Below are 55,454 nucleotides of genomic sequence, written 5' to 3' on the forward strand. Positions count from 1 at the left end.
CGGGCGGGAAAAGTGTCGGTGATGTCTCCGAACAGGCGTCGACTATGTCTCCGGGCTGAACAACGAGCCCGGCCATGACGTGGTGAGGGACTGCGGCTCGACCAAGCGAGCCCTACGCCTTCATGTTCGCCTTCACCGCTTCGGCGGTGATCGGCAGTGAGCGCAGGCGGGCGCCGCAGGCGTTGAAGATGGCGTTGCCGAGCGCGGGCGCGACCACCGTCACCGCAGGCTCGCCAACGCCGGTGGCCTTCTCGCCATTGGCGATGACGCTGACCGCGACCTCGGGCACCTGACTCATTCGCAGCACGTGGTAACTGTCGAAGTTGGTCTGCTCGATCGCGCCGTGCTTCAGCGTGGCCTTCTCGACCATCGCCAGCGACAGCCCCCACAGCGCCGCGCCCTCGACCTGGGCACGGATATTGTCGGGATGCACCTGCGTGCCGACATCGGTGGCGACGGTGAGTTTCTTCACCTTGACCTCGCCGCTCGGCGCCACCGCCACATGCGCGACGCAGGCCGTCCAGCTCGCCGAGGCTCTTTCCTGCGACGACACGCAGGCGACGCCCATGCCCTCGCCTTTCGGCAGTTGCTTGGCGCCGTAGCCGGCCATGCCCATCGCGGCGAGCAGCGTGTTGCGCAGCCGCTGCGCGCCGCCGTCGTTCTTGCCCTTGCCGTCGAGCAGGCCGATGCGGAACTGCGCCGGGTCCTGCCCCGCCGCGTGGGCGAGTTCATCGATCATGCTTTCGACCGCCCAGAACGTCCAACCCGGCGCGACCGAACGAAGCTGGCCCGATGGCGTCGCGTTCTGCGCCATCTCGTTGAGAATGGCGCGGACGTTGTGGTTGGGCACCGAGTAGAAGAAGTCGGCGCCGTTGACGGTGAAGGCATCGAGCGCACCCTTCTTGTCGACCGAGGGCGACAGGAAGTCCGGAATACCCCAGCGCTTTGTCGGCCACGCGCTGACGACATCGTGCTCCATCGCGATCAGCTTGCCGTCACCGTCGAGCCCGGCCTTGACCTTCTGGAAAGTAAGCGGACGCGAGAAGTCCATCGTCATGTCGTCTTCGCGCGAGTAGATCACTTTCACCGGCTTGCCGACCGCCTTGGCGGCCAGCACCGCCGGCACCATCATGTCGGCGTCGAGCCGGCGGCCGAAGCCGCCGCCGAGCCAGGCCTGATGCATCACCACGTATTTCGGATCGACCCCGGCGGCGCCGGCCGCGATTGCGCCGGACCGCGTCGCGAACTGATTGCCGGAGTAGATGTGCCAGATGTCGCCCTGAAGCTGCGCGGTGGCATTCATCGGCTCCAGCGGCGCGTGGATGTTGATGCTGGTGGTGTACTCGGCCTCCAGCACCTTGGCCGCGCCGTCCAGCGCAGCGGACGTATCGCCGTCCTTGACGAAGAACAGCCCGGAGTCGCCCTGCGCCTGCAGCCGCTTCGCCTCGGCGAGCAGTGACTCGCTGGAGACGTCGGCATTCGGGCCGGGATTGTAGCTGATCTTCAGCGCCGCCGCCGCCTTGCGGGCGTTCGCATAGGTGCTGGCGACCGCCACCACCCAGCCCGTCGTCGTCGCGGTCTTGTCGTCGAGCACGACGGCCTTGATGAAGCCCGGCACCTTCTTGGCGTCGGTGTCGTCGATCGATTTCACCGACGCGCCGTAGCGCACCGGCGGCATCACGATCTTGCCGTACACCATGCCGGGCAGCATCGTGTCGATGCCGTATTTGGCGCTGCCGTTGGTCTTCGACGGGATGTCGAGCTGCGGCACCGAGACGCCGATCATGGTGTACTGATCGGGCGTCTTGAGCTTGATCGCCTTGAGCTCGTCAGGCGTGAATGTCTTGGTCAGCTTGCCGCTCTTGACGATCTCCGCGAAGCTCATCGACTTCTTGGTCTTCGGATGCGTGACGCGGGAGTCGCGCACCACCAGCTCGTCCTTGAAATACGGCGGCACGCCCATCGCCGCGACCGCGGCGTCGACCAGCGCGATCCGGCCGGCGGCGCCGGCGCGGCTCATCGCATCGAAGTTCATCATCGTGCTCCAGCTGCCGCCGGTGATCTGCGCGCCGAGCACGGGGTCGTTGAACTTCGGATCGTTGGAGGCGAGTTGGACTCGCATATCCCGCCAGCTCGCGCCGAGTTCTTCGCAGATGATCTGCGCCATCGTCGAGGCGATGTGCTGGCCCATGTCGGCCTTGCCGCAGGTCACGGTGACGAGCCCGTCCGGCCCGATCGCGTACCAGACGCTGGGCTCGAATGCCGACGGTGCGGCGACCGCCTGATCGGCGCCGAGCAAACCGGGCACGCTGCTGTAGCCGAGCACGAGGCCGGCGGCGGCGGTGCCGACCAGGAACGAGCGGCGGCTGAGATCCGCGCCCTGAGGCGGCGTAACTTTCACGTGCTGGTTCATGTCGCGCTCCGCTCGTTGGTGTTGCTGGCAGTCCGCATCTCGGATGCGGCGCGCATGATCGCTTTCTGGATCCGCGAATAGGTCATGCAGCGACACAGATTGCCGTCCATATGTGCCACCACCTCTTCCTTGCTCGGATTCGGATTGGCGGCGAGCAGCGACGCCGCCTGCATGATCTGGCCGGACTGGCAGTAGCCGCATTGCGGCACCTGCTCGGCAATCCACGCCTTCTGCAGCGGATGATCGCCCTTCTGGCTCAGTCCCTCGATCGTGGTGATCTTCTTGTTGACGACGTCGCCCGCCATGGTCTGACAGGACCGCACCGCCTCGCCGTTGACGTGCACCGTGCAGGCGCCGCACAGACCGGCGCCGCAGCCGAACTTGGTGCCGGTCATCTGCAGCTGTTCGCGGATGACCCAGAGCAGCGGCGTATCGTTGTCCGCGTCCACGGACAGACTCCGCCCGTTGATATTGAGCTTGAGCATATCTCTCCCCACTGCCGGTGCATGAAGCCGCTTACGGCGGCCCTCACTTCTGGCTTGCTGGCCTGACACCCACCGGACCGATGCCGACCTTGGCGGTAGGATGATCAGATTGTCGCAGGGAGGCAATTGCGAAGTTGAATTGGACTAATGAAATTGATGAGGACGAAAACGCGAGCAAACACAACGCCGCAATCGTTGTGCGCTGCGATTAGCAGCGAAGTATCTGTTATATCTGCGCGACCGATCCGACGATGTCGCGGCGCAGGAAGCAACCGTAACGATTTGATTCCGCAGCGCCGCAATTTCGTAGGCAAGACAGGCTATCTGTTCAGTCCGCTGATCGCGGCCGGCACAACTCGCAAACAGCGGATCTGCGTCCAGAAGAGACGACGGCCGTTCCAGGGAGCTGCAAAGATCGAAACCGATGGCGTCGCTTACGCCGCCCGCGCGGTCTTGTAGGGGCGAACCAGAAGGTCAGCCGGGATCTTCCAGGCTTCCGTAATCTTGTGGATCATCTCGACGGTCAGCGCACGACGCCGAGCTAGCACTTCAGAGGCGCGCGAGCGTGACCCGAGCAGTTGAGCCAGTTCGGATTGCGTGTGTCCCAGCTCATCGATCGCATAGCGCAACACGTCGACCGGATCGAAGCTATCGTCGATCGCAAGCGGCCAGCGCTTTGCCTCGTACAGATCGACCAGCGCGAGCAGCACATCGAGCCTGTCACCCTGCTCCGAACCTTCGGGTGCGCCCCAGCAAGCTTCGATCGCGGCAAGCGCTGCGCGGTGATCCTCATCGGTTCGGATCGGGCGAATGTTCAAAGCTCTCTCCTCAGAACTGCGACACAGTCAGCGCATCGACGCGATCTTACTCGGCGTGAGTGCCGATGAACTTCACGAACGCCACCTGCCGGCGGAAATCGAACGCCGCGATCAAGCGAAAATTTCCGCCAGCGATCTCAAACCTGACGCGCTCGCGATTGAGTACTTTCGACTTCGGAGCCGCTCGCTGGATATCGTCCGTCGATGTCCATGTCGCGGCCCTGGTCAACGCGTACCAGCGCTCCAACGCGGTCTTGCATTCCGGGTGCCTGCCCCAGAACTCGATCAACACGTTTCGAGCGATCACGCGCATCGCGACTTCTAGCACGCTCCCAATTTGGGAACAAGCGTCTACGCGGCTGCTGCGACCACGCGGTTCCGCCCGTCGTGCTTGGCGCGGTAGAGCGCTGTGTCGGCGCGCTTCAGCAGGTCGCGGATCGGTTCGCCCTTGCGCTCCAGCGTCGACAGGCCGATCGAGATCGTCACCTCGATGCGCTTTGAGCCTTTCTCGATCGCGAACGCATCGCCCGCGATGGCGCGGCGCAGCCGCTCGGCGACCATCTGGGCGACGTGCAGATCCGTCTCCGGCATGACGATCACGAATTCCTCGCCGCCATAGCGGCAGGCGAGATCGATGCCCCGGATCGACTTCTTGATGCGCACCGCGAATTCGCGCAGCACGTCGTCGCCGGCGTCGTGGCCGTAGGAGTCGTTGATCGACTTGAAGAAGTCGATGTCGAGGATCATCAGCGCCAGCGGTTTGCCGCGCGCGCCGGCCTGTTCGGCCAGCGTGGCGAGATGGCTCTCCATGTAGCGGCGATTATGCAGCCCGGTCAGGCCGTCGGTGATCGCCATCTCGATCGAATGCTGCACGTTGTCGCGCAGATGATCGGTGTAGCGGCGGCGGCGGATCTGGGTGCGCGCGCGCGCCAGCAGTTCGTTCTTGTCGACCGGACGCAGCAGATAGTCGTTGACGCCGATCTCCAGGCCGCGAAGCAGCCGCGCATTGCTGTCGGCGTCGGCGATCGCCAGGATCGGCACATGCCGCGTCCGCTCCAGCGAGCGCGCCTGGCTGCACAGCCGCAGGCCGTCGAAGTTCTCCAGCCCCAGCGACACGATCAGCAGGTCGTAGTTGCCCTCGGCGGCGTGGAACAGCGCTTCCGATGGATTCGGTTCGACATCGATGTCGTGCTCGGCGGCGAGCATCGGCGCCAGCCGCTCGTAGGACGACGGCCGGTCATCGACCAGCAGGATGCGCCCGCCACGGCCCTGATCATTGACCGCCTCGCGCTCCGGCGCCTGAACGCCGATCTCGAACGAGGTGATGGCGCGCATCCGCAGCTCGTCGGTCATCATCTTCAGCCGCGTCAGCGAGCGCACCCGGGCGATCAGCACGACGTCGGACACCGGCTTGGTGAGGAAATCGTCGGCGCCGGCTTCAAGTCCGCGGACGCGGTCGGCCGGGCTGTCCAGCGCCGTCACCATCACCACCGGAATGAAATGCGTCTTCGGATTGGCCTTGAGCCGGCGGCAGACCTCAAAGCCGTCCATGTCCGGCATCATCACGTCGAGCAGCACGATATCGCATTCGGCCCGCTCGCAGATCTCCAGCGCCTGCGCGCCGTTCGAGGCAGTGACGACGTCGAAATATTCGGCCGATAGTCGCGCTTCGAGCAGCCTGACGTTGGCTGGAATGTCGTCGACCACCAGGATCCGTGCGGACATGCCTTCTCCTAACCGATGAAGCGGCGCACCGTTTCGATGAACTTGCCCACCGAAATCGGCTTCGACAGATAGGCCTCGCATCCGCCCTCGCGGATGCGTTCTTCGTCACCCTTCATCGCGAACGCCGTCACCGCAACCACGGGAATGTGGCGCAGATCGGGATCGTCCTTGATCCACCGGGTGACATCGAGGCCGGAGACCTGCGGCAGCTGGATGTCCATCAGGATCAGATCGGGACGCAGCTTGCGGACCAGTTCGAGCGCTTCATAACCGTTGCTCGTTCCCGCCGTCTGGTAGCCATGGGCTTCCAGCAGGTCGCGAAAGAGCTTCATGTTGAGCTCGTTGTCCTCCACGATCAGGACGGTTTTGGCCATCCCGCCCTCCTATCCTGATACAAGAATGCCCGGGTCCGGGACATGTGCGATGGTTTGGCCGGCCATCGCACCTACCCATGCAAGACTCGGGCATGATTGAAAAAAATAGAGCCCAGAAGTTACGGAAAGGCAAACATTCCCGATGCCAAAGCGCGTTCACAATCTCCGGCAAGTTTCTGAAATCGTGGCGGTTCAGGCGCTGTCCTTCATCGCCTCGGATCCCGAGCGGCTGGGCCTGTTTCTCGCCGAAACCGGGCTCGGTCCGGAAACCCTGCGGCAGTCGGCGGCCGACCCGCAGTTCCTCGTCAACGTGTTGCAGTTCGTGATGCGCGACGATGCCACCGTGAAGGCGTTCGCCAGCTCGGTCGACCTCGACCCGACCAATGTGGCGGCGGCTCTTCAGGCGCTGGAGGAGAAGCCTTGGGAACGTGACATTCCATGAACGACATGCTGTGAGCGCCGTTCCGTGAGCGACCTGCCGCGCGGCCCTTTGCGATTCTGTCGTGACTGCCTCGCCGATGGCGCGGCGGGAGCGCGGCGTTGCGCCATGTGCGGGTCGCCGCGGCTGATCGGCCATCCCGAGCTGCCGAGCCTGACGCTGGCGCATATCGACTGCGATGCGTTCTACGCCACCGTCGAAAAGCGCGACAATCCCGACCTGGCCGACAAGCCGGTGATCATCGGCGGCGGCAAGCGCGGCGTGGTATCGGCCGCCTGCTATATCGCCCGCACCTATGGGGTGCGATCGGCGATGCCGATGTTCAAAGCTCTGGCGCTGTGCCCCTCCGCTGCCGTGGTGCGGCCCGACATGGCCAAATATGTCCGCGTCGGCCGCGAGGTGCGGCAGGCGATGCTGCAACTCACCCCGCTGGTCGAGCCGCTGTCGATCGACGAGGCATTCCTCGACCTGTCCGGCACGGAGCGGCTGCACGGCACCATCGCCGCCAAGGTGCTGGCGCGGTTCGCCCGCGAGGTGGAGCGCGACATCGGCATCACCGTGTCGGTCGGACTGTCCTGCAACAAGTTCCTCGCCAAGATCGCTTCCGATCTCGACAAGCCGCGCGGCTTCGCGGCGCTCGGTCAGGAGGATGCGCGCGCGATGCTGGCACCGCGGCCGGTCGGCTTCATTTTCGGCGTCGGCCCGGCCACCGAGGCCCGCCTCGGCCAGCGCGGCTTCCGCACCATCGCCGATCTGCAGAAGGCCGACGAGATCGAACTGATGCGGCAGTTCGGCGATGAAGGCCGCCGGCTGTGGCGGCTGGCGCGTGGCATCGACGACCGTAAGGTCGTTCCGGACCGCGGCGCCAAGTCGATCTCCAACGAGACGACGTTCGACACCGACATTCGCGACCTCGAGACGCTCGAGCGCATCCTGTGGCGGCTGTCCGAGAAAGTATCGTCGCGGCTGAAAGGCGCGTCGCTGGCGGGCTCGACCGTGACGCTGAAGCTCAAGACCGCCGACTTCCGCCAACGCACCCGCTCCCAGACCATCCACGCGCCGACCCAGATGGCAGGCCGCATCTTCGCGATTTCGCGCGAAATGCTGGCCAAGGAAATCGACGGCACCGCCTTCCGCCTGATCGGCACCGGCGTCAGCGCGCTGACCGAACAGACCCAGGCCGACGAGTCCGACCTCCTCGACCGCCGCGCCGCCACCGCCGAACGCGCGATGGACGACCTCCGCAAGAAATTCGGCAATGCCGCGGTGATCAGGGGATTGAGCTACACCGGCCCGGAGAAGCCGCGGAGCTGAGATCGCGGCGTCAGATCAGTCAGCACGAACGCTCGCCGTCATTGCGAGGAGCGCAGCGACGAAGCAATCCAGCTCCGCGCACTGCGCTCTGGATTGCTTCGCTGCGCTCGCAATGACGCTGGGGATCGCGTGCGATTTAACGACCGAACCAAAGTGCGGATAGGCTTACGGCAACTCCATCCGTCATGGCCGGGCTCGTCCCGGGCATCGTTGTCTTGCCGCGCGGATGGGCTTAAAACGTCGATGGCCGGGACGAGCCCGGCCATGACGAACTAACTAAAGTTCCGTTGTGACCAAGCAGCGGCCGCGACTTGGCTACTTACACGGCTTCGCTGCCTTGACGTCGAACTTGCCCATCGCGCCGGCGAGGACGAAGTCGTTGTAGTCGAGCACGAGCGAGCGCGAGACGCCGTTTTCGTAGAGCTCGAAGCTCATCGCGTAAACCGGGGTCTGCTCGCCGGTGTCCGACTTGGCGCTGCGGTCGTAGTAGCTCACCGTCACCGGCCACCGCGTCAGCGACTTCATCGACTCGTCCGACGTCGCCGGATCGGGCGTCGCGCCCGCGCGATCGCCGGGGATCGGCTGGCCGATCACGGTCAGCGTGTTGTAGACCTTCTCGCCGCCGTCCGAGCCGTCATAGACCTGCAGTTCGAGCAGCGACTTGCCTTCGCGCGCCGCGGCGATGATGCGTTCGATCTGTTCGGTCGGGAAGACGGTCTTGCCGTCGAGCGTGAAGGTCTTCTGCACCGGCTGCTTCAGCTTCACCGTGATGCTGTCGCCGGTGCGCTCCGCGACGCCATCGACGTCGCTGGAGTCGCTGTCGTTCATCTTGGTGTCGATCTTGAAGCGATAGGTTTTGCCGGCAGCGTCTTCCCAGCTCGACGAGCGCAGATCGCTCAGCGTGTTCTTGCCCTCGCCGCTCTCGATCTCCGAGACCTGCCGAAAATCCGAGGTGTAGCCTTCGCAGGCGCTGCCGGAGAAATTGTACAGGATGCGGCCGCGCACCGTGTTCACCGAGGCGTTGTTGCGGGTCTTCATCAGGCTGAGATCGTACAGCGCCTGATGCGGCAGGAAGGCCACGCCGGGGCCGGCGACGGCCGGCGTCATGCCCAACCCGGCGGCGCCGATCATCGTCAGCGCCAACGTGGAAAGGCGGAGGCTCGTCTGGGATAGCTTGCGCATGTCGTCTCCGTGGGAACCTCGATTGAGGATAGGCAGCGGCCGATCGCGCCGCAACGGCTACTCCCGATGGAACACCCGATTACGGTGAAATCGCGGACGAATTCGCATCAAACCTCGCTGATTGTGACGCCCGCGCTTGCTTGCCAGAGCTGCCGCAATCGGCCAAACAAGTGCGCCCGGTCGCGCCGCCGGCCGGGACGTTTGTGACGAACAGACCTCCAACGAACAGATCATGGGGACCAAAATGGCCGGAGCCATCGAGCAGAAACTCACCGCGCAGGGAATTGTCCTGCCCGAACCCACCAGCCCGGTCGCCAATTACGTCGGCTTCGTTCGCACCGGCAATCTCCTGGTGGTGTCCGGCCAGATCTGCTTCGACGCCGAGGGTAAGTTGATCGCCAAGGGCAAGCTCGGCGCCAATGTCAGCATCGAGGACGGCAACGCCGCGGCGCGCGGCTGCGCGATCAACCTGCTGGCACAGCTCAAGGCCGCGCTCGGCGATCTCGACAAGGTGGTGCGCGTGGTTCGCCTCGGCGGCTTCATCAACTCGACGCCCGATTTCACCGACGGACCGAAGGTGATGAACGGCGCCTCCGACCTGATGGTCGCCGTGTTCGGCGACAAGGGCCGCCACGCCCGCACCACGATCGGCGTCGCCTCGCTGCCGGCGGATGCCGCCGTCGAGGTCGAAGGCCTGTTCGAAGTCGCGTGATTGCGGACCTGATGCGATGCGCGCTCCCGACTGGCTGACCGCACGTCCGGTCGCGCATCGCGGACTGCACGACCGCGCCCGCGGCGTGCTCGAAAATATGCCGGCGGCGATCAACGCCGCCATCGCCGGCAACTTCGCCATCGAGGTCGACATCCAGCTCACCGCCGATGGCGAGGCGATGGTGCATCACGACGACGACCTCGGCCGGCTGACCGAGGGCACCGGGTCGCTGCTGTCGCTGACCGCTGCCGAGCTGCGCCGGGTCGCCTTCAAGGACACGCCCGAGCGGATGATGTCGGTCGGCGAGCTGTGCGATCTGGTCAGCGGGCGGGTGCCGCTGGTGATCGAGCTCAAGAGTCATTTCGACGGCGACCGCAAGCTGGCATCGCGGCTGATCGACGTGCTCGCCGCCTATCGCGGCCCGGTCGCGGCAATGTCGTTCGATCCCGACCAGGTGCTGGCGCTGCGCCAGCTCGCCCCCGAGCTGCCGCGCGGCATCACGGCCGAACGACGCTACGACGATTCCTATTGGGCGAAGCTTAACGAGGCCCAGCGCAGACCGATGGAGGCGCTGCGCCATGGCCTGCGCACGCAGCCACATTTCGTCGCCTATCGGGTCGACGACCTCCCCGCGCCGGCGCCCTGGATCGCCCGAAACCTGTTCGGCTGCGCGCTATTAGCCTGGACCGTTCGTACATCGGAGCAACGCGTTCGCGCCAGGCAGCACGCCGACCAGATGATCTTCGAGGGCTTCGTTCCGGAACCGTGATCGCCGCACCCTTGCCGCGCTCTTGCGAAGTCGGCGATCAGGCCCCAATCTCTGGCCTATGATACAGACGCGCCATCATCGCCTGTGATCGATCCTTGAGTCGTTCGCCCGACATCACGCTCGAAGCCGTTCCCTCGGTCGACGCCATCGCGGCGGCCGATTGGGACGCATGCGCGCGCGGCGCGCTCGCGCCGCCTGTCGCGCCTTCATCCGACCTGTCAGCGGCCTCCTGCTCGACTTCGGCTGCGCAGTACAATCCCTTCACCTCGCACGCGTTTTTCGCGGCGCTCGAAACCTCGAAGTCGGCCAGCGCACGGACCGGCTGGGGCCCGCGCCATCTCGTGGCCCGGCGCGGCGAACAGATCCTTGGCATCGTGCCGTGCTATCTCAAATCGCACTCGCAGGGTGAATACGTGTTCGACCGCGGCTGGGCCGATGCCTATGAGCGGGCCGGCGGCAGCTACTATCCGAAGCTGCAGGTCTCGGTTCCGTTCACGCCGGCGACCGGCCCGCGCCTGCTGATCCGGCCCGGTCAGGACGCGGGCGAAGTCGCCGCGGCGCTGTCGAACGGCCTGATCGCGCTGTGCAAGCTGAGCGAAGCCTCCTCCGCGCATGTCACCTTCGCACGCGAGTCGGAATGGCGATTCCTCGCCGAGCAGGGATTCCTGCAGCGCACCGACCAGCAGTTTCACTGGCACAATGCCGGTTATGGCAGCTTCGACGATTTCCTTGCCACGCTGAACTCGCGCCACCGCAAGGCGATCAAGCGCGAGCGCCGCGACGCAGTGGCCAATGGCATCACCATCCATCACCTCACCGGCGCCGACATTACCGAGGATGCCTGGGACGCGTTCTTCGAATTCTACATGGAGACCGGCTCGCGCAAATGGGGCCGGCCGTATCTCAACCGCGCGTTCTATTCGCTGATCGGCGAGACGATGCCGAACGACGTGCTACTGGTGATGGCCAAGCGCGAGGGCCGCTGGATCGCCGGCGCGATCAACTTCATCGGCGGCGACACGCTGTTCGGCCGGCACTGGGGCGCGGTCGAGCATCACCCTTTCCTGCATTTCGAGGTCTGCTACTATCAGGCGATCGACTTCGCGATCGCGCGCGGCCTCAAGGTGGTTGAGGCCGGCGCCCAGGGCGAGCACAAGGTTGCGCGCGGCTACCTGCCGCAGACCACCTACTCGGCGCATTACATCGCCGACCCGGCGCTGCGCCGGGCGATCGCCGATTATTTGAAGCGCGAGCGGATGTATGTCGACGAGATGGGCCGCGAACTGACCGAGGCCGGCCCGTTCCGCAAGGACGCCGATCCGGCTTGACCGCTCCGCGCGGCGCGGCGAAAGTCCGGCCGAAAATCGCCGGAGTCGCCATGACCGCCTATGATCCCCAGAACCCGTTCGCCAAGATCCTGCGCGGCGAGTTCCCCTGCCACAAGGTCTATGAGGACGAGCACGTGCTCGCGTTCCTCGACATCATGCCGCGGGTGCCCGGCCATACGCTGGTGATCCCCAAGGCGCCGGCGCGCAACATTCTCGACATCACGCCCGAGGATTTCGCCCACGTCGCCCGCGCAGCGCACAAGATCGCCGGCGCCGCCAAGCAGGCGTTCAATGCCGACGGCATCACCGTGCAGCAATTCTCCGAAGCCGCTGGCGGCCAGGTGGTGTTTCACCTGCACATGCACGTGATGCCCCGCCACGACGGCGTCGCCTTACTGCCGCCGGCGAGCAAAAAGGAAGAAACCGCAGTGCTGGAAGAGAACGCCGCCAAGCTGAAGGCGGCACTGCAGGGCTGAACAAACGGCACAGCCTCTCCGTCATTGCGAGGAGCGAAGCGACGAAGCAATCCAGCTTAGTGCACCGGTCTGGATTGCTTCGCTTCGCTCGCAATGACGGGTGTTAGCTACTTCACCACCGAATGCACACACCTGTCCGGCTTGAGGTCGATCAGCGGGGTGCCGTCGAGGCAGTCGAGGCCGCGGACCAGGACGGTCGATCCCTCGATACCAACCAGCGCGGCGGCCGAGATGCCGATCGGGTTTGGCCGCACCGGCGAGCGCAACGCAAAGGTGCCGCGCGGACCGTCATGACCGTGGCCGCGCTGCAGCACCAGATCGCGCCGCGCCTGATGCAGCCAGTACACCACCTGCACCTGCTCGAACTTGTCGAGGCCGGCGAGCGCCTGCGTCCACGGCTCGAAGATTTCGAGCCTGCAGATCGGGCCATCGAAGCTGCCCTGCCTTGGCGTTTCGCTGCGCGCGGTCCATGGCGTGCGGATGCGGCCGATGAAAACGAGACCAGCGTCGGTGGGCGGCGGCGGCGTGACGGCGATCTCGCCTTCACGGATATCGTCGGAGGCCATTGTCGGCATTCCCATGCGAAGAGTAGGTGCCCAACCTAATCGCCTGACGCGCGCAAGCAACCGCGCCGAAAGACGATCAGCCGAGCAGCCACTGCCCGGCGAGCAGTACCGCCTCGCCGGCAACGACGCCGATCAGGATCGAGCGTTTGGTCGCGATGAACGCGATCAAGCCGATCGCGACGGAGCCGTAGCGCAGCCCCCATGGCACGCTCGCCAGCGCGCCAGGCGGAAACACCAGAATCTGCGCGATCACGCCGGCGAGGATCGCGGTCGCGACCGCGCGCACCCAGATCAGCAGTTCCGAGCCTTCGTCGATGCCGCCGCCAAGCCACAGCCCGATCATCCGCCAGATCTCGTTAGGCAGAAAGCCCGCGAGCACGAGCACCAGCAGGGCGTGCCAATCACCGATGAAGCCGCTCATGCCCGCCTCGCCTTCCAGCGATGCACGCCATAGGCGATGGTGCCGGCGGCGACGCCGCTAATCAGCACATCGACGCCGGTGTGAAAATACGCGACGATCGGAAACAGCAGCAGCCCCAGTCCCAGCGCGACGACGTCGGCGATCTCGCGGCAGTTGCGCGCGGTCGACAACAGGAACGCCAGCGGCGTCAGCAGCAGTATCGCGGCGCCGAACAGTTGCGGCAGGTTGGCGGCGAGCAGATAGCCGATCAGGTTGGCCGTGAGGCACACCGAGACCAGCCCGGTGCCGAGCCCGATAGTGAACGGAATGCGCCGCTCGCGCGGCACCTGCGGCAACAGCCGAAAGCACTCGACCCACAGCGTCACCGCGATGAAATGCGCCGGCAGGATGAGCTGTCGCAGCTTGGTGGTCGGCGTGCGCATCAGCGGCAGCACCGATACCACCATCGGAAACAACCGGATCGCGCTCACCGTCACGGCGATCGCGGCCTGAATAGCCGTCGCGCCCGAGCCCAGCGACGAAATCAGGATGATCTGCGCCGGCCCGGCCCATACCAGCAGCGTGCTCAGCAGCACCCAGCCGAGGCTGAACCGGCTGTCATGCGCCAGCGCGCCGATGCCGATATAGGTCGCGAACAGCACCAGCGTCAGCACGGTGGAGCCGACGGCGCGCACGCCCTGCAGATAAGCGCGCCCCGGACTCATCCATTGCGGGGACTCGAGCGACGCAAGCGCCATCGGCAGGCTGCACCTTTTCGGCCATGGGGCGAATCCGGCACCGGGCGGCACCGGCCGCACCTTAGCGGCCGCCCGCCGCCCCGTCGAACGACGAGGCGCATGAGCGGATCGCATGTCTCGCAGCGATCAGCCGCGATTGCGCAGCACCAAACAGGCGCTGCCGGCCTTGCGGATGCGGGCGCAGAGTTCGTTGGCCTCCGGGCGCGTCTCGGCGCCGATCCGCACCTGATAGAACGGCCGCGTGCCGCGGCTGCGGAACACCGAGCTCGACAGGCTCGGATCGTGGTCGCCGATCACCGCGCTCAATCGCGACATCGCGCGGGAATATTGCGCGAGCGCCCGGTCGCGATTGAAGCCGGCGGCGAGTTGCACACCCCACGGCTTGTCGGCGCCGAGCTTCACCCGCTGCTCGAGCTGGGTGACGAACGGATTCGGCGCGCGGCGCAGCAGCGCCATCAGCGTCCGGCAATCGGTGGCCTGCTTGGCGTCCGGCGGCTTCGCATTACGACCTGCCGCCGCCCAATCATCCACCGTGGTGCCGGTGATCGCGTAGACGTAGGCGCGCGTCTGCTGCGGCATCGGCCCGGCGCCGGCGAGCCATTCCTGCACGCGGCGCGGCCCGGCATTGTAGGCGGCGGCCGCAAGGCCGAGATTGCCGAACTGCCCGCGCAGCTCGTTGAGAAACTCCGCCGATTTCGGCAGCGCCTGCACCGGATCGAACGGATCGAGCAGGCTGCGCTCGCTCGCGGTGCCGGGCATGAACTGCGCGATGCCCTGCGCCCGCTTGCCGCTGCGCGTCACCGGCCCGACGGCGTCCGGTTGAAAACGGCTCTCCTGCCAGATCACCCGCGCGAAGAACTCCAGCGGCAGCTCGTGCGCCTTCGCGGCGGACTCGATCATCAGACAGATCGACTCGCGCGTGTCGCGATCCCCCGGCTTCTCCGGTTCCTGCTTCGCGGCGTCGGCGGGCTTGTCGGCGGGCTGATCACCTGCCGCAGGCCTGGCCGCTTCGGGAGCCGGCGGAGTCGCAGCGGGCGGATCCGGCTGCTTGGCCGGCGCGCTCTCAGCGGCGGGGGACTCGGCCGGCTTCGTGGGCGCCGCATCTTCGGCGTGCACCAGCAACAGCGAGGCTGCTGCGATCAGAACAGCCAGCCCTGCCCGTCCACACAGCGATCTCAGTCCGCGCCGGCTCATGCAGCGTCCCGCATCGCCGCGCGCATTCTTGACAAGGCTGGTCGCCAGAGGTGCAATCGCTCATCCCCTTTGGTGCAGATCCTATCATGGCCGAGCAGCCCGACACGACCTTTGCCGCCGACGACGATGTGCCGATCGCCTATATGGCGCGGACGCGCGCGTATTATCAGGCGATCGGCTACGACGCCCCGTATCGCTGGGCGCATCATGTCGGCGCGCCGTTCCAGCCGCTGACCAAACCGCTGGCGCAGTCGCGCGTCGCGCTGATCACCACCGCCGCGCCGTACGATCCGGCCAAGGGCGATCAGGGTCCGGGTGCGCCGTATAATGGCGGCGCCAAGTTCTATCAGGTCTATGCCGGCGACACCGCGTCCGATCACGATCTGCGCATCTCCCATATCGCCTACGACCGGGTTCACACCACCGCCACCGACAGCGGCACGTGGTTCCCGCTGCCGCGGCTGCGGCGACTGGCGAACGAAGGCCGCTTTCAGCTTGCACCGAATTTCTTCGGCGCGCCCACCAATCGCAGTCATCGCGTCACGATCGACACCGACGCGCCCGAGATCCTCGCGCGCTGCCAAGCAGACAACGTCGATGCCGCGGTGTTGGTGCCGAATTGCCCGGTCTGCCATCAGACCGTCTCGCTGGTGGCGCGGCATCTCGAGGCGAACGGGATCGCGACCGTGGTGATGGGCTGCGCCAAGGATATCGTCGAACACGCCGCGGTGCCGCGGTTCCTGTTCAGCGACTTCCCACTCGGCAACTCCGCCGGCAAGCCGCACGACGATGCCTCGCAGGCGTTCACGCTGGAGTTGGCGCTGCGCGTACTGGAGAACACGCCCGCCGCGCAGACCACGGTGCAATCACCACTGCGCTGGCGCGACGATCCGTCGTGGAAGCGCGACTACAACAACGTCGCCAATCTCAGCCCCGAAGACCTCGCCCGCCGCCGCGCCGATTTCGACGCACAAAAGCAACGCGCCCGCGAAGTCCGCGACACCGTCAATTAGCGTCCCCTGCGTCATTGCGAGGAGGCGCAGCCGACGAAACAATCCAGCGCCACACGGGGAGCATGGATTCCTTCGCCTTCGGCTCGCAATGACTCGAGCAATCATCGATTGATCGAAGCGCGATCGCCCTGTCCACAGGTACCAAGTCTTCATCCTGACGAGCCCGGTGAAGCTGGGCGTCTCGAGGGATGGGACCACTCAGCACCAGTAGCCCATGGTTCGAGACGGCGCTTCACGCCTCCTCCCCATCAGGTTTTGCATGGGGCGATGCCGCCTTTGCCGGCTCTGATTCCATTAGAACCAGAACCGCTCCAGACGAACGAACGCTGACTTTGAGCAGCTCGGCTGTCAGCGACGCGGCCGAGCGCGTGCTTGCGACGATCACGACGCTGGCGCTTGCTCGCTCTCCACTGGCTCGCTGTCCACCGGCAGCGCGAAGTGCTCGACACGGCGGGCGGGTTTGCGATTGAGCAACAGGCGCGTCACGTCCGGGCGTGAGTAGTGACCGGCGGGATCGGCGGCGTTCTTGGCGATGCCGATCATGCCGAGATCGATCTCGGCGTAGAGCAGCCCTTCCTGATCCGGCGGCAGCTTCTCCGCCAGCATGCTGCCATCCGGCCCGAAGATCGTGGCGTGACCGCCGCCGGCGTGCAGCAGCGCGTGCTTGTCGTCACGGTCGCACATGTCCTCGATCATCGCCGGCGACACCGTGGCGCACGGCCCCAGCACGAAGCACGAGCCCTCCACCGCATAGACCCGCGACGCGGCGTTATTCACTTCCCAGCCGAGCGCCGGCGCGAACGGATCGTACAGTGAGAAGCTCGGCCACGCCGCGACATGCACCTGCTCGTGCTGGGAATACATCGCGTATTTCGACAGCGGCTGCAGGTGCTCCCAGCAGCACAACGCGCCGAGGCGGCCGATGTCCGGGCGATCGAACACCGCGAGATCGCTGCCGTCGCCCTCGCCGTACACCGTGCGCTCCGCATGGGTCGGACGCAGCTTGCGGCGTTTCGCGACGGTCTCGCCATCCGGCCCGAGGATCCATTGCGCGATGTAGAGGCTGCCGCCGTCGCGCTCCGACAGGCCGAGCACCGCCGTCAGTCCGGCGCGCTTCACCGCGGCCAGCAGCTTGTCCGCCTGCGGCGAGTCGTAGCTCAGCGAATTGTCGAAGTAGCGCTGCACGAAGCCGCGACCGATCGCCCAGGCCGGCGAGTCCAGCCAGATGTACCAGGGATAGCCGGGGATGAAGACTTCCGGGAATGCGATCAGTTTCGCGCCATTGGCTGCCGCTTCCTCGATCAGCGCGATCGTCTTGTCGACCGTCGCATCGAGGTCGAGCCACACCGGCGCAGCCTGGACCACTGCTACTTTGTATTTCGGGTGCTGAAGTCCCATTACAACCTCCTGATCGTGCACTGCACAGTTGATCATCGAATTCGATGCGTGCATCTTATTGAGGCTCAGGCGGCGATACTCGTTCGGGACGGAAGGAAAACTCGACTCCGTTTGCGCAGCGGGCGATGCAGCTCAGGGAGAGACGACGATGCCGACCCGGTTCTCCGCCGACGATGCGCCGCCTCACAAGCGGCTGGCGCTGTGGCAGGACATCATCTGCGACGTCTATGTGCAGCTCGACTGCAGCTCGGATCGCGGCAGTTCGTTTCACGGCTCGGTGTCGAGCGGCGCGCTCGGCCACGCGCTGTGCTCGACCGTGTCGTCCTGCGCTCAGCGTGTCGCCCGCACGCCGGCGCGGATCGCCCGCGCGCAGGAAGCCTCGGTGCTGTTCGCGCTCGGCACCACCGGACATGGCGGCGTGACGCAGGACGGCCGCGAGGCGGTGATCCGCCCGGGCGAGTTCGCGTTCTACGATACGACCCGCCCCTATGAGCTGCAGTTCGACGGCGACTTCTCGCAGCGCATCCTGCAGGTGCCGCGCGAGATGATCGCGCGCCGGATCCGCACCGAGGAGTTGACCGCGACGACCTTCAGCTCGGAGCGCCCGCTCGACAAACTCGCTTACGATTTCATCGCGTCGATCTGCGCGCTCGCCGACCGTGTCGATGGTGATACTGCGAACCGGCTCACCGAGCAGGCGGTCGATCTGGTGGCGATGGCGATCGCCGATCGTCTCGACGGGGCGCGGCCGGCGACGTCGCACCGCGCCGCGATGCTGTATCGCCTCAAGGCGCACATCCAGAGCCGGCTGCACGATCCGGAGCTGTCGGCGGCGGGGGTGGCGGCGGGGCTCGGGATTTCGCCGCGCTACGTCAGCGATCTGTTCGCGGGCGACGCCACCTCGTTCCAGCGCTACGTGCTGGCACAGCGGCTGGAGCGCTGCGCGCGCGACCTCGCCGCCCCGCGCCAGGCTGGCCGCCGGATCGGCGAGATCGCATTCGCCTGGGGCTTCAATGATCTGTCGCATTTCGGCCGGGTATTCCGCGAGCGCTTCGGCGTTTCGCCGCGCGACTACCGGCACGGCCGGCCGACGCATTAGTCCGCTGTGCTTTCGGCTGCGACGTTGCGGCCGGATTCAGGTTAATGCGGGGAAAGACTTTCGCCCCACTGTTGTCCGCTTACACTCCGCGCGCGAGGCACGGAGAGGCACCATGGACGATCGGCGGAAGACGCGGCGGGACAAGGTGGTGTATGGCGGCATCGCCACCGTCAGCGACCGCGGCGCGACGCGGGACTGCGTCGTCCGCAACATCTCCGAGACCGGCGCGACGATCGAGTTCGGCAGCGCAGCCGGCCTGCCGGAGCAGATCGCGCTGACGGTCCCGCGCAAGGCCCGCACCTACCCGTCGACCGTGGTGTGGCGACGCGGCAATGTCGCCGGCCTGGCGTTCAGCTCAGGCGACAACTCCGAACTCGCCGAGCGGCTGCGTCAGAGCGAGAAGAAGAAGCGAGAGCTGCAGCGCAAGATCAAGATCCTGCTTGGCGAGGGCTGACGGCGACACGTCGCCACGCTCCTTCTCTGTCCCCGGCAAGTCGCCTTTCCGGCAATTGCCTCGCCGTCCGGATGCACTACAACGTCGGTCCTGATCCACGATCCGGCCCGCGGCTGCGTCGCCGGTCTGCAAAGGACGACGGCCATCAAGCGCAAGCAGCCCAAGACCCGGCGGCCGAAGAAGAAGCATCACGGCGGCAAACCGCAACCGGCGGCCAAGGCTGCCGCGGCGGATCCGGCTGCGGAGGCTGAGCCCGACGCCGCGCCCTCGCCTTTACCGGCACAGACCACCGCAACGCAGCCGAGTCGCGAGCCCAGCGCGGCGCCTCCTCCGAAACGTCCGGCCGCGGCGCGACCTCGCCCCGCGCCACCGCCCAAACCGGCGCAACGCCAGGCATCTGCCATGCCCTCGGCTGCTGCCGAGCAGAGGCCCGCCGCCGCGCCGGGGCTGGTGCTGCGCGCCTGCGATACCGTGCTGGACATTCTCCGCAACGAACCCCGGCGCATGCTGCTGTGGATCCTCGGCATCTATGGCGGGCTGTGGTTCGTCGCGGCCTTCAGCTTTCCCAGCCTGCCGGCGGTCGGCTACGAGATGGCGCTGCGCGGCCGCGAGTGGCCCACCGGACCGTGGAGCAATCCGCCATTGGCGCCCTGGCTGACGCAGATCGCGGGGCTGCTGACCGGTGGCTGGACCGGATCGCAGATCGTGCTGTCGGTCGGCTCGGCGTTGCTGACGCTGTTGCTGCTGTGGCGGCTCGGCGCCGCCATGCTCGGCCGCAGCGGCGCGACGCTGGCCGTCGCGCTGACGATTCTGATCGGCTGCTTCGGCGCCGAAGTGCTCGGCTACGATCCAGCCATCGCGGCGCTGCCATTGAGCGTCGCGGCGGTCGCGCTGTATCGGCGGGCGGTGCTGGGGACGACCCGGGCGCCCTGGATCTGGCTTGGTCTTGTCTGCGGGCTCCTCGGCAATGCCGAGCACGCCGGCTTCGCGCTGATCCTGACGCTGGTCGCGCATCTGCTGCTGACGCGCCAGGGCCGCCGCCAGTTGCTATCCTCAGGTCCCGCGATCGCTGCCGGACTCGCCGTGATGTTACTGGCACCCCATCTGTCGTGGCTGGCGCAGCCAGATGACACCGCGGCGCCGGTAGGGATCTGGTCACGAATCGTCGCGGCTTTCGGGTTCCTGTCAGGTCAGGTCGGATTGCATCTCGGACTGATCGCTCTCGCTGTCCTCGCGGCTCTGCCCCGGCTGCCGCTGCAAGGCGAGCCGGCCGAGCTGAACATCGACGCGCCGAGCGGCTTCGACCGCTCGCTGATCCTCGCCGCCGCCTTCGGACCGTCGCTGCTGATCGCCCTTGCCCACGTGTTGGGTTGGTTCAGCATCGGCGCGACCACCGGCAGCGCACTCGCGGCGCTGTCCGGCCTCGCCCTTCTGATGCTGCTACCGCCGCACTTTGCGCTGCGCGCCCCACGCCTCGCCGTGGTGCTGTGGCTGCTGGTACTGGTCGGCGCGCCGTTCGTCGCGATCGGCTCGATCTACAGCCGCGCCTATGGCAATGGCCCATTGCCGGCAGAGCTATACCCGGCGCGCGCGCTGTCGAACGCGATGCAGGCGGTGTGGAAGAGTCGCACCACGAAGCCGCTGGACATCGTCACCGGCAGCGCCCGGCAGGCCGGCTTCGTCGCGCTCTACGCGTCACCGCGGCCGTCGGTCTTCGTCGATGCCGACGTTAAAAAGAGTCCGTGGATCAATCCGCAGCGCCTGAAGCAGTCCGGCACGCTGGCGGTGTGGTCGACCGACGAATTCCCCCGCACCGACGATCTGCCGCCGCCCTACCGCGCCGCGCTGGGCGACGTAAGCCCGGTGTACGGCACAATGGTTCTGCCGCTCGGCCGCGGCAAACTCAAAGCCTACGGCTGGGCGATGATCCCGCCCGAGGGCGTGACGTTGCAGGCGCCGGCGGCGCCCGCGGCATCTCCACAGCCCGCGCCACCACCAGCCGCCGGGAACTAACAACGCGACTGCTTTGAAAGACATCCTCTCCGTCGTTGCGAGGAGCGACGCTGACGAAGCAATCCGGCTCAGTGCCAAGAAATGGATTGCTTCGCTTCGCTCGCAATGACGGCCGAGATAAGATCGTCAAATGAAGTCTTAAGACCGCAGCAGCGCCCCTCTCCCCGTCCTGGCCGGGCTTGTCCCGGCCATCTACGTCTTGGATGCGGCGAGGCTGAAGGCGTGGATTGCCCGGGGCGAGCCCGGGCATGACGGCGATTACGACACTCACTAGATTCAGGTGAAGATTAGTCAGCCCAAACGAAAAGGCCGGCGATCGCTCGCCGGCCTTTTGAACGTCTCACTCGCTCGCCGCGATCAGGCTTCTTCGACCCGATCCTTGGCGCGGGGCTTGGCCTTGCGGGCGGTGCCGCGCTTCTTGGCGCCCGGCAGGTCTTCCGGCTTCGGCGTGACCGGGCCGTCGAGAAATTCGAAGGCAATCTTTTCCAGCTCGACGCCGGCGACCGCTTCGTCCTTGACCAGCACGACCTTGACGTGGCCGCCGCCCTTGAGCTGACCGAACAACACTTCGTCGGCCAGCGGCTTCTTGATGTGTTCCTGGATCACCCGCGACATCGGCCGCGCGCCCATCTGCTCGTCGTAGCCGTGCTGCACCAGCCAGGCCTTGGCCTCGTCGGTCAGCTCGATCGTGACGTCGCGATCGGCGAGCTGCGCCTCGAGCTGCAACACGAACTTCTCCACCACCATGCCGATGACATCGGCATTGAGGTGCGCGAACGACACGATCGCGTCGAGACGGTTGCGGAATTCCGGCGCGAACCACCGGTTGATCGCCTCGTGGTCGTCGCCTTCCCGCTTGTTGCGGGTGAAGCCGAACGCCTGCTTGGCGAGATCCGCCGCGCCCGCGTTCGTGGTCATGATCAGGATCACGTTGCGGAAGTTGACCTGCTTGCCGTTGTGATCCGTCAACCGGCCGTGATCCATGATCTGCAGCAGCACGTTGTACAGATCAGGATGTGCCTTCTCGATTTCATCGAGCAGCACCACGCAATGCGGATGCTGATCGACACCATCGGTCAGAAGACCGCCCTGGTCGAAGCCGACATAGCCGGGAGGCGCGCCGATCAAGCGCGACACGGTGTGCCGCTCCATGTACTCCGACATGTCGAAGCGAAGCAGTTCCACACCGAGCGTCGAGGCGAGTTGCTTGGCCACTTCGGTCTTGCCGACGCCGGTCGGACCCGAGAACAGGTAGCAGCCGATCGGCTTCTCCGGTTCGCGCAGGCCGGCCCGCGCCAGCTTGATCGAAGCCGACAGCGATTCGATCGCCTTGTCCTGACCGAACACCACGCGCTTCAGGGTCGTTTCGAGATGCTTCAACACCTCGGCGTCGTCCTTCGACACGCTCTTCGGCGGGATTCGCGCCATGGTCGCAACCGTGGCTTCGATCTCCTTGATGCCGATCGTCTTCTTGCGCTTGTTCTCGGCGAGCAGCATCTGCGCCGCGCCCGACTCGTCGATCACGTCGATCGCCTTGTCCGGCAGCTTGCGGTCGTGGATGTAGCGCGACGACAGTTCGACGGCCGACTCGATCGCCTCGTTGGTGTACTTGAGCTTGTGGTAGTCCTCGAAGTACGGCTTGAGGCCCTTGAGGATCGCGATGGCGTCCTCGACGGTCGGCTCGTTGACGTCGATCTTCTGGAAGCGCCGCACCAGCGCGCGGTCCTTCTCGAAGTGCTGACGGTATTCCTTATAGGTGGTCGATCCCATGCAGCGGATGCTGCCCGAAGCCAGTGCAGGCTTGAGCAAATTCGAGGCATCCATCGCACCGCCGGACGTCGCGCCGGCGCCGATCACCGTGTGGATCTCGTCGATGAACAGGATCGCGTTCGGATGCGCCTCGAGTTCCTTGAGCACCTGCTTGAGGCGTTCCTCGAAGTCGCCGCGATAGCGCGTGCCTGCCAGCAGCGTGCCCATGTCGAGCGAGAATACCGTGGCGGCGGCGAGAACCTCGGGAACCTCCGAGTCGACGATGCGCTTGGCGAGGCCTTCGGCGATCGCTGTCTTGCCGACGCCGGCTTCGCCGACGAACAGCGGGTTGTTCTTCTGGCGGCGGCACAGCACCTGGATCGCCCGGTTGATCTCGGAGTTGCGTCCGATCACCGGATCGATCTTGCCGTCCCGCGCCTTCTTGTTGAGGTTGACGCAATATGTCTCGAGCGCGTCGCCCTTCTTCTTGGCGTCGTCGCCGCTCTTGGTCTCGGTTTCCTCATCGACGCCGCGCACCGGCCGCGCTTCGGAAACGCCGGGCCGCTTGGCGATACCATGGCTGATGTAGTTGACCGCGTCATAGCGCGTCATGTCCTGCTCCTGCAGGAAGTACGCGGCATGGCTTTCGCGCTCGGCGAAGATCGCGATCAGCACGTTGGCGCCAGTCACTTCTTCACGGCCAGACGACTGCACGTGGATCACGGCGCGCTGGATCACGCGCTGGAAGCCAGCGGTCGGCTTGGCATCTTCGGAACCGTCGGTGACGAGGTTCTCGAATTCGGTTTCCAGGTAGTTGACGAGGCTGGCGCGCAGCTTGTCGAGATCGACGCTGCAAGCCCGCATCACCGCGGCGGCGTCGGAGTCGTCGACCAGCGAAAGCAAGAGATGCTCGAGCGTCGCGTATTGGTGATGTCGCTCGTTGGCGATGGCGAGCGCGCGGTGCAGGGATTGTTCAAGGCTTTGCGAAAATGTCGGCATCTCGTCCTCTGTGTCCCCCGCTCATCATGATCGCCGCTGCCACGTCGCGCAACAACAACCTTTCGACATATAGTGTCACAACCCGTCGACGAAAGACCCGTTCCTCTCCTCGTCGAGCCGCGCACCAGCAGGCCCGGGAAAACCCGCCGTCGTGAGCGATGCAAGAGCCGTTCCGAGTTCGGAGCCGTCCACGTTCGGCAGTCTCACACCCCTACTTCTTCTCCATCACGCATTGCAGAGGGTGCTGGTGCTTGCGGGCGAAGTCCATCACCTGCGTCACCTTGGTCTCTGCGATCTCGTAAGTGAAAATGCCGCACTCGCCGATGCCGTGATGGTGAACATGCAGCATCACCTTGGTCGCGGCTTCGACGTCCATCTGGAAGAATTTCTCCAGCACGTGCACGACGAATTCCATCGGCGTGTAGTCGTCGTTCAGGATCAGTACGCGGTAAAGGTTGGGACGCTTGGTCTTCGGCTTGACCTTGGTAATGACCGAAGTCGTCGGATTGCCCGACCGGGCACCGTCGCCGGCCATCGCCCTCACGGACGGTGAGCTCGAAGCGGTCCCCTGCGGCCCAGTCAGGCGCAGCGGCGGGCTCAGGCGCGTCGAAGGCCATGCGGACACGGCGGCGGATTCAGAAGATGGATCTGGTTGCAGCATGGCTCAGGTATTCGAATCCCCACGGAACTCTTCCCACCGGAACCGCAACGCGCACAAACTGTGATCGACGATTCAGCTCCGGCTCTCCGCCACCCCGGCGGTCCGGTCCGACGCAGGACCGGGTACCGCAAATATGGGTCGATCGACGTTTCGCCGCAAGCGGGGAGATTCCGGAGGTCGTCCAAACTGCTGCGCAGCGGCGGCGACGACCGGTTAAGGCTTGGTTGCGGATTGGCCGCGTTTTCCGGAGGAGCCAATATCCTGGAATTTACCCTGGGCCCTGCTCGCACGCATTTAGCAAGCAATTTAGCCAGTTTATTCGATTGGTTTTACCGGTCGTTCAGCCTCCAGCCCCGAACATCCCGCAAATTCCTCAGGCTCGGGTCCCCCATGTCGTCGCTCTTCAACGTCGTCCGATCGGGAAGCGTCGCAAAGCGCTTCGCGCGTTCGGCCGACGGCAACGTCGCCATCATCTTCGCCATCGCGCTGGTGCCGATTCTCGGCTTCGTCGGCGCGGCGATCGACTATTCGCGCGCCAACAAGGCCCGGACCGCGATGCAGTCCGCTCTGGATTCGGCCGCGCTGATGTTGGCCAAGGACATTTCTTCCGGCGCCATCACCTCGGGCCAGGTGACCGCGAAGGCGCAGTCCTACTTCTCCAGCCTCTATACCAACACCGAAGCGCGTAGCATCAACGTCACCGCCACCTATACGGCGAAGGACAATTCCGGATCCTCGACCGTGCTGCTCAAGGGCGACGGTTCCGTCAACACCGCCTTTATGAACTTGTTGGGATTCCCCACGCTGGGGATCGGCAGTACCTCGACCGCCACCTGGGGCGGCACGCGCCTGCGCGTCGCGATGGCGCTCGATGTCACCGGGTCGATGGACTACGACGGCAAGCTCCCGGCGATGAAGACCGCTGCCAAAAACCTCATCGATACGCTGCGCGCCAGCGCCCAGACGGTCGACGACGTCTATATTTCCATGGTGCCGTTCGCCAAGATGGTCAACGTCGGCTCAAGCAACAGAAGTGCCAGTTGGCTGAAATGGGATCTTTGGCCCGATACGGGCGGCGTCTGCAGTTACACTAAATATGTGACGAAGACAGACTGCCAGGCCGCAGGCCGGAGTTGGACATCCTACAACACAAGCAAGTGGAGCGGTTGCGTCACCGACCGCGACCAAGACTACGACACCACAAAGACTCTGCCAACCAGCGCCGCAACCCGGTTTCCCGCAGTTGGCTACTACCAAAACGGCAGCGACATCTGCCCGCCGCAGATTATGTCGATGACTTCCGTGTTCACTGCGTCCGACACGATCAAGAGCAAGATCGATGCGCTGTCGGCAAACGGCGGCACCAACCAGCCGATCGGACTGGCGTGGGCCTGGCTCTCGCTGCAGACCGGCGACCCGCTCAACACCCCGGCCAAGGATGCGAACTACAAGTATACGGACGCGATCATCCTGTTGTCGGACGGCCTGAACACACAGGACCGTTGGCCGTCCTATGGAAATGGCAACGTCCAGTACAATGGCCAGATCGACGCCCGGCAGAAGATCCTCTGCGATAACATCCGCGCGTCGGCCACCAACACGTCGCGGACCGTGATCTACACCATCCAGGTCAACACCACCGGCGATCCGGAATCGGCGATCCTCAAATACTGCGCCGATAGCGGCAACTTCTACTCGACCACAACCGCCTCGGGCATCAGCAGCGCGTTTGCCCAGATCGGGAGCTCCTTATCCAAGTTGCGGATCTCCAAATAATCCGCACTTCAACCCTCGATGTCGCTTCGACTGACCGCTCCGGCACAAGCCGGGGCGGTTTCATTTTGCTGCAAACGGAACCTTGCACTCACAAAATTCTGCTGCGATGCAGCATCGGCAATCTCGCGAGTTCCCGTTTTCTGTTCGATTCGACCCAAATCCAGGGGATCACCGCAACGGATGCTTAACCTTTTGGAAACGCAGCTCTCCTAACCTCTGCCTCTGATTGTTCGCGCCCTTGAGAAAAAGCCGCGTCAGCTCAGCCGCTTAATCTCGACCAATCGTCTCGGCAAACGGGTCGGGCTGCCGCGGCTGAACTTAAAGGCCGAACCGGACAGCACTGCCGCCGTGGTGGGCATAATTTCGCCTCACGGCCCGGTGATTGATGAAAGATCGGACGGGGACGTTCATGCACCGCAACATCCATGTCAGCTCGCGGGTCCTGCGAGCTTGCGTACTCGGCCTGGCCACGATTTCGGCTGCGGTCATCGCCACCACCGATACGGCCGATGCCCGCCGGAAACATCGTCATCACTCCCGGCATCACGTCGAACGCAGCGGCTACAACCCCGCCTTCGCGTCCATCATCGTGGACGGCAATACCGGCGCCACCCTCACCGCGACCAACCCGGACGCGCTGCGCCACCCGGCCTCTCTCACCAAGATCATGACATTGTACCTGCTGTTCGAGCGTCTCGAAGCAGGCAAGATGTCGCTCGACAGCGAAATGGAAGTGTCGGAGCACGCGTCGTCCCAGGCGCCGACCAAGCTGGGCCTCCGCCCCGGTCAGACCCTGCGCGTCGAGGATGCCATCAAGGGCCTCGTCACCCGTTCGGCCAACGACGCCGCCGTGGTGATCGCCGAAGCCGTCGGCGGCAGCGAAACCGATTTCGCCCGGATGATGACCCGCAAGGCCCGTGCGCTCGGCATGTCGCGGACGGTCTATCGCAACGCTTCCGGCCTGCCGAACGACGATCAGGTCACCACCGCGCGCGATCAGTCGATCCTCGGCCGCGCCATCCAGGACCGCTTCCCGCGCTATTATCGTTACTTCCAGACCAGCGTCTTCACCTATCGTGGCAACGCAATCCGCAACCACAATCGCCTGCTCGGCAGTGTCGAAGGCGTCGACGGCATCAAGACCGGCTACACCCGCGCCTCGGGTTTCAATCTGGTCACCTCGATGCATCGCGGCAACCGCTTCCTGGTCGGCGTGGTGCTGGGCGGCCGCAGCGGCAGCTCGCGTGACGCCACCATGCGCAACCTGCTCGCCGAGAATCTCGAAAAGGGCGCGACCCGCCGCACCGTCGCGGCGATCACCGAGCGTTCGACCTCGTCGGCGGATGTCGATGTTGCCGAGGCTGCGCCGGACACCAAGCCGACGGCAACCGTGCAGAACCAGGGCGCCATCCAGGTCGCCTCGGCCGTCCCCGAACCCGTCGAAACCGAATCCCGCGTCGCCGTGCCGGCGCCCCGCCCCACCGTCCCGGTCGCAGCCGCCCGCGCCGAGAAGCCCGAGCCGGGTCCGTTCAACAGCGGCTCGCTCGACAAGCCGCTGGCGCTGGTGCCGGGTTCCGGGTCGTCCGAACCGATGAAGCCGGTTCGCGTCAAGACCGTTCAGGTCAAGTCCGCGCCGATCAAACTCGCCTCGGCTGTCGCCGCGCCCCCGGTCACCAACTCGATCGACGCGACGCGACGTGAGGTCGCCGAGACCTCCGGCGCCGCGATCGCCAAGGCCGAGATGATCCCGCAGCCCGCCAATCACGGCACCGGCAACGGCATCCTCGGCGTGCTGCCGGCTTCGCGGATGACGTCGTCGAACGCCCAGGCTCTGGCTTCCGCCGAGCCGGCGGCGCCCGCCCCGAGCCCGGTGCAGCAGAACGGCGCGATCAAGCCGGCAACGCACAGCGGCTGGATTATTCAGGTCGGCGCGCTGCAGAGCGAGAGCGAAGCCAAGGCCCGCCTCGAAGCTGCCCGCGATCAGGCGCGCGGCATGCTGGGCAAGGCCGATCCGTTCACCGAGACCGTGGTGTCCAAGGGTGATCGCAAGCTCTATCGCGCGCGCTTCGCCGGCCTCGACCGCGATGAAGCCGAAGCGGTCTGCAAGAAGCTGAAGCGCTCGGACATCTCCTGCTTCACGATCAAGAACTAAAGCCCGCGACGGGACCAATAGCTCACGCCGTCATTGCGAGCGAAGCGAAGCAATCCAAAGCCCAGCATGCGGGGTGGATTGCTTCGTCGCTTCGCTCCTCGCAATGACGGCGATAGGCTTCGAATTCACCAAGAACGCGGTCGGGCTTCCCGACCGCGTTCTTGTTTGTGAGGTGGCAAGCGGCCCGCGCTGAAACCACTCGTCAATCATTGCACGATAAAAACGGAACCAACGGCCACGCCGAAAACGGCGGGCAATGGGTGTCGATCAGAGAACAGAAAGCCCTCGCAGTTTGTAGCGTAGAGTTGCGTTGCCGGAGTCAGCTGCGATGCGTGCGAAGCAAGGTATCCTTGGCCGCGTTTACACGGGCGGCCAAGTACGTCGACCCCCCTTGGTCGGGATGGAGTTTCTTCATCAGGGTGCGATGAGCACGCCCGATCTCGTCCGGCCCCGCGCCCGGCTTCAGGCCAAGGACCTGATAGGCTTCCTCGGTCGTCATTTTGCCGCCAAACGACTGGCTGCCCTGCCCCCCTGCCGCACCTCCCTGCGCGTGCTGACGCCAGGCGGGAAACCGGCGGTCCAGATAACTTTCAAGTAGCGCACAGCTCTCGGCATCGAAGCCGGACATCATCGCGGCGAGTTCGGGCAGATCGAACTCGTCGAGCGCGCGTCCGGCATACGGCCCCTTGATGATCCGGCCGCTCATCGCCCCGCTCTCGTGGTCCAGCACCATTTCGAGGCTCGCCGAGCGCACCTGCGACGACTGACCGCGCGAACGCTGGCCGCCTGCTCCGAACAGCCCGCCGAGATTGCCGAAACCGATCTTCCCCATCGGCGCCCAGCCGAGCAGGCCGGCACCGAACAGCCCGAGCGGGATCGCGACCGCGAGCTGGCCGCGAACGCCCATGAACAGCGCGGTCGCCAGCGTGACGATGCCACCCGAGACCTTGAGGGCACGGGCCAGCACCGCGGGGTTCGCGGAGCGAAACATCTGCAGCAGCGTGTAGAGGACGAAGACGGCGATGACGCCGGCGATCAGCGTAGGCATGACGGCAATATAGGCGGCCGGCGGACGAAATGCACCGCTGGGCAAGATCCTGATGCTGCGGCTATTTCATCTGCCCGAGTAACAACGCCGCGCCACCGCCGGCCTGCGCCAGCCGCTGCAGCGCGGCGCGTCCACCGGCGGCATAGGCCGCAACCGCGCGCAACAACTCGCCCAACTGCGCCGCCGCCCCCGGATCGAACCGGCACCACGCGCCGCCGGTCAGCCGCGCGACCTCGCGAAATGCCGATTCGGCCTCCGAATCGGTGCCTTCCTGGAAAATGAAGACCGGCACCTTGAGCATGCCGAGCTCGCCGGCCTTGGCGCACAGCTCGTCTACGGATTCCTCCATCGCGTCGCCCACGAACACGATCGCCCTCACCCCAGCCGCGATCGCCTCCTTGCGCGCGTCGGCCAGCACCCGGCCGATCTGCGTATGGCCGCCGCGGCAGTCGATCTTAGCCATCAGCCGAGCCAGTTCGTCGCTGGACGATATCCAGCCGCTGGCGCGGCATTCGTTCATGCCGCGATAATACACCAGGCGGATGTCGAGGCTGCCGATCGCCGCCGCCTCGCGAAACATGTCGGCCTGCAGCGCGCAGGCCATGTCCCAGGTCGGCTGGCGACTCATCGTGGCATCGAGCGCGAACACCAGTCGTCCGCGTCCGCCCGCCGCCCCCGGCGCCATCGCCCGGGCCTTGGCGACGAACGCGGCGATCTCGTCCGACGTGCTGCTGGGGCGCAGGGACGTGTCGGCGCTGGTCGCGGGCGCCTGTCCGACGGTCCTGGTGGGGTTCTGGGGCATCGAAGCTCGCGTGATGAAACGCGGCTTATGTGGAGACCGTCTGCAACGGGGTCAATGCCGATCGCCGAAGCCGCGCTGCCGCGGCCCAGCACGTTCCGTCAGCGGACCTGCGCCATCGCGCCCGGTGTCTGCCGCACCCGAACGGGCACGGGCCGCGCGGTGCTGTCGTTGTCGAGGAATTTGTCGAGGGCGCTGACGATCGACTCCTTGACGTCCTCAGGGCCGCGATCGCTCATTTCGGTGTGCTGGAAGCCTGTGTTCACCACAGTGATCCCCGCCTTGTCGCAGACCGCCTGATCGGGGACCACTCCGGGATCTGGCTTGAAAACCGGGTCCTTGGACCGGAACGACAGGATCCGGAATTTGCCGTCGATCATGAACGGCACCCGCAGATTGTCGAGCGTCACGACCTTGCGGATCTGGTCGGGGTGCAGCTTGGCATAGTACATGGAAATGTCGCCGCCATTGGAATGCCCGACCATCGTCAGGTGATCGTAGTCGGCGTTCGGCTGCAGCTTCTCGAGCTGCTTCACGGCGAATTCGATATTGGCGATGCCTCGCTCGTACACCGGCAGGCGGCCGACATAGGGCTCGCCGACCTTGGTAACCAGCGGCGCGTCACTGTCGAGATCATGCTGAATGCTCACCGCCATGTAGCCGCGGGCAGCGAAAAGATTGGCGAGGAACGAATACTCGGTGAACCGCACGGTATTGCCGTGATTGAGGATGGCGACCGGGAGCTCGGCCAGACCGGCCTCGGCCTGTAGCTCCTTGTCGCGGCGGACCGCGATGTCGACCGCAACCGGTCGGTTGCGGACGGTGTCGAAGAAGGTCAACGTCTGATGACGGATCGCCCACTTCGAAGCGGTGAAATACGCTGCGGCCGAGACGAGGCACAGCGCGAGCAGAACGACAATTCCGCGCGTCATGGTCCACCTTTTTCGGCGCGAAACCCCATGCCCGAGGCGTCGGAGGCCGATAAGGCAACTATAAATCACCGCGATATGACAGGAAGATCAAACATTAGGAGAATACCGCTCCGTCATTGTGCAACTGCACAATGCGGCGACAAAGCGGGAGGTTTTCCCCGTCAAATGGCCCCTGGCGAGAATCTGCTCATCCTGCACAACCGACGCGCAGCAGAGGCTTCTCAGCGCTCGCCGCAGATTACTACCAAAGCACGAGATAGCAGGTGGGGATAACCGCGATCGTGCTACGCACCGACGATGTCGTGTAGTTCAAGCGGCTTGTCGGACTGCGCGAACCACTCGGCACGATTCGCCGCACGGCGGCGGCCGCGTTCGTCGAGCGGCAGTCGCAATTGCCGCAGCAGTGCGCCAACCTCCTCGCGTGCGGTGACGTGGCCCATGCTCGGCCGCGTGCCCAGCGTAGCTTCGGTGAGATCGTCGAGTGCGGTCAGCCCGCGCGGAAAAAACTCACGATACACGCCACGCTCGGCGAAGCCGTCGAGCGGCCGAAAGCCGATACGCATCGCCAGATCCTTCAGGCTGGCGGCAATCAGCCGCGTATTGCGCGAGCTCGTGGTCGATAGCCTGTTGCGCACCACGATCCAGTCGGTATCGACGCCGTCGAGCTGCCGCCGCTTTCGCCGCGCATCCTGCACCATGGCCGCGTAGTGGCTAGGACCAGTCACGGCGAGCGTCGCCGGATCGAGATGGCCAAGCACGTCGAAGTCGAGGAAGCTGTCGTTGATCGGCGTGACCAGCGTGTCGGCCATCGAATGCGCCAGCCGCATCAGATAGCTGTCCGAGCCGGGCGTATCGATCACGATGAAGTCATAGGACTGCTCGACGGCGGCGACGGCTTCGGCGAACTGCACGAACTCCGCCTGCTCGTTGTCGGCGATCTGCATCGTCTCGCCGAGGCGGATGCAGAAATGATGCGGCAGCTCGAGATCGGCGCCGGTGTGACGCGCCCACTGACGGCGATTGTCGAGGGTACGGGTGAAGCTCTGCTGGCGGCAATCCAGATCGATGGTCGCGACGCGCTGGCCCGCCTTCAGCAGCGCGACTGCGATGTGCAGCGCCAGCGTCGACTTGCCCGACCCGCCCTTCTCGTTGCCGAGAACGACCACGCGCGCTGAGCCTGCCTCCGCCTGGGTCGCCTCAACCAGCATCGATCCCCCTCGTGCGATATCTTCAAAGCGGCCTGATCCGCGGTCAAGCAATTTGCGTGCACGCGCCGCCGGATCAATCCCGTTCGCGTTTAATCATGAATCCCGACCTCGTCGGAGTGCTATTCCGGAGGCTGGAAATCTCGTCCGGCTTGGCGCTGCAACGCATCGTTTGATAAGATCGAAATCCTGACGGCGCGCGCCGTCCTCCATCCCTGCTGCGAGTTGTCATGTCCCGTCCTCCCGTCGTCGCCCGCACTCTCCCTGCCCTTCGCCGCGCGCTCGGTGAGCTGCGGCGCCGCAACGCCAGCGTGGCGCTGGTCCCGACCATGGGAGCGCTGCACGACGGGCACATCTCGCTGGTCCGGCTCGCCAAGCGCCGTGCCGACAAGGTGGTGGTGTCGGTGTTCGTAAACCCGACGCAGTTCGCGCCGAACGAGGATTTCGGCTCCTATCCGCGGACCTGGAAGGCCGACGCCGCCAAGCTCGCCGCCGAGAATGTCGACCTGATCTGGAATCCCGACGTGAAGGCGATGTATCCGGAAGGCTTCGCCAGCCGCATCGGCGTTGACGGCCCCGCCGTCGCCGGGCTGGAGGATCGTTTCCGGCCGCACTTCTTCGGCGGCGTCGCCACCGTGGTCGGCAAGCTGTTCATGCAGGTCCGGCCGGACTTCGCGATCTTCGGCTCGAAGGATTATCAGCAGCTCCGCGTCGTCACGCGGATGGCCGCCGATCTCGACACCGGCGTCAAGGTGATCGGCGCACCCACGGTGCGCGAGCGCGACGGTCTCGCGATGTCGTCGCGCAACGTCTACCTCTCGCCAGAGCAGCGCCAAATCGCCCCGACGCTGTACCGCGCGATGAAGGAAGTGGCGAAGCTGTTGAAGGCCGGCAAGAGCGCGGATGCGGCCGTGGCCGTGGGCTCGAAGCTGATCACCGAAGCCGGCTTCGCGCTGGACTATCTCGAAGCCCGCCACGCCGAGACGCTGGCGCCGGTCCGCTCCTTGAAGGACGGCCCGATCCGCCTCCTCGTCGCCGCCAAGATCGGCACCACTCGGCTGATCGACAACATCGCGGTGTGAGCAGCGAGGCTCTCCGCATCCCGCCGTCATGGCCAGGCTCGTCCCGGCCATCCACGTCCTGCTAAGCGGTGAGGCCCAATCGTGGATGCCGGGGACGAGCTTGGGCGTGACGGTTCTGTTTGACGCGAAACTACAGCAGCCCCAACTCGCGCAATTCCCGCCGCATCGGCTCGGGCATCGCGGCGATGCTCTCGGCGGCCTTGCCGAGGTCGGGCGGCGCGTCGGTGGCGGTGAGGTAGCGCCAGCCCTGAAACGGACGCATCGGCCGCGGACTCACCGGATGCACCTTCGGCTCCATGATCAGCCGGCAGCGGCCGATGCCGTCGCCGTCGCGGAACGGCTCGATGCCGATCAGCCGCGTCCGGGCCGCGATCTCGCCGCGGATCACCCAATACAGCGAGCCGCCGTCGAGCAGTTCGGCGTCACGCTTGGGCACCATGCGGGTGATGTGGGTGTGGCGTGGCGGCAGGCCTTGCGCCTTCGCCAAACGGGCGCGCTCGGCAACGCGGCTGGTCAGTTCCTTCACCGACTCGCAGCCGACCGCCAGCTTGATCAGATGAAGCGCCATGTGTCCGAACGATCCTGATGCGAGGGAGTCTCGCGTCAGTTATCCGAATTCGGCTCCGCGGGCGCAAGCTGCACCGGCGCAGGCGCGGGCTTCGGTTTGGGAGGGGGGGCGCGTTTGGCCGGCGCGGGCGTCTGGCCGGTCGCCTGCGCAGATGGACGGCCTTGCGCCTGCGCGTTGGCGGCCGCCGGCGGCCGCTTGCTGTGGCCCGCCGGCGCAGCGGCGGCGGGTGCCGCGGCGGCAGGTTTCGGCGCGGGTTGGACCGGCTCGGTCATAATCGAAATCGGCGGGATCGAGGCCGAGGTTGCAAAGTCGATATTCACCGGCTTGCCGCTCGGCGCCTCGGGGGCGGCCGGCGCCGCAGCCGCGAGCGCCCCGCCCGCCGCGCCCTGCCACGACGCCGAGGCGCGGGTCACCGCCATCTCGTAGGCGTGCTCGTTCATGTTCGCAGCGATGCGGCTGTGATCGGTCAGCGACCGGTAGGCCGCGCAGTCGTCCGGCACGCAGCCCTCCTGGGCATTGAGCACGTAGGCGATCAGGCCATAACGGTCGCGCTCGATCGAGCGGCGGAGGCGATCGATTTCCGGCGTCATCCGGCTGTTGGCGGCGGCGACATCGCCGAGCGCCGTCAATTGCGCCAGCCGCGTCGATGCATAGGACACGGCCGCCGCGATGGTTTCGGGTGCGCCGAACAGCGCGCGTTCGCACGCCGCCTGCACGGCGTCGCCGGCCAGGTCGTCGACGCAGGCAAGCGCCGGCATTGCGCCGATCGAGCGGCTCGCATCGGTGCTGCGCAGCGAGGGCGCGGCGCCGTCGACGAACAGCCGCCACGACGCGAAGCCGGCGATGCCCAACGCGAACAGCGTGATGATTCCGAGCACACCGTTGGCCACCGACCGGTCGGCACGCAACAACGCGATGATCAGGATCAGCGCGAAGACCGCTGACGCGGCGATCGCGGACCAGATCGGCAGGTTCGGCGAATGTAGAATGTGGGCGGCCGCGGCCGCCCAGGAAGCCCAGTCCATGCGCCTTGTCCCCTCGCGCGTATCAGGCTCAAATCAGCACGGATTTGCGACCAAAATACGCGCAGGCTCCGCAACTCGGCCGACATCGGGTTCCGTTGCCTTCAGCGGGCGCCGAAGGACCGGCCGCGCGACGGCCGGCGGTCAGCAGACGGTGAGCTGGCTTTCTTTCGCCACGCGCTCGAAAGCTTCGGACGTGCTCTTGATGCGATACTGGCAGTCGGCGCCATCGGTGGGAAGCAGCCGGATGATCTCGTACATTCCGCCCGCGGCCGGACGGGCAACATTGCTGGCGGTAAAATAAACGTTCTCACCAACCACGAACTTGTGCTTCAACGCTCTACTCCATGCGCCACGAGAACGCCGGCTGCAGAAAAATCCCCAGAGCGACCGGCTGAAACCCCGGCCGGGCGTATAGCACGCGGGGGCCCCTCCTGACCAGTGAGCAGAGGGCATGGCTCCGACCCGAATTTGCAGATTTTTCAGCGTGATAGGCGTAAATTCCGGAGGCTTTGGACGACTCAGCGGATGGATGCACGGAACCCGGTTCAATCGGTCTCAAATCGCGGGATGACCAGCGTCTCGGCCAGCGCGGCCTCGGTCCATTCGCGAACCGCCGGCAGCGCCTGCATCACCGCCACATAGCCCTGTGAAATCGGATCCAGTTCGACCGCATAGGTCCGGAAGCGCTGCACCACCGGCGCGAACATGGCATCCGCCGCGCTGAAGCCGCCGAACAGATACGGCCCGAACCGGCCATAACGCTGGCGGCAATCGCCCCAGATCTGCTGGATCCGGGCGATGTCGGCCTTGGCCGCATCGGACAACGGCTTCGGCCCGATCAGGCGATGGATGTTCATGCCGCACTCGCTGCGCAGCGCCGCGAAGCCGGAGTGCATCTCGGCCGACACGGAGCGCGCATGGGCCCGCGCCGCGACGTCGTCGGGCCAAAGCTGTGCCTTGGGAAAGCGCTCGGCAGCGTATTCGATGATCGCCAGCGAATCCCAGATGGTGACATCGCCGTCGACCAGCACCGGCACCTTGCCCGAATCGGTGAAGGCGAGAATCCGCCGCTTGTCGGCTTCGCCCGTGTAGAGCGGGATCATCACCTCGTCGAAGGCGATGCCTGTCGCCTTCAGGGCGATCCAGGGCCGCATCGACCAGGACGAGTAGTTCTTGTTGCCGATCACCAGCGTGCGCGCCATCGATGAACTCCAAGCAGCCGATTCAGTGCGGCATCCGCGTTACTCAATCGTGCCGGTAGGCGCGCTGTCAATTGGTGGCGGTTGCGGTGAACGCCGCGATGCGGCAGGTGTGAACGATGAACACTTCGGATTCGCGCAGCACTGCGCCCGCGGCGCTGCAAGACGCCCTCCTCTCGGTCCTGACCAAAGCCGGCTCCGGCACGCTGAGCGCGCCGGAGATCGCGCACGCGCTCGCGCCGGAAGGCGACTGGCACGGCCTGCTGGTACCGATCCGCCGCGCCGCGGTCGAGCTGGCGCTGGCCGGCCGGCTGGTGATCTATCGCAAGGGCAAGCCCGCGGATCCGAACGACTTCCGCGGCGTCTATCGCCTCGGCCTGCCGCGCCACGACTAGAGGCCAGTCGCGTTTTGCAAGGCAGGCGCGCCGCCTCGACGGTTGTCGGGCGCCGACCTCGGCGGTACTCACGCGTCGGGACGCCAGATCAATCCGAGCCGGAGACGCAAGGTGGCATGACCGACAATCGCACGATCCGAACCGGCCAATGTCATTGCGGCACGGTCCGCTTCGAAGTGACGCTGAGCGAGGGCTTCGAGTCGATCCGCCGCTGCACCTGTTCGTATTGCCGGATGCGCGGCGCGGTGGTCGCGATGGCCGAAATGGGCGGCATCAAGATCCTGCAGGGCGAGGATGCGCTCACCACCTATCGCTTCCATACCGGCACGGCGAAGCACTTCTTCTGCTCCCGCTGCGGCATCTACACCCATCATCAGCGCCGATCGAACCAGAACCTCTACGCCGTCAATGTCGCCTGTCTCGACGGCGTGAGCCCGTTCGACTTCGCCGAGGTCCCGGTGATGGACGGCGTCAATCACACCAACGACACCGGGCAGCCGACGCGGCGTGCCGGCACGCTGCGCTTCATCCCGGCTGATTGATACTGCGACGGCGATGCTGTCCCGTTAAGGCGTGGGCACGACTTTCTCGCCGCGGTGATGAACCCAATACGCCAGCAGCCCCGCCCATTCGTGCGCGGCGACGTCCATCCGCGCCAGCCCGCTGCTGAGACGATTGAACGGTTGCGCCGCGTCGCTCCATCCGCGGGTACGCCAGTCGACCGGATAGGCGACGACGTCGACCCCGGCCGCGCGAAACACCTCGATCGAGCGCGGCATGTGAAACGCCGAAGTCACCAGCAGCCACAATTCACCGGGCTTGGGCGATACCAGCTCCCGGGTAAAGCGGGCATTCTCGGCCGTGGTACGTGACCGCCGTTCGAGCAGCAGCCGGTCCTTCGCGATCCCGAACCGCTCGAACAGTTCGGCGGCCATCGGCGCCTCGGGCACCGAATCCCCGAGCAGATTGCCGCTGCCGCCGCTGTAGACGATCCGCGCCCGCGGATAGTCCCGCGCCAGCTCCAGCGCAGCGACGACGCGCTCCGCCGACGAATCCAGTTCAACGGAATTGCGCGCGGCACTCACGTCCGAGTCGAGCGCGCCTCCCAGCACGATGATGCCGTCCGGCGCCTTGCCGGCGTATTGCCAGGGCTGAAACCGCTCCGACAGCGTCAGCAACATCACGCTGCCGAGGGGCGAATAGCCTGCGATCAGCAGCAGCACCACGCCGGCCGCCAGCACCCGCGTCCCCGCCCGCCGCCACTGCGTCAGCAACAGCACCACACCCACCGCGCAGATCACCGCGATCAGGTTGGAGGGATGGATGAAGAAGCCGACAACCTTCGACAGCACAAAGAACATCGATCACCCGCGACAGCACAGGCCCGCGAGGTGGCGGGATTCCGCCGGCGAGGTCAATCCGGTGCGATGTCGCTTCAGTCCCAATCAGGCTCGGTCGCACTGTGGACCAGCCGCCCCTCCGGGTGATGCAGCGCGAAGATCTGCTGCATCTCGGCGTCGCTGAGTTCGAAGTCGAACACATCGATATTTTGCGACAATCGTTCGACCCGCGAGCTACGCGGGATCGCCGGCACGTTCTGCTGTACCAGCCAGCGCAGGCAGACCTGCGCGGCGGTCTTGCCGTGGGCGGCGCCGATCCGCGTCAGCACCTCGTTCTGCTTGGCCTGCCCCTTGGCGATCGGACTGTAGGCGACCATGGCGATGCCGAGCTCGGCGCAGGTGGCCCGCACATTGGTCTGATCGAGAAACGGGTGATACTCGACCTGATTGCACACCAGCGGTGCCGAGCACGCCGCAGCCGCCTGCTTCAGCAGCGCCACCGTGAAATTCGAGACGCCGATATGCCGCGTCATACCGAGTTCCTGCGCGTGCGCGAGGCCGCCCAGCGTCTCCGCGAGCGGCACATGCGAATTGGGCCAGTGCAGCAGCAACAGATCGACTTCCGACAACCGCATCTTGTGCAGGCTTTCTTTGGCCGAGCGCAGCAGATCATTGGGGGCGAAGTGGGTCGTCCAGACCTTGGTGACGACGAACAGATCGCCGCGCCGAACATGGGCGTTGCGGATGCCTTCGCCGACATCGCGCTCGTTGTTGTAGACCTGCGCGGTGTCGATGTGGCGATAGCCCATGCGCAGCGCCTGCTCGACAACGCGGGCGCAGACGTGGCCGCTCAGCTCCCAGGTGCCGAGTCCGATTACGGGTATCTTTGCGCCATGCGCCTCAACGAACTGCATGTCGGTCTCGCAGTCGGCGACGAAAACCCATCGCGTGGAGTATGCGCCACTGTGCGAGCCGTGCCAATCGCCTGCGACTACGAGGCGCCGGGTTCCACCCGGCGACGTTAATACCGCGATAAGGCGCTTACTTGAGACCGAACCACAGGGTCGCGATCCCCAGGAACGAGAAGAAACCCACGACGTCCGTGACGGTGGTAACGAACGTTCCCGATGCCACCGCGGGGTCGGCCCGGACCCGATCCAGCGCCATCGGGATCAGGATTCCGCCGAGCGCGCCGGCCACCAGATTGCACACCATCGCCAGCGCGATGACGACGCCGAGCCCTGCGATGCCGAACCACGCATAGGCGGCAAGCCCGGTGATCACCGCAAAGCCGACGCCATTGACGAGCCCGACCAGCGCCTCGCGCATCACCACCCGCATCGCGTTCCAGGGGCCGAGTTCGCGGGTCGCCAACGCCCGCACCGCCACCGTCATGGTCTGGGTCGCGGCATTGCCGCCCTGACTGGCGACGATCGGCGCCAGCACGGCCAGCGCCACCATCTGCTGCAACTGCCCCTCGAACAACCCCAGCACCGAGGAGGCCAGGAACGCGGTCGCGAGATTGACCAGCAGCCAGTTGAAGCGGCCACGCGCGATGGTCCAAACCCGATCGGACAGCTCTTCGTCGCTGGTGACGCCACCTAGCGCCTTGAGGTCCTCGTCGGCCTCCTCCTCGATCACGTCGACGACGTCGTCGATGGTGATCACGCCGACGAGCCGGTTGTCGGGATCGACCACCGGAGCGGCGACGAGGTTGTACTTGCCGAACAGCCGCGCGACCTCCTCCTGATCGTCGAGCACCGAGACCTTGCGGCGGTCCTCGTCGATCAGGTCGGCCAGCGGCACGTTGCGGTGGGAGCGCAGCAGCGCGTCGAGCGCCACCGCGCCCTGCCACAGGTTGCCGCCGTCGACGACGTAGATCTCGTAGAAGCGGTCCGGCAGATCCGCCGTCTCGCGCATATGGTCGATCGCCTGCCCCACGTTCCAATCGCGCGGCATCGCGATGAACTCGGTCTGCATCCGGCGGCCGGCGGAGTTTTCCGGATAGTCGAGGCTGCGCTCCAGCGCGTCGCGCTCGGACGGCGGTAGCTTTTCGAGAATCTCTTCCTGCTCGTCCTCGTCCAGCACCTGGAGCAGTTCGACCGCGTCGTCGGAATCGAGCTCCCGGACGCCTTCGGCGACGGTTTCGGGCTCGAGTTCGTCGAGGATCTCCTCGCGGACCGTCTCGTCGACCTCGTTCAGCGCCGAGAAGTCGAAATCGGTTCCGGTCAGTTCCACCAGCCGGACCCGCTCGTCGGGCTCCAGCGTCCCAATCAGGTCGCCGAGGTCGGCCTCGTGCAGTTCGGACACCACCTCACGGAGGAACGGCGCGTTCTCATCGGCGATCGCCTTGGAGATCGCGGCAACGAATTCAGCCCTGATTTCGCCGTCCTCGTCCCGCATCGAAAGCTGGTCGGGCACGGACTGGCCGTCTCGCACGACCGCATCGAGTTCGTCGGCCATCGCGCACCCCATTGGTGTTGTCGGTGGGTTTTATCGGTTGCAGTTTTCGCGCGCCGTCGGGCAAGATGACGTGTCGATCGGCGGATCGAATGCAAGTTGGCAATACTAAATCGGTGACGCGCGGCGCAATGAAATTCACGACATCCACGAACGATCAGTCCGCCCGGAGGGTGTCATGAACAAATCGAAGCGAGGCGTCGCCGTTGCCGCGACGAAAGTCGCTGCTGCGGCCGTCACCTTGGCGGTGCTGGGCTCCGCCGCACAGGCTGCCGACTGCCCCCGCCCCGGTACACTCGGCACCGCGCGTACGCTCACCATCGACGCCACCAAGTATCCGCGGATCGGCACCAAGAGCTTTCCCGACACGCTGCCGCTCCAGGATCACGAAGTCGTGCTGACCTTCGACGACGGCCCGGCCGCGACGACGCCCAAGGTGCTCAAGGCGCTGGCCGACGAATGCGTCAAGGCGACCTTCTTCCTGGTCGGCAAGCCCGGGCTGGAAATGCCCGCGATGGTCCGCCGGATTGCCGACGAGGGCCACACCATCGGCCACCACACCTGGACCCACGCCCACCTCTCCCACCTCAGCCATGCTGACGCGTTGGCGGAGATCGACCGCGGAATTGCTGCCGACGAGTCGATGCTGCGCGGCCACGGCGCGCCGTTGTCGGAGACCAAGTTCTTCCGTTTCCCGTATTTCGAATCGACTCCGGCTCTTCTTGATAATCTTCAATCGCGCGGGATCGTCGTCTGGGGCGCGGATTTGTGGGCCAGCGACTGGAATTTGATGGCGCCGGAGGAGCAGCTCAAGCTGATCAGCGACCGGCTGACCGCGGCCCGCAAGGGCATCATCCTGTTTCACGACCCGCGCGCCCAGACCGCCGCGATGATCCCGGCTTTCCTGCAATTCCTGAAGGAAAACAACTATCGCGTGGTCCACGTCGTGCCGCCGCCCCCGGCCAACCCGGCCGTTGCCACCGGTGCACACGCGACCCGCTAAATCCGTGCTGGTGCACGCCGACAAACCGTGATCAGAACCTTAATTAAGCCGCTGTTCAGGCCGGCAATCTACAGTCGTGCGGGCTGATTTGTTGATCCGAGGTGCGTGGTCGCGAGATGGGTGATTTGTATCGACGTGTGGGCCGGACGAGGTCCCTGCTTGGCCTTGCCTGTGCGACCGCGGCGTTAGCCCTCTCCGTCACCTCCGCGACGGCGGCGGACTGCCCCGGCAACCCGAACGCGCTCGGCACCTCGCGCACGCTGGTTGTGGACCCGCGCGAACACCCGCGGATCGGCACGATGCAGTACGCCGAGACGCTGCCGCTGCAGGACCACGAGGTGGTGCTGACCTTCGACGACGGCCCGCTGCCGCGCCACAGCAATGCGGTGCTCGATATCCTCGCCAAGGAGTGCGTCAAGGCGACGTTCTTTGTCGTCGGCCGGATGGCGCACAGCTTTCCGGAAGGCGTCCGCAAGCTGCGTGATGCCGGCCACACGATCGGCACCCACAGCCAGAACCATCCGCTGAGCTTCAATCGCATGTCGGTCGATCAGGCGCGGCAGGAAGTCGACGACGGGATCAATTCAGTCGCGGCCGCGCTCGGCGGCGACCGTTCGGCGATCGCGCCGTTCTTCCGGGTGCCCGGTCTGCTGCGCGCCGAGGCCGTGGAGAGTTATCTGGCGTCGCAAGGCCTGCAGGCCTGGAGCGCGGATTTTCCGGCGGACGACTGGCGCCACATCTCGCCGGAAGCCGTGTACGGCCTGGCGATGAGCCGGCTGCAGGCCAAGGGCCGCGGCATCCTGCTGCTGCACGACATCCAGCCGCGCACGGTCGCGGCGCTGCCGCGCATCCTGCACGAGCTGAAAGCCCGCGGCTATCGCATCGTCCACGTCGTGCCTGCGACCAAGGATCTGCCGAAGACGCCGACCGAGCCGTCGCAGTGGCGGCTGCACCCAATCACCGAGCAGGTCGCGATCTCGCACTGGCCCAAGGTGCCGGGCTTCAGCTTCGCCCATGCGGAGATGCTACCGGGTCCGTCGGTTGCGGACCTCAACCTCGATCTTGGTGGCGCGCACGCGTCCTTTCATCACGCCGTGCGTGGCGTGCCGATGCCGAAGGCGGCACCCTGGCCGCGTCAGCTCGCGGCCGAGACCTCGGCCAATCTGATCGCGTTTCCGGTGCCGTCGCAGGCGGTGTTCAGCATCCCCGAGAAGACCGAGCCAGCCATCCGTGCGACGATCCTCGTACCGGCCCGCCATGCCGCGAATACCGCTCCCGGCGCCCCCGTCGATGCGATGGCGTCGGCCGCACCGATCCGCCTGATCTCGGGCAGCCACGCGATCGCCCCCGCCGGCTTGCAGCGCGGCCCGATCGGCGTCACCGCCCGGCCGCGTCCACTCAATCACTGAGCGCTAGCCGAACGACCGGCCGAGATTCTCGTACACCGCCGGCCGGGCACGGCGGATCCAGATCGCGAACAGATAGCCGGCGACGCCGATCACCACGAGCGCGACCGGCAGCCCGTCGATCGCCAGCGAGTCCGAGCCGCTCACCAGCGCCAGATTGGCGATCATCGTGACGAGACACGCCGCCAGCCCGAGGGCGCTGAGCGCGGGCGCGATCAACGCCGGCCACACGCCGACGCCGCGGCGGCTCTTGCGGAAGAACGTGATCACCGCGCAGGACACCACGATCTGCACCATCAGGATGCCGAGGCTGGCAAAGGTGCTCATCCAGGCGAACACCACCTCGTAGGGGCTCGCCTTCGCCAGCGCGAACAGCAGCGTCGCGACGAACAGCACCGCGGTCTGGACGATGCCGGCGACGTAAGGCGACTGGTGCACGTCGTGTGTCCGCGCGACGTGGCCCGAGGCGATGCCCTCGCGGCCGAGCGCGAACAGATAGCGGTTGATGGTGTTGTGGAACGACAGCGTGCAGGCGAACAGGCTGGTGATCAGCAGCGCGTTCATGACGATCCCGGCGAATGCGCCGAGCCGCGCCTGCACCGCGGTGAGATACAGCGTCGAGGCATGATCCGCCGCCTGCTTGGCGATTTGCGACGGGCCGTAATGCACCGCGACCGCCCAGCTCGCGAAGGCGTAGAACAGCGCGATGATGCCGACCGCCCAATAGGTCGCGCGCGCGATGGTGCGCTTCGGATCGCGCGCCTCCTCGCCGAAGATCACCGTCGCCTCGAAGCCGATGAACGACGCCACCACGAACACCAGCGCGACGCCGAAGCCGGACGAGAACACCGCGCCCGGCCCGTAAGGCTTCAGCGACACGCCCTCCGGCCCGCCGCCGCCGATCAGCACCGCGATGCCGAGCAGGCCGAGGATGGCGATCTCGGCGATCATGCACAAGCCGAGCACCCGGCCGCTGAACTCGATGTTGCGCGCGCCGCAGATATAGACGGCTGCCATCATGGCCGCGGCGTAGATGAACCAATGGATCTCCGGCCCGCCCGCCGAGGTGACGATGGTGTTGCTGAAGAAGCCGAACAGCGCCACCACGGCGATCTCGATCGCGAGGTACGTCGCCAGCGTGACGAACGCACAGGCCAGCCCCGCCGGCCGTCCCAGCCCGTTGGCGATATACGCATAGAAGCCGCCAGCGCTGCCGACGAAGCGGTTCATCGCGGTGAAGCCGACGCTGAACACCGCGTACAGCAATCCGACCAGCAGATAGGTCGCCGGCACGCCCGGCCCGTTGCCGAACGCGAAAGCCGCCGGCGATGCGCCGACGATCGCGGTGAGCGGCGCCGCCGCCGCGACAACGAAGAACACGATGTGAGAGACGCCGACGGCGTCCTTGCGAAGGTCCTGCCTCGCCTCACCCGCCGTCACCGCCATCCCGTTCTCCTTTATCGAAACCGCGAAATGCCCAAGCTCACCGCCACAACTTCTCGTCGCCGGAATATTCGGTGCCCGGCAGCTTGCCGGGCGCCAGGAACGCGCCGAGCACGTTGCGCATGAAGGTCGCGGTGTTGTTCTCGCCGCCCTTGCACGGCAGCGCCTGGCTCCAGGCGATCGAACCGATCGAGAGGCAGGCGCCATCATTCGCCGTGGTGAAGTAGGTGATATCGGCGCGGACCTGCGGGTCCTGGGTGCCGCCGCGGCCCGGGAACGCATAGGCGACCTCTTCCGACACCAGCGGATAGTTGTCGGAATGGCCGTGCGACGACGCTAGCAGCAGCGCATGCGGCGGCGTGCCGAGCGCGAGGTCGTAACGGTCGATCTCGAGCCCGGCGGCGCCGCCGAGGCCGAGGCCGAAATCGCCAATCTTTTCCTGCGGCCCGATGCCCTCGAACATCCACGCGGCGCGGCGGTGGAACGAGTCCGGCATTCGCTCGAACGGCTGCGACTCGTCCATACCCTCGGACGTGAAGCCGACGCCGACGATCTTCTGCGGCGGCCTTCCGCGCGAGCGCCACAGGCCGGAGCGCTCGCCCGTGGTGGCGAGGTAGCCCTCGCCCGGATCGGCCTGCCAGGCACGCGACCCGACGTCGAGCTTGCGCACCTCCATGCAATGCGGCTCGTCGTCGCGCAGCCCGCAGACCCAGTAATAGCCGTTACCGCCGAGATACATCAGCCGTCCGCCGGCGCGCATATAGTCCTCGGTGCCGTCGAGCATCTTCTCGGAGTAGTACTCCGGATGCGTGCAGGTGATGACCGTGCGATATGGCGCCAGCGCCGCGGTGCCGCCTTCGTGCAGATCGTGGTCGGTCAGCACCTCGAAATCGTAGCCGGCGTGGTTCAGCCACCAGATCAGCGACAGGTCGGCCGGCAGCGCCCAAGGCACGCCGATCGAGGCGCCGCGGAATCGCGGCCGCATGTTGATGATCGGCCGCCGCCACGACGTGTAGCAGCACCCCGCGCCGTCGTGGTGGTGATCGTAAGTCGAGAGGCCGAATTCCTGCAGCTTGTAGTTCTCGATGTCCTCTTCGGTCAGGATCGGCGTATGCGCCACGATCGACTGCGCGATGTGGGAGCCGAACGACAGCTGCTCGTTGGCATAAGCCAGATAGGAGAACGTCGCGATCAGCACCGCGAGCGGCGCCTTCGGCTTTGCGGCGGCGACGAAGAACGGAATGTGATCCTCGGCCTCGCCGGCGCGCAGCCGCAGCGCATAGACGCCGCTCTTCAGGTCGTCCGGAATTGTCAGGGTGACGGTGGGCTGCCACTTCGCGTCGGTCAGCGCGTCGTCGTGGAAGGTGACGCCGCCATATTGCGAGGGGTTGAGGCGAAAACAGTCGTCGCGGCCGGCCCAGTTCCAGCCGGTCATGCCGCGCACCGGACGATTGACGCCCTGCGCGTGCAGGCCGTTGGGGCCGATGTCGACGATGGTGTCGCCGATGCCCGTGTCGGTGTAGCCCGCCGTCGTATCCCAATGCGCGATCCGCGGCACCGCGGCCGGCGGCTCGCCACTGCGCAGGATCTCGGCGAGGTCGGCATCCGACAGCACCGCACCCGCGACGCCGGCGCGGTCGATCTTGCCGTTGTACAGGATGCTAACGAAGCGGCCGCGCAGGTCGTTCTCTTCGCTGGCGCCTGCCCAGAGGAACGGGATCACCGCGCCGGGATCGGCCGGCTTCACCTTCAGCGTCTCGGTGACGTGCGAGTCGTAGTCGCGCGGCACCACCGGTCCGGTCAGCGAATTGTAGCGGTTGACGACGCCGACCTGATGCAGCCGGACCTCGCCGCTCGCGGCGCTGTAGCTCGCCGCGACGAAGTACCAGACCCGCTCGACCAGCGGGATCTCGGCGGCAACGTGATCGATGTGGGTACCGTCGCCGACCCAGAACTCGAGCTTGCCCTCGGCGCTGATGCCGAGGCCGTAGCCCTTGCTGGCGACCACGTCCCATTTCGACAAGAAGGCCTGCCGCCGAATGCCGGGCTTGGTCGGATAGACGAACGCATACAGCGTGAAGTCGCCGCTCGGCATCAGCAACTGGCGCGGATCGTCGACCACCGCATGGCCGCCGAGTTGGGTGAACTGCCGCCGCACCGCGATCCGCGCCGGAATCGGGCTCGGGACCTCCTCCTCGACGAAGCCCGGCCCGTCCAGACTCTCGTCGCCGTGCAGCAACCGGACGAGCTGCGCATCGACATGATCCGTGCCCTCGCCCGAGATCATGAACGAGACCGTCTGCCCGGCCTTCACCGAGAGCGGATCTGCATAACCATGGATACGTTTCGTCGCCATCGCAGGGGGAGCCTTCAGCTTTCGAGCAGATCGTTGACGCGGAGCAGGAACACCGCGTGGTAAACCTCGTCGAGCGTCGCGTAGAGCTTGTCGTCGACAACGCGCGGCGGGTGACCGGCACGGCCGGAGAACGCCATCACCTTGTAGGAGCAGCTGCGGTACGGCCCGACCCGCATGATGGCGTATTTGTCCGCCAACTCGGCGCGGCGGAAGTAGTTCAGCACGCGGTCGAGCGCGTCGGAATGCTGGCCGAGCGGCTTGGCCTTGTGCTCGGCGATCAGCTCTGGCGTGATCAGCGTCTTGAGATGGTCGCGAATGCGTTTGTCGAACAGCCGGTAATAGACCTGCTGCTTGTCGGCGATCTCGGTGGCTTCCTCGGGCATCACTTCACCCCCCTTCTTGGTCCGGACGGCGCGGCGCTCGCTCTTTTTGCGGTTGCGGAAATTGCGGAACTGGGCGCGCACGCCGACCAGGCCGTTGTGCGCGGTGGTCGCGACCACCACCATCACCACCGCGACCAGGATGATCCGCAGTGGCCCCAGATCGATCAGGCCCTTGTCGATCAGCACCACGATCGCGGTGCCGATCACCGCGCCTTCGGAGCGGCCGAGCCCGCCGATCACGATCATGGCGAACATCACCAAGAGCTGATCGAGCGAAAACACCGTGAGCGAGATCGAGCGATAGAACATCGCGTAGAACGCCCCGATCGCGCCCAGCGCCGCCGACGAGATGATGAACACCCACAGCCGGGCTCGGCGATAGTCGATGCCGACCGCCTCGGAGAACGCCTCGTCCTCGCGCGCCGACTGCAGCAGGATGCCGAGCCTTTCGCTGTTGACGAGGCGGAATACCAGCAGCGCGCACAGCAGCAGCACGAAGGCGCCGGCGAAGCCGAGCAGCAGGCCGGGCCGTTTCAGCAGCCAGTCCGCCGGAATGAACGAGGCGACCTGGTTGATGCTGCCGTTCGACGGCGCCAGCGCCTTGATCTGCGAGACGAACACCCGGCAGATCTCGGCGACGCCGAGCGTCAGCAGCGCGTAATACAGGCCGTCGAGCCGGGTCGACGGCAGCGCCAGGATGGCGCCGAGGACGAGGCCGACCAGCGCGCCGATCGGGATCAGCAGCGGCCACGGCACGCCGAGATAGACATTCGCGGCCGCCGCCGCGTAGCCGCACAGCCCGACCACCGCCATCGTCGCCAGCGAGAAGATGCCGGCGGTGCCGATGATCAGCGTCCAGATCACGTTGATCGCCGCATAGATGCAGAAGATCGACGCCACCGTGATGCCCTGATCGCTCAGGAACGGTGTCGTCACCAGCAGCGCGCCGAGGCCGAGCGTCCACCACAGCGGCCGCTTGTCGTCGAGGCTGCGCTCGCGCACCAGCGAGCGCGGATTGATGCGGCCGCGCCAGGCCAGCCAGTGCCGCTTGGTGAACGGCACGCGCCAGCGCTCCCACGGCGCAGCGCCCGCCGGCTTCAGCGTCAGCTCGTGCGGCCGGCGGCCGACCTGATAGTATGTGCGATCCGGCGTCTGATCGGCCACGATCTACTCCCGCGTTTCGTCGAGCAGACCGCCAAGTCCGCGCGGGCGCGCGACGAGGACGGCGATGATGACGGCGAATTGGACGAACAGCACGTAGCGCTGCCCGAGGAACGGGATGATGCCGGTGATCGCCTCGACGAAGCCGATCAACACCGCGCCGGCGACCGCCCCCGGCACCGAGCCGAGGCCGCCGAGCAGCGCGATCGTCAGCCCCTTCACCAGCGGGATCGCGCCGGCGGTCGGGCTGACGAACACGGTCTGCGACAGCAGCACCGCGGCGAGCCCGGCGAAGGCGCCGGTCAGCATCATGATCGGCAGCGCGGTGCGCCGGGCGGAGATGCCAGACAGCGCCGCACCCTCCATGTTCTGCATCACCGCGCGGATCTCCAGCCCCATCCGGCTGCGGCGCAGCCACAGCAGCGTCAGGCCGAGCACCGCGATGGTGGTCAGGATGGTGACGATCTGGTCGATCCGCAGCGCCATCCCGAGAATTTCGGTGCGGCCGATGCCGAACACCTTCGGCAGGCTCTTCTGCTGCGGCCCGAACCACCACAGCAGCGCCTGCACGGTGGCGAGGTTGATCGCCATGGTGATGATCAGGCTGCGCACCGCGAAGTTCGGTTTGTCGTGGATCGGCAGGAAGGCGATCAGATAGATCACCACGCCGCAGATCGCGCCGGCGACGATGCCGGTCAGCGCCAGCAGCACCGCCAGCGTCGGGTTCGACCAGGCGGTGGTAGTGATCGCCGCCTTGACCAGCGGCGTGAACCATTGCGCGGCGAGGAAGGCGGCGTAGCCGGAGACGGCGAAGGTCGCGCCGTGCGCCATGTTGACCATGCCGACGCTCGACCACAGCAGCGAGATGCCGATCGCCATCAGGCCGTAGATCGCCCCGAGATACAGCGCGTACAGAACCAGTCCAGCATCCATCAGACGAGATCCACGTGGCCGACTTCGCCGCGCAGGCGGCCGGCGTGCATGCCGATCATGCGATCGACCTTGCCCGACAGGAGTTCGACGTTCTGCTCGGCGATCACCATCGCCTTGCCGTCGAGCGAGATGTTCATCAGCGCGTCGACCACGCGCTCCGAGATTTTCGGCGCAAGGCCGAGCGACGGCTCGTCGATCAGATACAGCTTGGCGTCGGCCATCAGCGCGCGGCCGATCGACACCATCCGCCGCTCGCCGCCGGACAGCTTGCCGACCAGCGAGTCGCGCAGTTCGCGCAGCGGCGGAAACAGGTCGAAGACCTTGTCGGCCCGCGCATCGCGGCCGTGCCAGGCTTCCTTGGTATAGGCGCCGCAATCCAGATGCTGGCGCACCGTGAGGCCCGGGAAGATCGCGTCGCCCTGCGGCGTCATCGCGATCCCCATCCGCACGATGCCCGGCGTGCGCCGTCCCTCGCCCAGCGAGCGCGAGCCGCCGATCTCGGCCTCCTCGAACCGCACCGAACCGCGCTGCCAGCCGACCAGATGCATGATAGCGCGGAACAACGTGGTCTTGCCGTGGCCGTTGAGGCCGACGATGGCGAGCCGCTCGCCCTTCGCCACTGCGAAGTCGATCTCGTGCAGCACGCGCAGCGGGCCGTAGCCGGCCGACAGCCCCTCGATCTTCAGCAGATTCCGGCTCATGCCGCTCCCTCGAAGTAAGCGGCGCGCACCTTGGGGTCCTTGAACACGGTCTCCGGATCGCCCTCGGCGATCACCGCGCCGAGATCGAGCACGACGATGCGGTCGGCGATCGCGCCGAGCAGTTCGAGCCGATGTTCGATCAGGATGACGGCGATGTGATACTCGTCGACCAGCTTGCGCAGCAGCAGGTCGAGCTCGGCGATCTCGGTGTTGATCAGGCCGGAGGCCGGCTCGTCCATCAGCAGCACCTGCGGGCGCCGCATCATCAGGCAGGCGAGCAGCAGCTTGCGGCGGTCGAAGGTGTCGAGAGTGCCGGCGAGCCGCGACCACGACACTTCGAGGCCGACGAGGCGCGCCGCCCATTCGGCGTCGTGCACCGACATATAGGGTGGATAAGCCTTGCGCGCGGCTCGGAACACTTCGCCAACCGTGAGCGAATTCGGCACGACCGGGCTCTGATAAGTCCGCGCCACGCCGCGGCGCGCGCGCTGGAAGATGTCGAGCTTGCCGAGCGGCTGCTGATTGAGAAACACCTCGCCGCGCTGCGGCACGTAGCGGCCGGACAGAACTTCGAACAGCGAGGTCTTGCCGGCCCCGTTTGGCCCGATCAGGCCGAGCATCTCGCCGCCCCGCACCGCGAGCGCGACGTTCTTGAGGATCTGCCTGCCGCCGAGCGACAGGCTAACTCCTTCGCAGCCGAACCGCGCGCCCTCGATCATCGCCCTGCCGCCGGCTCGCTCAGAACCAGGGGGCGGGCTTGAGCTTGGCTTCCGCGAGCCCGTCCGGCGCGATGATGGTGTGCTTGCCGTCCTGCACCTGCAGCAGCAGATGGCTGATGCCGGCGTTGGCATCCTCGGTCTGCCACGGATGCACCAGCGGGCACTGTTCGGGCCGGTCGAACGTGTAGGTGCCGCACACGCCAGTGTACTTCGCCTTGCGGATCGCGGCGCCGACGCCGTCGAAATTGCTCGGGTCCACCTCCGCCCAGATCTGCGCCAGCATCTTGGTCATGTCGTAACCGCTGCCGGTGTAGACGATGCCCATGTTGTCGCCGAACCGCTTCTTGTAGGCGGTGCGGAACGTCGCGGCCGGTCCGGTCGCGTGAGTGCCGATCACGGTGCCCCACACCATGCCTTCGGCGGTGCCGCCGGCCAGGCTGAGAAATTCCGGCTGGCTCGGGCCGTATTGCAGATAGACCAGCGAGCCCTTGACCGGATCGCCGGAGAACTGCTGTGCGAACGCCGCCAGCTCCGCTGCCACCCAGTGATCGATGAACAGCACGCCGGCGTCGGTGTCGTGCAACGCGCGCAGCACCGGCGCCCAGTCCTGAACCGGATACTGGATGTCGGTGATGGCACCAACCGCCCATTTGCCCTTGGATTCGGCAATCGCCTGTTGGGTCGCCTTGGAGATCACCTGGGTGTAGGCGATCTGTTCCTGAACGATGTGGATCTTGTTGTTCTTCGGCTTCCAGGCGCCGCTTTCGACCAGCTTGTCGAGATAGCGGATGAAGCCGTAGCCGTACCAGGTCTCGGCGCCGTCGATCTGGAAGATGTTCTTGTATTTGGTCGGATTGCCCTTCACGAGGTCGAGCGAGGCCTGTCCGGTGTTGCCGTGCAGATACGGCACGCCGGTCGCCGCCGCGGCGTCCATCGCCGGCTGCGGGATCAGCACGAAGGCCGAGGTAATGGCGTGGACCTTGCGGCCGTTCAGCGCCTGGAACGCGCTGACCGTGCCCTCCGGCGACAGCACGTCGATGTCGACGACTTCGAGCTTGAGCTTGCGGCCCTTGACGCCGCCGGCGGCGTTGATCTCGTCGACCGCGAGCGTGCTGCCGTTGAGCCAGTCCTTGTGATCACCGACGCCGACCGGCGACGACTGCGCGGTCGGCACACCGATCAAAATCTCGTCGGCCGCCTGCGCCGGCCGAATGAAAGGCGCCGCCAGCATCGCGCTGGCTGTCCCGAGAAGTAACTCACGACGTCCGATACCCGAGCTCATGCGCGGCCTCCGCTTTGCTGACGATGCAAATCATAAGCAACGCTGTTCCCGGCTGACCATGATGCGAATGCATCCCCCGGCGGGGTGCTTGCTAAGTCGCGCGACGTGTTTGCTGCGGATCAGGCCGCGTTTGCTGCAGCGCGATTTCGCGCAGCGGTCGAAAGGCGCGGTTAGCCGCGCTTACGGGCCGGTTTGTTCTTCACCGAGGTGAGAAACGCCCGGTCGGCCTCGACGCGCTTCTCCAGATACGTCGTGACAGCCTTGATCCGCGCAATGTGGAGCAAGTCTTCGTGGACGGACAGCCAGATGTCGCGGGTCGTGAACAACTCCGGCATCACCGGACGCAGAGCCGGATTGGCGGAGGCGACGTAGGACGGCAACATCGCGATGCCCTGCCCTTCGGCGACGGCGATCGATTGCGCCACCAGGCTGGTGCTGCGGAAGATCGTGTGCGGCGGCCGCAGCACGTCGGACAGCCAGCGGTTCTCCTTGCTGTAGATATAGTCCTCGATGAAATCGATGAACGAATGCGTCTCGAGTTCCTTCACCGTGGCCGGCGGGCTGCGGCCGCCGAAATACGCATCCGTTGCATACAGAGAGATCCGGAATTCGCCGACCTTCTTGATCGACAGTCGCTTGCCCTGCGGCCGGAAGAAGCTGACGAAGATGTCGGCCTCGCGCCGGCTGAGATCGAGCAGCCGGGTGTCGGTGATCAGCTCGATCTGGATCGACGGGTAGATCCGGTTGAAGTCGGCGATGCAGCGCGTCAGATAGAAGCTGCCGATGCCTTCCATCGCGGCGATCCGCACCGCGCCGCCGGCATCTGCTGTGTCCGTCCCGAGCGCCTCGACGATGGAGTTGGCCTGGCTCTCCATCCCTTCGGCATATTGCAGCAGCCGCATCCCGATCTCGGTCAGCGTGAAGCCCGACTTGCTGCGCTTGAACAGCGTCGAGTTGAGGCTCCGCTCCAGCTCACGGACGCGGCGGCTGACCGTGGTGTGATCGACCTTGAGCTTGGCGGCGGCGCGGACCAGGCTGCGCTGCCGCGCCACCTCGAGAAAATAGACGACGTCGTTCCAGTCGTACCTGATGGTGCGCTGTGTCTTCGCCACGCCCGCCGCCGTCTCCCCGGCACCGCCGGCGCCGATGCGCCGACCTTCCGCTTGTGTCCGGACAGCCACCGAACGGGACTACGCCGCGACGATGGGAGCGTACGTCTCCACCAGCCGGTTTGCAAACATGTCCACCTTCGGGATCATCATCTTCTGCCGACAAACGGCGAGATCGATTTGCTTGGGCATCACCGCGCCGAGCTTCATCACCCGCGGCGCCGCGACGTTGATGTCCCACTGCGGGAAGCCGGTCGGCGGGATGACCACGCTGCCGCCCGGATACGGGCTGTCGACGCGGTTGGCGAGCACGACCGCGACGCGGTTGTCCTCGGCGCGCGGCACGGCCAGCAGCTCGCGCTCGAACGGCTCGCGCAGCGCCGCCGGCCACAGGATGATATCGGCGGCGCCGATCGCGAGGCAACGCGAGGTCTCCGGAAACACCGCGTCGTAACCCGACATCACGCCGATGCGGCCGAACACGGTGTCGAACACCGGATAGTCGAACCCGGCGACCGCCCACTTTCGCTCTTCGGCGGTCAGATGCGTCTTGCGATAGCGCCCGATCTCTTTCCCGTCCGGCCCGATCAGGACCGTGGTGACATAGAGGCCGGCTGCGGCGCGCTCGATGATCGGCGCCGCGATCAGGCAGCCGTAGCGGCCGGCGATCTTCGACACCGCCGCGAGGTTCGACGCGGCCTGATCGGCTGCAGCCGCCGCTTCGGCTGGCGTCAGGATGTAGTGCGCGCTGAAGGCGTATTCCGGCAGCGCGATCACCTTGGCGCCGAGCTTGGCGGTGTGGTCGACCATGTCGAGCACCTCCGCGACACTGCAGTCCGGCGTCACGTGCATCTGCACGGCGGCGACCTTGGTGACCGACTTCGACGGGATCAGCGGGCGATCGGCAACGCCGTTGACCGGCGTCTCTTCATACGGCAGCGCCATGATGCCGTAGGTCTCGGGGCGGCGGTCGGCGATCTTGTCGTTGGCGGTGTAGATCGACTTGTCGGCGGCTTCGTCGAGATCGATGGTGGCGATCGACATGCCATGGGTGTCGTACGGCACCTTGGACAGCACCCGTCCCTTCGGATCGACGATCATGCTGCCGCCCGGATAGTAGATCGAGCGCTCGTAGCCGGCCTTGGTGGCGGCCACCAGCCACAGCCCGTTCTCGTAGGCGCGCGCCGGGCCCCACATGTCGGCCTGGTCCATCGCGAAGAAGTTCGCCATGTCGACGATCACTTCGGCGCCCTGCATCGCCATCGATCGGAAGATCTCGGGGATGCGGCCGTCGAAGCAGATCAGCAGGCCGATCTTGCCGAGATCAGTGTCGACCACCGGGCAGCCACGCTCGCCGAACGCGAACCAGTTCTGGTCATGCGTCGCGAGAAACTGCTTGTGGTAGTGGCACGCCACCTCGCCCTTGCGGTCGAACATGATGCCGGTGTTGAAGATCTTCTGTTTGGCCGGATCCCATTCGGTGATGCCGCTGGCAATGTAGACGCCGTGCTTGCGGCTGAGCGCCGCCAGCGCCTTGACGAACGGGCCGTCGGTCAGCGTCTCGGCGAGTTCGCGGCAATGCTCCGGCGAGTCGAACAGATAGCCGGTATCCATGCATTCCGGGAACACGATCAGCTCGGCGCCCTGCCGGACCGCGTCCTCGACGTAGCGTGTCGCGAGCGCGATGTTGAAATCGAAATCGCCCAACTTGGCGAGTGTCTGCACCGCAGCGGCGCGAAACCGGCGCTTCGTCATGTCTGTCTCCGAGATTGAGATGTGGTTGGATTTTTCGGGCCGGCTCAGCCGACGCCGGTCATTTCTTCACTTCCTGCCAGAAGCGATCGAGGCAGTGACGCTTGATCGCCATAAACGCGTCGCCCGTGGTGACGGTGAGATCGCGCGGCCACGGCAAATCGATCTCGACGATCTCGGCGACCTGGGTCGGCCGCCGCGTCAGCAGCACGAGCTTGTCGGCCTGCTCGATCGCCTCGTCGAGATCGTGCGACACCAGCAGCATCGTGGTCTTCGTCTTCATGAAGATCTTCTGCAGCTGCTCGCGCATCGACATCGTCATCTCGTAGTCGAGCGCCGAGAACGGCTCGTCGAGAAACAGCACCTCCGGCTCGGTCACCAGCGCGCGCAGAATCGATACGGTCTGCTGCTGGCCACCCGACAGCGTGTAGGGATAGGCGTTGAGATCGATGCGGATTTCGAACTCCGCCAGCAGCTTCTCGATCCGTCGCTTGCGCTCGGCGCGCGGCACGCCCATCACCTTGAGCGGGTAATGGATGTTGTCGATCGCCCGCAGCCACGGAAACAGCGCCTCGCGATAGTTCTGGAAGACGTAGGAGATCCGCGTCTCGCTGATGCGCTGGCCGTCGTACAGCACCTCGCCGGCGTCCATCGGCATCAGCCCGGAGATCATGTTGATCAGCGTGCTCTTGCCGCAACCGTTCGGACCGAACACCGAGATGAACTGGCCGAGCGGCAGATCGAGATCGAAGCCGTCATAGACCACGGCGTCGTTGAACGTCTTGCGCAGGCCGCGGATCGTCATCTTCCGTTGCCGGGCGGGTTTTGCTGCGGCGACGGGCGGTGCGGGTTCGGTCATCGGCTTCGGCCGCAGTTGGAGGACGCT

52 protein-coding genes are annotated in these 55,454 nt (G+C 65.9%); 17 read left to right on the forward strand and 35 right to left on the reverse strand.

All coding sequences use genetic code 11. The features are described from left to right. Positions 1 to 112 precede the first annotated feature (112 nt). The 6 genes from ACFFJ6_RS23130 to ACFFJ6_RS23155 all read right to left on the reverse strand — a co-directional run bounded on the left by ACFFJ6_RS23130 (position 113) and on the right by ACFFJ6_RS23155 (position 5,815). Positions 113 to 2,413 carry a xanthine dehydrogenase family protein molybdopterin-binding subunit gene (locus tag ACFFJ6_RS23130; RefSeq protein WP_378392364.1) on the reverse strand — a complete coding sequence of 767 codons (2,301 nt, stop codon included), beginning with the start codon at positions 2,411 to 2,413 and terminating at the stop codon, positions 113 to 115. Then, positions 2,410 to 2,898 carry a (2Fe-2S)-binding protein gene (locus tag ACFFJ6_RS23135; RefSeq protein ID WP_378392366.1) on the reverse strand — a complete coding sequence of 163 codons (489 nt, stop codon included), beginning with the start codon at positions 2,896 to 2,898 and terminating at the stop codon, positions 2,410 to 2,412. Before ACFFJ6_RS23135 ends, ACFFJ6_RS23130 begins: the two co-directional genes overlap by 4 nt. 434 nt (positions 2,899 to 3,332) lie before the next feature. Beyond that, entirely contained in the window at positions 3,333 to 3,716 is a 384-nt protein-coding gene (locus ACFFJ6_RS23140) for a helix-turn-helix domain-containing protein (protein ID WP_378392368.1), read from the reverse strand. A gap of 46 nt (positions 3,717 to 3,762) precedes the next feature. Further along, complete coding sequence (locus ACFFJ6_RS23145) at positions 3,763 to 4,029, reverse strand: type II toxin-antitoxin system HigB family toxin (RefSeq protein WP_378392370.1); 267 nt, start codon at positions 4,027 to 4,029, stop codon at positions 3,763 to 3,765. A 38-nt stretch (positions 4,030 to 4,067) separates the two neighbouring features. Continuing rightward, complete coding sequence (locus tag ACFFJ6_RS23150) at positions 4,068 to 5,441, reverse strand: PleD family two-component system response regulator (protein ID WP_378392372.1); 1,374 nt, start codon at positions 5,439 to 5,441, stop codon at positions 4,068 to 4,070. Between the two features lie 8 nt (positions 5,442 to 5,449). Beyond that, positions 5,450 to 5,815, reverse strand: coding sequence for a response regulator (locus ACFFJ6_RS23155; protein ID WP_378392374.1), 366 nt, complete (start codon positions 5,813 to 5,815; stop codon positions 5,450 to 5,452). A 142-nt stretch (positions 5,816 to 5,957) separates the two neighbouring features. On the opposite strand from ACFFJ6_RS23155, the gene ACFFJ6_RS23160 reads away from it, so the two are divergent. Together ACFFJ6_RS23160 and ACFFJ6_RS23165 are read left to right on the forward strand one after the other, a co-directional pair. Beyond that, a complete protein-coding gene (locus ACFFJ6_RS23160) occupies positions 5,958 to 6,257 on the forward strand; it encodes a DUF3572 domain-containing protein (protein ID WP_378392376.1) in 300 nt (99 codons plus the stop codon). Between the two features lie 24 nt (positions 6,258 to 6,281). Continuing rightward, complete coding sequence (locus tag ACFFJ6_RS23165; protein WP_378392378.1) at positions 6,282 to 7,568, forward strand: DNA polymerase IV; 1,287 nt, start codon at positions 6,282 to 6,284, stop codon at positions 7,566 to 7,568. A gap of 315 nt (positions 7,569 to 7,883) precedes the next feature. Here ACFFJ6_RS23165 and ACFFJ6_RS23170 read toward each other — a convergent pair whose 3' ends face one another. Continuing rightward, a complete protein-coding gene (locus ACFFJ6_RS23170) occupies positions 7,884 to 8,699 on the reverse strand; it encodes a cell envelope integrity EipB family protein (protein WP_378392622.1) in 816 nt (271 codons plus the stop codon). Between the two features lie 295 nt (positions 8,700 to 8,994). On the opposite strand from ACFFJ6_RS23170, the gene ACFFJ6_RS23175 reads away from it, so the two are divergent. The 4 genes from ACFFJ6_RS23175 (at position 8,995) to ACFFJ6_RS23190 (ending at position 12,035) form a co-directional block, all read left to right on the forward strand. After that, positions 8,995 to 9,462 (forward strand): RidA family protein, encoded by a 468-nt coding sequence (locus tag ACFFJ6_RS23175; protein ID WP_378392380.1) that lies wholly within the window; start codon positions 8,995 to 8,997, stop codon positions 9,460 to 9,462. 16 nt (positions 9,463 to 9,478) lie between these two features. Then, positions 9,479 to 10,231 carry a glycerophosphodiester phosphodiesterase gene (locus ACFFJ6_RS23180; RefSeq protein WP_378392382.1) on the forward strand — a complete coding sequence of 251 codons (753 nt, stop codon included), beginning with the start codon at positions 9,479 to 9,481 and terminating at the stop codon, positions 10,229 to 10,231. A 95-nt stretch (positions 10,232 to 10,326) separates the two neighbouring features. Further along, positions 10,327 to 11,559, forward strand: a complete 1,233-nt coding sequence (locus tag ACFFJ6_RS23185) for a GNAT family N-acetyltransferase (protein ID WP_378392384.1) — start codon at positions 10,327 to 10,329, stop codon at positions 11,557 to 11,559. A gap of 50 nt (positions 11,560 to 11,609) precedes the next feature. Beyond that, positions 11,610 to 12,035: an HIT family protein gene (locus ACFFJ6_RS23190; protein ID WP_378392386.1), complete on the forward strand. Its 426-nt coding sequence runs from the start codon at positions 11,610 to 11,612 to the stop codon at positions 12,033 to 12,035. Positions 12,036 to 12,142: 107 nt separating this feature from the next. Here the strand turns inward: ACFFJ6_RS23190 and tsaA are convergent, their stop codons facing one another. The 4 genes from tsaA to ACFFJ6_RS23210 all read right to left on the reverse strand — a co-directional run bounded on the left by tsaA (position 12,143) and on the right by ACFFJ6_RS23210 (position 14,953). Then, positions 12,143 to 12,601 carry a tRNA (N6-threonylcarbamoyladenosine(37)-N6)-methyltransferase TrmO gene (gene tsaA, locus ACFFJ6_RS23195; protein WP_378392388.1) on the reverse strand — a complete coding sequence of 153 codons (459 nt, stop codon included), beginning with the start codon at positions 12,599 to 12,601 and terminating at the stop codon, positions 12,143 to 12,145. Positions 12,602 to 12,677: 76 nt separating this feature from the next. After that, positions 12,678 to 13,022, reverse strand: coding sequence for a branched-chain amino acid transport AzlD family protein (locus tag ACFFJ6_RS23200; RefSeq protein ID WP_378392390.1), 345 nt, complete (start codon positions 13,020 to 13,022; stop codon positions 12,678 to 12,680). Then, entirely contained in the window at positions 13,019 to 13,759 is a 741-nt protein-coding gene (locus tag ACFFJ6_RS23205) for an AzlC family ABC transporter permease (RefSeq protein ID WP_378392392.1), read from the reverse strand. The genes ACFFJ6_RS23200 and ACFFJ6_RS23205 overlap by 4 nt, the downstream gene beginning before the upstream one ends. A gap of 126 nt (positions 13,760 to 13,885) precedes the next feature. Then, positions 13,886 to 14,953: a transglycosylase SLT domain-containing protein gene (locus tag ACFFJ6_RS23210; RefSeq protein WP_378392394.1), complete on the reverse strand. Its 1,068-nt coding sequence runs from the start codon at positions 14,951 to 14,953 to the stop codon at positions 13,886 to 13,888. Positions 14,954 to 15,039: 86 nt separating this feature from the next. Here ACFFJ6_RS23210 and ACFFJ6_RS23215 point away from each other — a divergent pair, with 86 nt between their 5' ends. Next, entirely contained in the window at positions 15,040 to 15,966 is a 927-nt protein-coding gene (locus ACFFJ6_RS23215; protein WP_378392396.1) for a glycine reductase, read from the forward strand. A gap of 381 nt (positions 15,967 to 16,347) precedes the next feature. Here the strand turns inward: ACFFJ6_RS23215 and ACFFJ6_RS23220 are convergent, their stop codons facing one another. Further along, on the reverse strand, positions 16,348 to 17,364 hold the full coding sequence (locus ACFFJ6_RS23220) for a carbon-nitrogen hydrolase family protein (protein ID WP_378392398.1): 1,017 nt from the start codon (positions 17,362 to 17,364) through the stop codon (positions 16,348 to 16,350). A 148-nt stretch (positions 17,365 to 17,512) separates the two neighbouring features. Here ACFFJ6_RS23220 and ACFFJ6_RS23225 point away from each other — a divergent pair, with 148 nt between their 5' ends. From ACFFJ6_RS23225 to ACFFJ6_RS23235, 3 genes are all read left to right on the forward strand, one after another. Beyond that, positions 17,513 to 18,463, forward strand: a complete 951-nt coding sequence (locus ACFFJ6_RS23225; protein WP_378392400.1) for an AraC-like ligand-binding domain-containing protein — start codon at positions 17,513 to 17,515, stop codon at positions 18,461 to 18,463. 112 nt (positions 18,464 to 18,575) lie between these two features. Then, positions 18,576 to 18,917: a PilZ domain-containing protein gene (locus tag ACFFJ6_RS23230; protein WP_378392402.1), complete on the forward strand. Its 342-nt coding sequence runs from the start codon at positions 18,576 to 18,578 to the stop codon at positions 18,915 to 18,917. Positions 18,918 to 19,319: 402 nt separating this feature from the next. Continuing rightward, positions 19,320 to 20,930: a glycosyltransferase family 39 protein gene (locus tag ACFFJ6_RS23235; RefSeq protein ID WP_378392404.1), complete on the forward strand. Its 1,611-nt coding sequence runs from the start codon at positions 19,320 to 19,322 to the stop codon at positions 20,928 to 20,930. Positions 20,931 to 21,287: 357 nt separating this feature from the next. On the opposite strand, the gene clpA is transcribed toward ACFFJ6_RS23235, so the two are convergent. Together clpA and clpS are read right to left on the reverse strand one after the other, a co-directional pair. Further along, positions 21,288 to 23,678, reverse strand: a complete 2,391-nt coding sequence (gene clpA / locus ACFFJ6_RS23240; protein ID WP_378392406.1) for an ATP-dependent Clp protease ATP-binding subunit ClpA — start codon at positions 23,676 to 23,678, stop codon at positions 21,288 to 21,290. A gap of 211 nt (positions 23,679 to 23,889) precedes the next feature. Next, positions 23,890 to 24,213, reverse strand: a complete 324-nt coding sequence (gene clpS / locus ACFFJ6_RS23245) for an ATP-dependent Clp protease adapter ClpS (protein ID WP_378392408.1) — start codon at positions 24,211 to 24,213, stop codon at positions 23,890 to 23,892. A 516-nt stretch (positions 24,214 to 24,729) separates the two neighbouring features. On the opposite strand from clpS, the gene ACFFJ6_RS23250 reads away from it, so the two are divergent. Then, complete coding sequence (locus tag ACFFJ6_RS23250; RefSeq protein WP_378392410.1) at positions 24,730 to 26,115, forward strand: pilus assembly protein TadG-related protein; 1,386 nt, start codon at positions 24,730 to 24,732, stop codon at positions 26,113 to 26,115. A gap of 409 nt (positions 26,116 to 26,524) precedes the next feature. Further along, positions 26,525 to 28,267 (forward strand): serine hydrolase, encoded by a 1,743-nt coding sequence (locus tag ACFFJ6_RS23255; RefSeq protein ID WP_378392624.1) that lies wholly within the window; start codon positions 26,525 to 26,527, stop codon positions 28,265 to 28,267. 319 nt (positions 28,268 to 28,586) lie between these two features. On the opposite strand, the gene ACFFJ6_RS23260 is transcribed toward ACFFJ6_RS23255, so the two are convergent. From ACFFJ6_RS23260 to ACFFJ6_RS23275, 4 genes are all read right to left on the reverse strand, one after another. After that, positions 28,587 to 29,315 carry a DnaJ domain-containing protein gene (locus ACFFJ6_RS23260; protein WP_378392412.1) on the reverse strand — a complete coding sequence of 243 codons (729 nt, stop codon included), beginning with the start codon at positions 29,313 to 29,315 and terminating at the stop codon, positions 28,587 to 28,589. Positions 29,316 to 29,376: 61 nt separating this feature from the next. After that, positions 29,377 to 30,117, reverse strand: a complete 741-nt coding sequence (locus ACFFJ6_RS23265; protein WP_378392414.1) for a vWA domain-containing protein — start codon at positions 30,115 to 30,117, stop codon at positions 29,377 to 29,379. 98 nt (positions 30,118 to 30,215) lie between these two features. Beyond that, entirely contained in the window at positions 30,216 to 31,046 is an 831-nt protein-coding gene (locus tag ACFFJ6_RS23270; RefSeq protein ID WP_378392416.1) for an alpha/beta fold hydrolase, read from the reverse strand. 284 nt (positions 31,047 to 31,330) lie between these two features. Continuing rightward, the gene (locus tag ACFFJ6_RS23275; RefSeq protein ID WP_378392418.1) at positions 31,331 to 32,254 is read right to left on the reverse strand and encodes a division plane positioning ATPase MipZ; all 924 of its coding nucleotides are present in this window, start codon (positions 32,252 to 32,254) and stop codon (positions 31,331 to 31,333) included. Between the two features lie 227 nt (positions 32,255 to 32,481). On the opposite strand from ACFFJ6_RS23275, the gene panC reads away from it, so the two are divergent. Continuing rightward, on the forward strand, positions 32,482 to 33,333 hold the full coding sequence (gene panC, locus ACFFJ6_RS23280; protein WP_378392420.1) for a pantoate--beta-alanine ligase: 852 nt from the start codon (positions 32,482 to 32,484) through the stop codon (positions 33,331 to 33,333). A 130-nt stretch (positions 33,334 to 33,463) separates the two neighbouring features. On the opposite strand, the gene ACFFJ6_RS23285 is transcribed toward panC, so the two are convergent. The 4 genes from ACFFJ6_RS23285 to ACFFJ6_RS23300 all read right to left on the reverse strand — a co-directional run bounded on the left by ACFFJ6_RS23285 (position 33,464) and on the right by ACFFJ6_RS23300 (position 36,128). Then, positions 33,464 to 33,901, reverse strand: a complete 438-nt coding sequence (locus tag ACFFJ6_RS23285) for a DUF1489 family protein (RefSeq protein WP_378392422.1) — start codon at positions 33,899 to 33,901, stop codon at positions 33,464 to 33,466. A gap of 35 nt (positions 33,902 to 33,936) precedes the next feature. Further along, positions 33,937 to 34,926, reverse strand: a complete 990-nt coding sequence (locus ACFFJ6_RS23290; protein ID WP_378392424.1) for a hypothetical protein — start codon at positions 34,924 to 34,926, stop codon at positions 33,937 to 33,939. 141 nt (positions 34,927 to 35,067) lie between these two features. Beyond that, positions 35,068 to 35,259 carry a hypothetical protein gene (locus ACFFJ6_RS23295; RefSeq protein ID WP_378392426.1) on the reverse strand — a complete coding sequence of 64 codons (192 nt, stop codon included), beginning with the start codon at positions 35,257 to 35,259 and terminating at the stop codon, positions 35,068 to 35,070. A gap of 212 nt (positions 35,260 to 35,471) precedes the next feature. Next, positions 35,472 to 36,128 carry a glutathione S-transferase family protein gene (locus ACFFJ6_RS23300; protein WP_378392428.1) on the reverse strand — a complete coding sequence of 219 codons (657 nt, stop codon included), beginning with the start codon at positions 36,126 to 36,128 and terminating at the stop codon, positions 35,472 to 35,474. Positions 36,129 to 36,244: 116 nt separating this feature from the next. Here ACFFJ6_RS23300 and ACFFJ6_RS23305 point away from each other — a divergent pair, with 116 nt between their 5' ends. Both ACFFJ6_RS23305 and ACFFJ6_RS23310 read left to right on the forward strand, forming a co-directional pair. After that, complete coding sequence (locus ACFFJ6_RS23305) at positions 36,245 to 36,520, forward strand: DUF3253 domain-containing protein (RefSeq protein WP_378392430.1); 276 nt, start codon at positions 36,245 to 36,247, stop codon at positions 36,518 to 36,520. Between the two features lie 116 nt (positions 36,521 to 36,636). Next, the gene (locus tag ACFFJ6_RS23310) at positions 36,637 to 37,062 is read left to right on the forward strand and encodes a GFA family protein (RefSeq protein ID WP_378392432.1); all 426 of its coding nucleotides are present in this window, start codon (positions 36,637 to 36,639) and stop codon (positions 37,060 to 37,062) included. A gap of 24 nt (positions 37,063 to 37,086) precedes the next feature. Here the strand turns inward: ACFFJ6_RS23310 and ACFFJ6_RS23315 are convergent, their stop codons facing one another. The 3 genes from ACFFJ6_RS23315 to mgtE all read right to left on the reverse strand — a co-directional run bounded on the left by ACFFJ6_RS23315 (position 37,087) and on the right by mgtE (position 40,323). Continuing rightward, a complete protein-coding gene (locus tag ACFFJ6_RS23315) occupies positions 37,087 to 37,881 on the reverse strand; it encodes a YdcF family protein (RefSeq protein ID WP_378392434.1) in 795 nt (264 codons plus the stop codon). A 74-nt stretch (positions 37,882 to 37,955) separates the two neighbouring features. After that, the gene (locus ACFFJ6_RS23320) at positions 37,956 to 38,774 is read right to left on the reverse strand and encodes an aldo/keto reductase (RefSeq protein ID WP_378392436.1); all 819 of its coding nucleotides are present in this window, start codon (positions 38,772 to 38,774) and stop codon (positions 37,956 to 37,958) included. Between the two features lie 127 nt (positions 38,775 to 38,901). Then, positions 38,902 to 40,323, reverse strand: coding sequence for a magnesium transporter (gene mgtE / locus ACFFJ6_RS23325; protein ID WP_378392438.1), 1,422 nt, complete (start codon positions 40,321 to 40,323; stop codon positions 38,902 to 38,904). 175 nt (positions 40,324 to 40,498) lie between these two features. Here mgtE and ACFFJ6_RS23330 point away from each other — a divergent pair, with 175 nt between their 5' ends. After that, entirely contained in the window at positions 40,499 to 41,323 is an 825-nt protein-coding gene (locus tag ACFFJ6_RS23330; protein ID WP_378392440.1) for a polysaccharide deacetylase family protein, read from the forward strand. A 116-nt stretch (positions 41,324 to 41,439) separates the two neighbouring features. Further along, a complete protein-coding gene (locus ACFFJ6_RS23335) occupies positions 41,440 to 42,732 on the forward strand; it encodes a polysaccharide deacetylase family protein (RefSeq protein ID WP_378392442.1) in 1,293 nt (430 codons plus the stop codon). Positions 42,733 to 42,735: 3 nt separating this feature from the next. Here the strand turns inward: ACFFJ6_RS23335 and ACFFJ6_RS23340 are convergent, their stop codons facing one another. The 10 genes from ACFFJ6_RS23340 to ACFFJ6_RS23385 all read right to left on the reverse strand — a co-directional run bounded on the left by ACFFJ6_RS23340 (position 42,736) and on the right by ACFFJ6_RS23385 (position 55,373). After that, positions 42,736 to 44,175: an APC family permease gene (locus ACFFJ6_RS23340; protein ID WP_378392444.1), complete on the reverse strand. Its 1,440-nt coding sequence runs from the start codon at positions 44,173 to 44,175 to the stop codon at positions 42,736 to 42,738. Positions 44,176 to 44,212: 37 nt separating this feature from the next. Continuing rightward, positions 44,213 to 46,528: a N,N-dimethylformamidase beta subunit family domain-containing protein gene (locus ACFFJ6_RS23345; protein ID WP_378392446.1), complete on the reverse strand. Its 2,316-nt coding sequence runs from the start codon at positions 46,526 to 46,528 to the stop codon at positions 44,213 to 44,215. A gap of 14 nt (positions 46,529 to 46,542) precedes the next feature. Next, positions 46,543 to 48,075 carry a branched-chain amino acid ABC transporter permease gene (locus ACFFJ6_RS23350; RefSeq protein WP_378392448.1) on the reverse strand — a complete coding sequence of 511 codons (1,533 nt, stop codon included), beginning with the start codon at positions 48,073 to 48,075 and terminating at the stop codon, positions 46,543 to 46,545. Between the two features lie 3 nt (positions 48,076 to 48,078). Next, a complete protein-coding gene (locus ACFFJ6_RS23355) occupies positions 48,079 to 49,005 on the reverse strand; it encodes a branched-chain amino acid ABC transporter permease (RefSeq protein WP_378392450.1) in 927 nt (308 codons plus the stop codon). Then, on the reverse strand, positions 49,005 to 49,706 hold the full coding sequence (locus tag ACFFJ6_RS23360; RefSeq protein WP_378392452.1) for an ABC transporter ATP-binding protein: 702 nt from the start codon (positions 49,704 to 49,706) through the stop codon (positions 49,005 to 49,007). Before ACFFJ6_RS23360 ends, ACFFJ6_RS23355 begins: the two co-directional genes overlap by 1 nt. Next, a complete protein-coding gene (locus ACFFJ6_RS23365) occupies positions 49,703 to 50,425 on the reverse strand; it encodes an ABC transporter ATP-binding protein (protein ID WP_378392454.1) in 723 nt (240 codons plus the stop codon). Before ACFFJ6_RS23365 ends, ACFFJ6_RS23360 begins: the two co-directional genes overlap by 4 nt. 19 nt (positions 50,426 to 50,444) lie before the next feature. Further along, positions 50,445 to 51,707 carry an ABC transporter substrate-binding protein gene (locus tag ACFFJ6_RS23370; RefSeq protein WP_378392456.1) on the reverse strand — a complete coding sequence of 421 codons (1,263 nt, stop codon included), beginning with the start codon at positions 51,705 to 51,707 and terminating at the stop codon, positions 50,445 to 50,447. A gap of 170 nt (positions 51,708 to 51,877) precedes the next feature. Then, positions 51,878 to 52,819: a LysR family transcriptional regulator gene (locus ACFFJ6_RS23375; protein WP_378392458.1), complete on the reverse strand. Its 942-nt coding sequence runs from the start codon at positions 52,817 to 52,819 to the stop codon at positions 51,878 to 51,880. A gap of 78 nt (positions 52,820 to 52,897) precedes the next feature. Next, positions 52,898 to 54,571: a carbon-nitrogen hydrolase family protein gene (locus tag ACFFJ6_RS23380; RefSeq protein ID WP_378392460.1), complete on the reverse strand. Its 1,674-nt coding sequence runs from the start codon at positions 54,569 to 54,571 to the stop codon at positions 52,898 to 52,900. A 58-nt stretch (positions 54,572 to 54,629) separates the two neighbouring features. Continuing rightward, a complete protein-coding gene (locus tag ACFFJ6_RS23385) occupies positions 54,630 to 55,373 on the reverse strand; it encodes an ABC transporter ATP-binding protein (protein ID WP_378392462.1) in 744 nt (247 codons plus the stop codon). Positions 55,374 to 55,454 lie beyond the last annotated feature (81 nt).

The organism is Rhodopseudomonas telluris, from assembly GCF_042432815.1.
Taxonomy (GTDB): Bacteria; Pseudomonadota; Alphaproteobacteria; order Rhizobiales; family Xanthobacteraceae; genus Rhodopseudomonas; species Rhodopseudomonas telluris.

Excerpts from the sequence above, each read along its gene's own strand:
- ACFFJ6_RS23270 (WP_378392416.1), bottom strand. The coding sequence starts at position 31,046 with ATGACGCGCGGAATTGTCGTTCTGCTCGCGCTGTGCCTCGTCTCGGCC.
- ACFFJ6_RS23180 (WP_378392382.1), top strand. The coding sequence starts at position 9,479 with ATGCGCGCTCCCGACTGGCTGACCGCACGTCCGGTCGCGCATCGCGGA.
- ACFFJ6_RS23155 (WP_378392374.1), bottom strand. The coding sequence starts at position 5,815 with ATGGCCAAAACCGTCCTGATCGTGGAGGACAACGAGCTCAACATGAAG.
- ACFFJ6_RS23355 (WP_378392450.1), bottom strand. The coding sequence starts at position 49,005 with ATGGATGCTGGACTGGTTCTGTACGCGCTGTATCTCGGGGCGATCTAC.
- ACFFJ6_RS23225 (WP_378392400.1), top strand. The coding sequence starts at position 17,513 with ATGCCGACCCGGTTCTCCGCCGACGATGCGCCGCCTCACAAGCGGCTG.
- clpA (WP_378392406.1), bottom strand. The coding sequence starts at position 23,678 with ATGCCGACATTTTCGCAAAGCCTTGAACAATCCCTGCACCGCGCGCTC.
- ACFFJ6_RS23310 (WP_378392432.1), top strand. The coding sequence starts at position 36,637 with ATGACCGACAATCGCACGATCCGAACCGGCCAATGTCATTGCGGCACG.
- ACFFJ6_RS23330 (WP_378392440.1), top strand. The coding sequence starts at position 40,499 with ATGAACAAATCGAAGCGAGGCGTCGCCGTTGCCGCGACGAAAGTCGCT.
- ACFFJ6_RS23345 (WP_378392446.1), bottom strand. The coding sequence starts at position 46,528 with ATGGCGACGAAACGTATCCATGGTTATGCAGATCCGCTCTCGGTGAAG.
- ACFFJ6_RS23255 (WP_378392624.1), top strand. The coding sequence starts at position 26,525 with ATGCACCGCAACATCCATGTCAGCTCGCGGGTCCTGCGAGCTTGCGTA.
- ACFFJ6_RS23215 (WP_378392396.1), top strand. The coding sequence starts at position 15,040 with ATGGCCGAGCAGCCCGACACGACCTTTGCCGCCGACGACGATGTGCCG.
- ACFFJ6_RS23190 (WP_378392386.1), top strand. The coding sequence starts at position 11,610 with ATGACCGCCTATGATCCCCAGAACCCGTTCGCCAAGATCCTGCGCGGC.
- ACFFJ6_RS23170 (WP_378392622.1), bottom strand. The coding sequence starts at position 8,699 with ATGATCGGCGCCGCCGGGTTGGGCATGACGCCGGCCGTCGCCGGCCCC.
- ACFFJ6_RS23360 (WP_378392452.1), bottom strand. The coding sequence starts at position 49,706 with ATGAGCCGGAATCTGCTGAAGATCGAGGGGCTGTCGGCCGGCTACGGC.
- ACFFJ6_RS23135 (WP_378392366.1), bottom strand. The coding sequence starts at position 2,898 with ATGCTCAAGCTCAATATCAACGGGCGGAGTCTGTCCGTGGACGCGGAC.
- ACFFJ6_RS23365 (WP_378392454.1), bottom strand. The coding sequence starts at position 50,425 with ATGATCGAGGGCGCGCGGTTCGGCTGCGAAGGAGTTAGCCTGTCGCTC.
- ACFFJ6_RS23385 (WP_378392462.1), bottom strand. The coding sequence starts at position 55,373 with ATGACGATCCGCGGCCTGCGCAAGACGTTCAACGACGCCGTGGTCTAT.
- ACFFJ6_RS23275 (WP_378392418.1), bottom strand. The coding sequence starts at position 32,254 with ATGCTGGTTGAGGCGACCCAGGCGGAGGCAGGCTCAGCGCGCGTGGTC.
- tsaA (WP_378392388.1), bottom strand. The coding sequence starts at position 12,601 with ATGGCCTCCGACGATATCCGTGAAGGCGAGATCGCCGTCACGCCGCCG.
- ACFFJ6_RS23285 (WP_378392422.1), bottom strand. The coding sequence starts at position 33,901 with ATGGCGCTTCATCTGATCAAGCTGGCGGTCGGCTGCGAGTCGGTGAAG.
- ACFFJ6_RS23260 (WP_378392412.1), bottom strand. The coding sequence starts at position 29,315 with ATGCCTACGCTGATCGCCGGCGTCATCGCCGTCTTCGTCCTCTACACG.
- clpS (WP_378392408.1), bottom strand. The coding sequence starts at position 24,213 with ATGGCCGGCGACGGTGCCCGGTCGGGCAATCCGACGACTTCGGTCATT.
- ACFFJ6_RS23150 (WP_378392372.1), bottom strand. The coding sequence starts at position 5,441 with ATGTCCGCACGGATCCTGGTGGTCGACGACATTCCAGCCAACGTCAGG.
- ACFFJ6_RS23340 (WP_378392444.1), bottom strand. The coding sequence starts at position 44,175 with ATGGCGGTGACGGCGGGTGAGGCGAGGCAGGACCTTCGCAAGGACGCC.
- ACFFJ6_RS23175 (WP_378392380.1), top strand. The coding sequence starts at position 8,995 with ATGGCCGGAGCCATCGAGCAGAAACTCACCGCGCAGGGAATTGTCCTG.
- ACFFJ6_RS23200 (WP_378392390.1), bottom strand. The coding sequence starts at position 13,022 with ATGAGCGGCTTCATCGGTGATTGGCACGCCCTGCTGGTGCTCGTGCTC.
- ACFFJ6_RS23230 (WP_378392402.1), top strand. The coding sequence starts at position 18,576 with ATGGACGATCGGCGGAAGACGCGGCGGGACAAGGTGGTGTATGGCGGC.
- ACFFJ6_RS23335 (WP_378392442.1), top strand. The coding sequence starts at position 41,440 with ATGGGTGATTTGTATCGACGTGTGGGCCGGACGAGGTCCCTGCTTGGC.
- ACFFJ6_RS23250 (WP_378392410.1), top strand. The coding sequence starts at position 24,730 with ATGTCGTCGCTCTTCAACGTCGTCCGATCGGGAAGCGTCGCAAAGCGC.
- ACFFJ6_RS23370 (WP_378392456.1), bottom strand. The coding sequence starts at position 51,707 with ATGAGCTCGGGTATCGGACGTCGTGAGTTACTTCTCGGGACAGCCAGC.
- panC (WP_378392420.1), top strand. The coding sequence starts at position 32,482 with ATGTCCCGTCCTCCCGTCGTCGCCCGCACTCTCCCTGCCCTTCGCCGC.
- ACFFJ6_RS23235 (WP_378392404.1), top strand. The coding sequence starts at position 19,320 with ATGCCCTCGGCTGCTGCCGAGCAGAGGCCCGCCGCCGCGCCGGGGCTG.
- ACFFJ6_RS23210 (WP_378392394.1), bottom strand. The coding sequence starts at position 14,953 with ATGAGCCGGCGCGGACTGAGATCGCTGTGTGGACGGGCAGGGCTGGCT.
- ACFFJ6_RS23205 (WP_378392392.1), bottom strand. The coding sequence starts at position 13,759 with ATGGCGCTTGCGTCGCTCGAGTCCCCGCAATGGATGAGTCCGGGGCGC.
- mgtE (WP_378392438.1), bottom strand. The coding sequence starts at position 40,323 with ATGGCCGACGAACTCGATGCGGTCGTGCGAGACGGCCAGTCCGTGCCC.
- ACFFJ6_RS23315 (WP_378392434.1), bottom strand. The coding sequence starts at position 37,881 with ATGTTCTTTGTGCTGTCGAAGGTTGTCGGCTTCTTCATCCATCCCTCC.
- ACFFJ6_RS23130 (WP_378392364.1), bottom strand. The coding sequence starts at position 2,413 with ATGAACCAGCACGTGAAAGTTACGCCGCCTCAGGGCGCGGATCTCAGC.
- ACFFJ6_RS23290 (WP_378392424.1), bottom strand. The coding sequence starts at position 34,926 with ATGGACTGGGCTTCCTGGGCGGCCGCGGCCGCCCACATTCTACATTCG.
- ACFFJ6_RS23160 (WP_378392376.1), top strand. The coding sequence starts at position 5,958 with ATGCCAAAGCGCGTTCACAATCTCCGGCAAGTTTCTGAAATCGTGGCG.
- ACFFJ6_RS23320 (WP_378392436.1), bottom strand. The coding sequence starts at position 38,774 with ATGCAGTTCGTTGAGGCGCATGGCGCAAAGATACCCGTAATCGGACTC.
- ACFFJ6_RS23380 (WP_378392460.1), bottom strand. The coding sequence starts at position 54,571 with ATGACGAAGCGCCGGTTTCGCGCCGCTGCGGTGCAGACACTCGCCAAG.
- ACFFJ6_RS23145 (WP_378392370.1), bottom strand. The coding sequence starts at position 4,029 with ATGCGCGTGATCGCTCGAAACGTGTTGATCGAGTTCTGGGGCAGGCAC.
- ACFFJ6_RS23220 (WP_378392398.1), bottom strand. The coding sequence starts at position 17,364 with ATGGGACTTCAGCACCCGAAATACAAAGTAGCAGTGGTCCAGGCTGCG.
- ACFFJ6_RS23265 (WP_378392414.1), bottom strand. The coding sequence starts at position 30,117 with ATGCCCCAGAACCCCACCAGGACCGTCGGACAGGCGCCCGCGACCAGC.
- ACFFJ6_RS23305 (WP_378392430.1), top strand. The coding sequence starts at position 36,245 with ATGAACACTTCGGATTCGCGCAGCACTGCGCCCGCGGCGCTGCAAGAC.
- ACFFJ6_RS23300 (WP_378392428.1), bottom strand. The coding sequence starts at position 36,128 with ATGGCGCGCACGCTGGTGATCGGCAACAAGAACTACTCGTCCTGGTCG.